Here is a 56797-nt window from a genome sequence, read left to right on the forward strand (position 1 = left end):
GGGTCTGCTCTGAGAGAATCGTAGGTTAGAGTTAAGCTGCGGGTTTCTCCCATTGACTGGTAAGGTACGAGGTCGTGGGTTTCGATGACTGCCCCGGAGTGCATTTCTACGGAAGAGGTTAAGCCGCCTTTTGCTTTGCATTCGTTGCACTTGTCTTTGGGATTGCGGGGGTCTTGACCCGGATTTCTGGGCGAAGGTGCTGGGGGGGCGAAGAAGTGCCAACTGCTGTTGCGGATGCCGCCTGAAACAGTTTCTATTGCACTCCCGTCAGCAGTGACTTTACCGGTGCCTACATTGTCGAAGAAGCCTGTGGTGGGGTTAATCGACCACAAGTCCATTGTCGTACCCGCGGAGTATCCGGCGCGGTTGGGCAAAGAGAGGGGGGCTGGAGTGGTAAACACCATATCCCCCGGCTGAATGGTGACTACCAAGTCGGTATGCAGGTTGGGCGGCAGGGCGGCGGGGGTTAATTCTGTGGGAACTTCGGTGATGCTGAGGTTTTCGGTGTAGGGGTTGCCTTCAGCATCTTGGAGGGAACCGGCTTTGACAAATACGGATGCTTTGGGAATCGCTGCGGTGGTGACAGTGGTGTCGGCGGCTGGGTTGATGTTTTTGCCGTTGGCGGTGTCGATCGGCGGCAGGTAAATCGGACGAGAGATGACGTTGTTGACGTTGGAGTAAACTTCGTGTTCCAATAACAACGGCAGTTTTTCGGCAATGTAGGGGTAGTTGTCTTCGCCTGTAATGCCGTCGCCGTAAATTAGCAGGGTGTCTGGCGGCACTAATTCGGGAAGTCCGAGCTCCGCCAAATTGGGAAATTCCAGCCGCAGAATTTCAAAGGAACCGTCGGCTGCTGTTATTGCCCGCAAGGCGCCGAGTCCCACCAACACACCTTCTAAGGGTTGCTGGTTGGTGTTTTGAATTACTCCTGAAATGCGAGTGAGGCCGGCAGTCGAAGGGGTAACGTTAACTGTAACAGGTCGAGAAGTTTCTAAAACTCCGTCGCTAGCGACTACCGTAAAGTTGTAGGTTCCGATTTCTTCGGGAGTGGGAGAAATTTCTAGGGTGCCGTTGCCGGTGATTTTCCCCGTGGGTAGAGGAGTGGACGATTTGATGGCAAAGCTAATGGGGTCGCCGTCGGAGTCGGTTGCGGTGAGGGGCAGCTTGAAAGTTTCTCCGATTTTAACGTCGATGGACTCGATTGCAGCCAAGTTTGGCGCTTGATTGGCGGCACCGGCAATGGCGGTAGCCGTGAGGGAAAATTTCTGAAAGTTGGGATTGCTGATGACTAATTCTACAGCATCTGAAATAGCCCCAGTATCCAATCCCCCAGCAGGAATAGCACCGCGCAAATTGATGTAGGGTTTGCCGCTGCTGTCGGTACCGTCGGGATTTTGCAGGGTTACTCCGGCTGGCAAATCGGGGAAAACTACTGCTACGCTGCGGCTGACGGGGCTGCCTGTATTTTGTACCTGTACTGATGCTTTGTAGTTGCCGGTGGCGGGGTCAAACTGTACCTGACTGAAATTTACTTTTAAATCAGGGGCCGCTGTCAGGTTGTCGGTATCGAGGCTGCCACCGCTGGCGGTTTTGTTCTGCGCTGGCAGAAAGACTGGGCTGGCGGTACCTTCTTCATCGACGGTGTTGGTGAGGTTCTTGACTTCTACGGTACTGCCGGTATCGGTGTCGCTGTCGGTTAGTCTGAACAGCAGATTACCGCTGCTGCTGTTGTTCAAACTGCTCAAATCGATTTCTACGGTGTCACCGCTGTACCGCACTCGTCCGGGTACGAATTCGGCTTTGCTGCCGGCTAGGGAAAATAGCGGGGTTCCGAGTGTACCTCCGTCTAGTAGGGTTTGGTTGGGGTCGTTTGGGGAAACGAGGTAAATTTGGAACAAGTCTTCAATTGCTGAAACTGTATCTGTTTTGTCGAAGTCGGCTGCCAGTTGGAACCGCAGGGTGCGGCTGCCTGTGGTTTGCCCTAATTGCACGGGTACTACGGCTTGGACGAGTTTGCTGTTGCGTTCGGCCAGGAGTACAGTGTCTGTTGATGCTGCTGCCCAACCTGTTGTTTGTGGGGGGGCGACGGTAAAGCTGTTAGTGACTTGGAAGTTGATGTTTTGAGATGTTTTGTTGCCGCTGGTGTCTGTTGCTTCTAGAACCGCAGTGTGGCTGCCGGTAGCTAGGGGCGAGTTCGGAGGCGAGTCGTCGAACTTACCGCTGGTGTCTGGGTTCAGGGTATTAAGGCTGCCGCCATCGACGGAGTATTGCAGGTTGGACAGATTTGTCCCGGTGTCGGTTGCCGTACCGATGAGTCGGGCTGTACTGCTGTGGTTGCCTCCGGAAATTGGCGTCAGCAGGGTGGTTTGGGGTGCGGCGGTGTCGAGGGTGAAGTTGAGGCCCAAAGTGTTTGATGTGTTGCCACGGGAGTCGGTGGCTATGAGGCGGAGGGTGTGGATGCCATCTCTGAGGGGGTTGCGGCGGATGGTTTCGAGTTGGGTGCGGCCCAGAGTGAAGCTGCCGCTGCTGTTGAGGAGGGGGGTGATGTCGGCGAATTCGGCAATGGGAGTGTCGTCGAAACCGGCACGGAAGCTGGCTATGCTGCTGCTGTCGGTGACCGTACCGCCGATGGTGGGATTGGAGGTAATGCGATCGCTATTTGATGTTCCAGTGTCGTTGGTTAAGGTGGCGGAAATTGCGGGCGCTGCTGTATCGTTGGGAACTAAGCTGTTAGCGTAGCTGATAATTTGCTGTCCCAGAGGGGTGGTGCGCCATTCTCTGGCTGGGTTGATGGCGGTATCGAGTGGGGTGGCGCTGCCGGTGGCGCCGATAAAGCTGAAGATGATGTCGTTGTAGTCGCCGTCTGCTTGGGCCACGGGCACGTCTTCAATGGCAAAGGTATTGCCCGTACCTGTAACGTCGCTGAGTGCTAGCTGGTAGCTGCTGAAGCTGGGATTAGTTGAGGGGACGGAGAATAAAGGACGGTGTTCGGGGAAGAGTTCCCACAGCCATTGATTGGCATAAGATATTTGTATTGTGCCGTTGGGAATCACCATAACCGCGAAGGTGTCCCCCGGTGTCATGGTGAAGGTTTTGAGGCCGGTGTAGGGCCCGGAACCCCAATTATAGTCTCCTGGCATTGAGCCGCTGAATTTTGCGCCTTCGGTAGAGTCGCGGATGACAACGTGACCTAGGGTGGAATTGGTAAGAGCTCTGCGGGATGCCTCTAGCAGGAAGGCTTCCGAACCGGGAATTAAGTTTTCCATTCCCGTGAGGCTGAAAATGGCCAGCTCCCCTTGGTAGTATCCTCCATCGAACAGGTAGTCTGCACTGACTTGTCCGCTAGCACCGACTTGGAAAACTCCGGCTGGCAAGGTGCTATTTTTTGCCTGCCGTTCGGGGGTGGATGCGCCGTGGAGTTGGCTCCAAACGGTGCGGCTAGCTTGTGTTTCTACTTTTTCGCCGGTTAAGATGTCGCTGCTTGCGGAGGCTGAGGACGAGGCATTTGGGGCTGCCCCCAAGAGTTGCGGTTGTGTTAAAAATTGTTCAAAACTATTGCCATCTTCAACTTTTGGTGATGTTAAAAAATTGATAGTGGATGATTGTGAAACTGGGACGGCAATGCTGTTGGAAGTGTCGGCAATATTGCTTGAATTTAGTAACTTTCCTGACGTGAATAAACTGGTTTCCGTTAATTCTGAATTAATTTCAAATGGCTTTTGCAGAGGCAACAAAACGTCTTGAAAATTATTCATATCTCCTCACAACCTTTTAGCAGTTAACCAAAATCGCCATCGAAAATTTAACTGAAAAGTAAAAAAATACCGCATACAGGCGCAGATAAATGCAGATCCGTTTGGATAAAAACTGACGCTACAAATCAATGCGCGAAATTCTGTAAATCTACTCTTTTTGTCTTTCTATGTAGCAAAGCATACACGGCTGGGAGTTTTATTTGTTCAAAAATTTTTTTAAATTTTATAAACATAAATTGCGAAATGTAATATTATTGCTTTGATAGTTAAAACAAGTTCGATCGCACTCCCAGGCCCGCCGACTCAACTGCTGCTATCTGCTGCCACAACCTTCAAGAACTTCTAAAATAGTTCAAGAAGGTATTAAAAGACAAAGTAAGGTTTTTCATGGCCGATCAATTAATTCGCGCTACAGCCGCAGAGGGCGGAATTCGCGCTGTAGCCGTCATTTCCACCCGCCTCACCGAAGAAGCAAGACAGCGGCATAAGCTCTCCTACGTGGCTACAGCCGCCCTCGGCCGCACGATGTCGGCGGGACTGTTACTCGCCTCCAGCATGAAGCGGCCCGAATCGAGAGTCAACATTCGCATCAAAGGAGATGGGCCGCTGGGCGGGCTTCTGATTGATGCGGGACTGGATGGAACGGTTCGAGGTTATGTGGACAATCCCGAAGTGGAATTGCCACCCAATGCTAAAGGCAAACTCGATGTCGGCGGGGCAATAGGTGACGGTTATTTGTACGTGGTGCGGGACGTTGGATACGGCTTCCCTTATTCCAGTACGGTAGAATTGGTTTCCGGCGAAATTGGCGACGATCTGACTCACTATTTGGCAACCTCGGAGCAAACGCCTTCGGCTCTGGTTTTGGGGGTGTTTGTGGGGGCGGGCGGGGTAGAAGCGTCTGGGGGTGTGCTGTTGCAGGTTCTGCCGAAGGCTGCAACGGACGAAAAATTGGTGCAAACTTTAGAATCTAGAGTTGCTCAATTGTCGGGCTTTACGCCACTGCTGCGATCGGGCAAAACGCTGCACCAGATTCTCGAAGAGTTACTGGGAGATATGGGGCTGGAAATTTTCCCGGAAACTCAGATGGTGCGCTTTGACTGTGGCTGTTCGTTCGATCGAGTTTTGGGAGCTCTGAAAATGTTGGGCGAAGCGGAACTCCAAGACATGATTGAAAAAGATGGGGGGGCTGAGGCTACGTGCCATTTCTGCAACGAGGTTTACAAAGCTAATAGCGACCAACTTGCGGAACTCATCGGCGATTTGCGATCAAACTCCGGTTCTTGAGAGGATAATGTGTAATTGGCTCTATTGAGTGCGAGTTAGGGATGACGGCCTTGACCAATTGCCAATTACGCATTATCAATTACCTAATCACAAAATTTTGATTTTTGCGGTTTGGCGATCAGCTCTTTTAGTCTTTCGCCTGCACGAGTATTTAAAAGTGGTCAGTAACGAGCGGGCTAAAGCTACTGAGCTTGTAAGAGAAATCGAGCAAGCTATGCTGACCAGACCCCTCGCAAGAGGAGACGTTATTTAGGTCACGACACCGGCGAATGATCCGCCAGTTTTGGGCTCTGTCACCTGCGATTAAACAGTTTTAAAGTCACTGAAACAGTGTCGCAGGTCTAACAAGCCTTTATAACCAGGTCGAGGCGAACATTACCCCGCAAGGGAGACTGAGGCAACCATACCTCATCGGAGGGGCAACCATACCCCTCCAACCCGAAAGGGGAAAGACTCAAGGCGATTGAAATCGCCGAGTCGTTTTCCTCTCAGGACTGAAGTCGCGCTCGTTTCCCACTTACCGAGTTTTTTTATGAATACATTCTATAGAGCAGTCAATAGCAGCGATCGCTGTTTTGAAATAATTAAGACAGGCTGGTTGTTGTTTGTGGTGAGGATATGAGTCAAGATCGCAAAACATCAGGCCGTTGGTCTGCATCAGAATCCTTGGAGTCAACAAAGGATACTTCGTCGCTGGTGCGCTTACCAGCAAGGAAAAACCGGGCCCAACGACTTAAAGAGCTCCGAGAGTTGGTTACTTCGGGAAAACTGCCGGGAGGGCATCTGGAACTACCGCCGAATTTGTCTGGGGAAAACTCGCAGCCGCCGGGGGAACACAATCCGTTGTGGCGGAACTGGTCGAATAAGTGGCAGTTTTGGCTGGCGCTGAGTTTGATGCTATCGGTGGGTATGGGGTTTGTGGCAATTGCCTCTTTGCTCAACCTGACCTCGCAGTCCAATTGCTCAAAGATTTTTTGGCCGACGGCTTCTGCTAACGATCGCTTTTTTTGCGCTCAAGAAGCAGCAAGCAAGCGGACGGCGGATGATTTGCTCAGGGCGATCGAATTAGTGAATGCTTTGCCACAAGACCATCCGCTGCGGCCGAGAATTAACACTCAAATCGATCGGTGGTCGGAGGATATTCTCAGGCTGGGAAATGCTAGTTTCCAAGAAGGAAAGCTGGAGGAGGCGATTGCGCTCGCTCGTAAGGTTCCTCAAAACGTTCCCGCTTACCCGAAGGTGGAAAAGCAGATTGAAAAGTGGCAGTCGATATGGAGCGATGCAGAGAAAATTTACCGCACGGCTGAAGACCACTTGCGTCAGGAAGAGTGGCCGCTGGCTTTCCGCCAAGCTACTCTGCTTTTGGATTTGGGAAATACTTTCTGGGAATCGGCTAAGTACGAGGAATTGACTAAGCTAATTCAGACGACTCGGGCTGAGGGCAATAAGTTGGTAAAAGCCCGGAATAAAGCCTCCGAGGGAGGTCTCGACAATCTGGTGACGGGGATTAAGCTAGCTGAGGGAATTGATCAAAACAGTTATTTGTATCAAGCTGCCAATAAGGCGATCGCGGAATTTAGCAAGAAAATTATGGAGATCGCGCAAAAACGCTTGCAGGCAGGGGATTGGCAGGAGGCGATCGCGATCGCAAACAAGATTCCTGAGTCGGCAAATTTAAGGGAACAAGTACAAGATTTTAATGAGTTGGCGAATGCTACTTCTCAGGCTTTGACTGGCTCTGTTGAGGGTTTCTCCAAGGCGATCGAGATTGCTCAAAAGTTGAAGTCCGGCCGCCCTTTATACAAGCAAGCTCAAGATTTAGTCGGCCGCTGGCAACAAGAAATGGCTGATGTGAAAGTTTTGGATATGGCAAGCAGGCTGGCGGCGCCGGGTGGGGTCAATGATTTGAGGGCTGCAATCGCGCAATTGCAAACAGTCCCGGAATCAAATCCCCGCGCTTCGGAAGCTCGCCGTCAAATTACCACTTTGAGCCGTCAAATCGAGCTGCTGGAAGACAGTCCGTATTTGCAAAGAGCGAACGATTTGGCGAGTACGGGCGATCCGAATGCTCTGGAAGCGGCCGTTGCTCAAGCTTCTCGGATCGCTAGAGGTAGGGCGCTTTACGTGGAAGCTCAAACCAAAATTCAAGCTTGGATCGAGAGGAGACAGCGGCTTGTTGACCAGCCGTTTTTGGATAGAGCTCAGCAGCTAGCGGCGGGCGGCAATTTGGCGGGGGCAATTGAGATGGCCCGCCGGATTCGATCGGGACGGGTGCTTTATGAGGAAGCTCGATCGAACATTCGGACTTGGGAGGCTCAATTTCAGGGCGAGCAAGGTTTGCAGAGCGCCCGTCAGACGGCCAGATCCGGGACTGCTGACGCTTTGCAAACGGCAATTGCGCTGGCAAGTCAGGTGCCGGAGTCGAGTTCGCTCCGGTGGCAGGCGAGTGAGGCGATTGATGAGTGGAGTCAGCGGATTTTGGCGCTGGGTGTGGAAGAGTCGTCGTCGGATCTGGCTGGGGCGATCGCGACTTTGAAGAAAATTCCTTCGGGTACTCGGGCTTTTGAGCAAGCTCGATCGCAAATCAAAGTTTGGGAGGAGTCGCTGAACCCTCCTGAGTCTGAATCTCCCCCTCCTGAACCGCCGGAAACTGAGCCTCCTACCAGCTCTGGCAATCGCTAGGTTAACTGGTTTGCCCGACATTGGGCGGGGGTTTAAACCCCCGTCTCACAGCTTGCATTCGGTTAAAACTCACATCTTGCACCATTGTCAATAAGCCTTTTATGAACAGGCAAGATGCCTGTTCCACAAAGAGTGAATTTTCTTGTGGAACAGGCATCTTGCCTGTTCTTGAGAATGCTGCAAGATGTGAGTTAAAACAAACTAAGAATTCATCAATTGCCAGCGGATTTGACAAGAGATCCTTAATCGTTAATCGCCAACATTTAAAAATTGGTAAATAAATTCTTTGTATTCCTCTTTCATGGGCAAATCTTCATCAACTTTGAGTCGCCGCCGCACTGCCACAACTTCTTTGTTTTCGATCGGGTTATAACCTGGTTTATCGTATTTTTCCCAATACACTCCCGTTCCCCGGCGCTGCCAAGCCGGCAGTTCGTTAAAGTTAATTCCGTTTTGAAACAGCAATTCGTTTTTGAAAGCCACCGATTGTTTCTCTAATATAACTGCTGCATTTTCACCCGTTTCGCCATTTTTTCGCAGCATCCAATAACTCCAGCCATTCAAAGCGCAGCGCGCTGCATCTGCTTGGCGCCATAGAAAATAATCTACTACTTGCGATTTGTTGGCTGCAGAACAAATGCGGCTGTCAAAACTGACTGCTGTTTGGGCGGCGCGAGTGAAAGTTGCACTGGCAATACTGGCAGAAATAGAGACAATTTTTTCTAAGCTGCGGTCAAATAAATCCCAATCTGGAGGAAACAAAACTGAGATTTCGTCACTTTCGGTATAAGCGTAAATGCCGTCTAGTTCTGACAGGAGCGCTTTGGCAGTTTCCACCATTAATTCGTGGAATTTTAAGTCGAAAGGCTTATCAAAACTGGAGGAAGTAAATTTTGAAAAACTGCGACCGTCGGCGCGAATTACTGTGTGAGTTCCCGGCAATAAACGCAGGCTGTGAAAATATTCAAGCTCGCGCATTTTTTTTTCAAATGTCTGATTGTCCATGAATAACTTCCTCTGCAGGCCAGGTTTTTACTTCAAAGGTTAAGTTTTCTGCTATGCGGGTCCAAAACAGCCGTTCAAACCCTTCGCCGTAACTGGGCAATACCATTTTTTTTATAGTAGCATAAATTGCTATGTCTGGAACTTGAGATTTGCCCGATCGCTTTTGATTTCGAGCTAAACAGTCGCTGACTATTGATTCAAAGTAGTAACCGATGATTTTGGCATTATAAGTGCGACCCATATCAATCAGCGGCTTGCGATCGAGAACTTCGGGATTGGTGTTGTCAACAGCGACTGAATGACCTGCTTGCAGTGCATCTTCAATTAATTGAATTTGTCGGCGTGATTTATTTTTATTGTTTGGCATTAAATCTTTGCTGACCAAAACGTGCGTGGCCGCTAAATAGTCGCGAAAAAATGTGCTTTTTCCCGATGCTTGCAATCCCATTAAAATGACTAATTCCATGAGAGGCTAAACATCCGCCGGATTGAGGTGCATCATTACCCAAGTGGTGTAAGTGCCGATCGGACTCCAAAGTATGTAAGGTAGTAATAACAGGGCGGCTGGCTCGGAAACTGGCAACACAGTTAAAGCTAGGATTACGCTTAAAATAGCGCCCGTTCCGCCGATTATTGTGCCGACTTTTAGGCTCCTAACTTTGCACATAACCGACGTGTAAGACATAGTTACTATTTCTAAAAGCAGGTACAAACCCATTCTCAGCCAAGTCTCCTGAGTTCCTGGTTGTTTTTCCCAGACAATCACTGCTGACCAAGCTGCACAAATAAAAATTACTGTCCAAATTAGGGGAATTGCTCTTTCAAATACTAGCCATCTCGGACGCTGCAAGCGGTTGAACCATTGGATGTCCCTGGGCGGGATTAAGCTAGCAGCTAAAGCTACTACAAAGGCGACGCCTCCAATTACCATCCAGGATTTAATCATTTTTTTACCTTGGGCGAGGTTGACAGGTTCAATTCTGCAGATATTATCTCTAATTTGGGCGATCGCGCCATCTGTCCCCAGTTATATTAGGTTTGGCTGATTCGCAAAACCCAACATCAGTTTAAAAGTTATTTAGATTTCTGGGAAACGTTAATTTATTCTCTTCAGTTCCCCTTCATAATATAAAAAATGTGACCGAAAGCATCCAGGATACCCGCCACGTGATTCATTCCTTCGCAGACTCAGAACCCAGAAATAAAAAACCTGTATCCGATGAAACTTGCCCCCCCAATTTATCTGTGGGGTCAATGCTTCAATGCTTCAATTCTAAAATCTAAAATCTAAAATCTAAAATCGACTGACTCTTGCTCCCTCCCCTTGAAAAGGGGAGGGTTCGGGTGTGCTTTTCAGTAAATTTGAGCAGTAAATTTTACAAAAAGTCTCTTAGTCTTTCACAAAAATCGGCTGCTAGCCGAGCCGATGATGCTGTTCTAATTCTAAACTAGAGTCATCCTCTTTTTTGGGAACCAGAAGCGTATTTTCGCTGCTCGGTTGCAACACGGCTTTAATTACTTGGAGAAAACGGTTAGGCTTTTTAGCTTGACCGTTGAGAGTGCGGCGGTCTTTCACTTTTTGAGAAAGGTGTCGCATCACAGATAAATCGAGTTCATCTATGAAATGGTCTGCTATACGTTCTCCCATTAAATCTATAGCTTCAGCATACTGATCTGTCAGCGTTTCTATGGCATCGTATGCTTCGTCAGCAACTTGACTTGCTACTGTTTTATTTTGGTCGCCCGGTGTCTGGGAATGGGTGCGGCGCCGGTCTAAAAGGCTTTGGTAATCGGCAATGCTCATTCCCAAATTGTAGAGATGGTGGTGAGCGTGATCCATCAAATCTACTTCACTGGGATAGAAGAAACCGCGAGTGCTGTTAATGCCGTGCAGTTTTGCCCAACGCCGCAGATTTGTCTCATCTTGCAGTTGGTATCGCTCTAACATTTGAGCTGTGTTCAGCTCTACTTCTGGGGTAACTTTGAAATCGCTCATCGGTAAATCCTCGCTGGTGAGTAAATAAATAAAATTGAAACTTAGAATCTGTGATTGGCGTACAGTCTGAAAATGACGATCGATCCTGTGACGGCATTGAGGGAAGTCTTGCGGGCATTTGCTAGCCGTCGATCGTGCGATCGTTCGATCGAGTCAGAGGATTTCAGGGTAGCGTACTTTTGGGCTTTGTCTCGATCGCATCCGGGAGCAAGCACACTGGGTTAATAATATAGCTGATTTAAGGTTTCAACAATCGTTAAAAATAGTAAAGTTTGATTTTTGGGGTTGAATTATTAGTAATGTTGAGCTATAATATTCTCAATAACCGTGCAATTAGTAATTTTAGTAGTTGCAAACGAGATTCTTAGTATGCCTGTATACGATTATTTGTGTCCCGAAAACAACCAGCAGTTAGAAGTTTGGCACAGCATGAACCTGGAAGTTTCGACTTGGGGCCAACTGTGCGAGTTGGCTAAGCGCGAACCCGGGGAGACTCCCGCAGATGCTCCGGTACGCCGACTGCTGAGCGCTCCGAGGTTGATGAAGCCGACATCGGACACCGATTATAAAAATCAGGGGTTCAGCAAGTACGTGAAGCGGGATGAAGGGGTTTATGAAAATGTCACGGCTAAGGATGGTGAAAGCCGTATTGTCAATCGAGATGGCAAGCCGATTAAAGACTGAACTCGGTAATTGGTAAGTGGTAATTGGTAATCGGTAATTGGTAATTGGTAATTGGTAATTATTCCTAATGACTACTGACTAATGACTACTGACTACTGACTACTGACTACTGACTACTGACTAATGACTAATGACTAATGACTAATGACTTCTAATATTATTAGCCAAACCAATCTTTCATTTTTTGTTTGGCTTGTTCTTTAGTATCAGCATTAATGTATACTGAAACAGTAGCTATTGCCGCCAGCAATACTCCCAAATCGTCCGTAAATCCGATACCAACTAATACATCGGGAATGGCATCAACAGGAGAGATAAAATAGGTCAAAGCTCCAACTACAACTCCTTTTGCCCAAGCCGGCACGTTGGGGTTCTGAGCCGTATAGTAGAGAATCAAAGCTTTTTCAACTACTTCTCTTCCTGCGGTTAAAGCAAAGTTTTTAAGTTTAGTCCAAAAAGTTTCATCTGAATAGTTAACTTTGGGGTTGCTGAGGTTTGTTGTGGTTCCTCTTCGGTCGATAAAATCGAGAGGAATACCCTTAGTTTTAAGCTGGGAAACAGCAGAATTGAAGGAGGCTGAAACCTGATTTTTATTAGGGGCAGCCTCCTGTATTTGTTTCATGTCTGCGATAAATTCCTGCATGGCTGGGATTTGCACGTCGGAAACCGCCAGCAGTTTTTTTGCGGATTGGATAGCCTCGCTTTCTGCGGGATGCAGCGTCTTATTTGCCCCAGCAATGTTAATTAAAAAATACATGACTCCCAAACGCAGCGGTTCTTCTGACTGGCTGAGTGTTTGCAAACAGTCGCCCAGTGATGGGGGACTGGCTGTGTAGGATTGGATTTGAGTCTTTGCAGAGTCAGAAAATTTGTCTAAATTTATGGTTTTAAACAACAAATCTAGTTCGTCAATATCAATGGAACCATCGGCGGCTGCGATCGCAAACAAAGAACCATAAAAAGCTAAAAGTTCGCTTTCTGAGGATGTGGCAAAAATATCTCTCTCGGACACGATGCTACTCCGATTGATAACGACGCTTTGCATTTTACCACAAAACTCAGCGCGCCATGATTTCAGAAACCGGCAATAATTTGAGAGAACATGACACAATGGAGAATTTTTTATGAAAGTTGCGATCGTCGGCTGTGGCTATGTGGGTACTGCGACAGCCAAACATTTACGCGGCAAATCAGATTGTACCGTGACGGCGACAACTACCACGGCGACGCGAGTAGTTGAGTTGGAGGGTGTCGCGCAGCGGGTAGCCGTGCTCAAAGGAAATGACAAAGAGGCAATGACGGCTGTACTGCAAGAACAAGATGCTGTTATGCTGTGCGTCGGTGCCCGAAATCCTCATACTTATCGGGAAAGTTATATAGATACTGCGACAACTTTAGTATCGGTTTTACAGCAGATACCGACAGTAAAGCAGGTTATTTATACGGGTACTTATTCTGTGTATGGCGATCGCCAAGGTGAATTTGTAAATGAAGAATCACCAGTCGCGCCGGCTAATCCAAACGGTGAAATTCTCGCAGAAACAGAACGGATTTTATTAGCAGCATCTAGTCCCAATCTTCACGTCTGCATTCTCCGTTTGGGAGGAATTTATGGGCCTGGGCGAGAATTAGTTAAAATCTTTGGAGGCTGGGCTGGGAGCACTCGTCCCGGTAGGGGGGAAGATGCTACTAATTGGGTGCATCGAGATGATATTGTTGGGGGGTTAACTTTTGCTTTGGAAAATCGATTGCAGGGAATTTACAATTTAGTCGGGGATGTGTCGCTATCCAGTGGTGAATTGCTCGATCGCATTTTTGAAGCTAATAATTTGCCTAAAGTTTCTTGGGATGGAAGTCCTAGCGTGCGGCCTTATAATGCTAGGGTGTCGAATCAAAAGATTAAGGCGGCGGGTTATCAGTTTATCCATCCTGAAATTAGGGAGTTTTAATAGTCTTGGGCGCAGCACCTAATTATGTAGGGTGTGCACGGCGCACCTTGCTAGAGAATATTATATTTTCCCTTTCACCCAAGTTCTAAAGGATTTCAGCAAAGCAATTTCTCCTATCGTTTGAGTGCGACTGAAAAACCCAGCCATTTCTGCTACCGATACAAAGGGAAAAGCAATACTAAAGTCGCGCTCAATATATTCAGTTTCTACCAACTGATAAAATTTCAAAACGCGCCCGTTATATAGCCAGAGTTCCGGGACGCGAAGTGCGGAGTAAATGGCAAACTTATCAACTGAACTGCTGGTAATATCTATTTCAATTGCTAAGTCGGGCGGTGGGGCAGTTTCTAAATCTAGTTCTTGCCTGCCTCTAACTGCTGCTTCATTTTGGATATAATAACAGTTATCTGGTTCTATGCCTTTTTTGGCATTTTTGAGTTTGAGAGTAGTTGAGCCAGCACTTTTAATTTCAATGTCGAGTTCTTCTGCTAAAGCCAGGATGAAATTACCGAAATTGCTTTTGTAGTTCTCATGTTCAAATAGTGGCGCCATAATTTCCAGTCTCCCTTCATCGTAAGCTATGCGATAACCTCGCTTATCGCCTATTTCTTTGAGCAACGTTTCAAAGGTCTGCCAGCTAATGTTTTCTAGCAGTGTTCTTTGTTCGGCTAAACTTGAAGTAGTAGCAATCATCTCAAAATCTCCTTGAGCTGAGAAAACTCTAGTTTTATTTTACCACAGGCCCAGATACTATCAAAAAGGGGGTTCTTTTTTTGAACCGCAGATGCAGGCGGATAGACGCTGATGAACGCGGATGAAGAAAGAGCGATCGCACTTCACTTAGGTTGTGTTAAATCTTATTTGATGACACCGCTAATTCTTTCTCTTCTTCCCAAGACAGTGATATTTGAAGTTGTCCTGATACTGTAAATGTTTGAGCTGCCAACAGTGCCGTCTCTAAATTTACACACATCCGGGCGGAATAATTACCTTCTTGTCCGCCGATAACTAGCTTTTCTATTGCATCTGGTTTTGATGGATCTACTAAATTGTGGAAGCTAACGTTATCAAAAGTTACGTTAACAATATATTTGCCGGATTCGCCGCCACCAATGCTCATATAACACTCGTCATCTGCACCCAAGGTAACTAAAGTTTTAGTTTTCCCATTTAACTCGCGGATGGCTTGTTCTATTTGACTCCAAGTAGGACTTTCTATTAAGTCACCTTCATCCTGGTTGCCCACCCAATTTTCTGCTGATAGGTTTAACACAAACATTATCGCCTGATTATATTTGGGGTGAGATCGCTCTCTTCTTCATCCGCGTTCATCCGTGTTCATCTGCCTGCATCTGCGGTCAAAAAAAGGGCGATCGCTTCTCAATTTCTACCCGCGCACCATCACCCACCAAATTATCCCATAATCCCCGCAAAAAAGTCGATCGTCTCTTTCAACGCTTTCACAAACACATCAATTTCCTCGCGAGTATTGTAAAAATACAAACTCGCCCTGGCAGTAGATGAAATATTCAAATAGCGGTGCAAAGCTTGCGTGCAGTGATGCCCGGAACGAATCGCGACTCCCTCCTGGTCTAACATGGTAGACAAGTCTTGAGGGTGAATTTCTCCCGCAGTAAATGCCGCCAAAGCTGCCCTACCTTCGCCGTTGCTGTCTGGCTGTGGCCCGTAAATTTTGATTTCGGGAATTTGCCGCAATTGTTGGAACATATAAGCATTCAATTCTGCTTCGCAAGCGTGAATTTTATCCATGCCAATGTTACTAAGATAATCGATTGCTGCACCAAGGGCGATCGCCTCGCCGATTGCAGGGGTGCCGGCCTCAAATTTGTGCGGCAAATCGGCATAGGTGGAATAATCGAGAAACACGTCAGCAATCATCTCGCCGCCGCCGAAAAACGGAGGCATTTCTCTCAGCAAGTCCAGCTTACCGTACAGAAAACCGATGCCAGTCGGAGCGCACATTTTGTGCCCGGAAGCAACCAGCCAATCGCAATCTATTGCTTGCACATCTACTATCATGTGCGGCACGCTTTGGCAAGCATCAATTAAAACTCTTGCGCCGAAACTGTGGGCAATTTTGCAGATTTCTTTGACTGGACTGATGCAGCCCAAAGTATTAGAAACGTGAACGGTTGACACCAATTTAGTTTTATGGGAAATTAGCGTTTTAAACTGTTCCAAGTCAAACTCGTTAGTTTCCGTTAACTCCACAAACTTCAGCACCGCACCGGTTCTTTGAGCCATCATTTGCCAGGGAACGAGATTGCTGTGGTGTTCCATCACCGACAGGATAATTTCATCTCCAGCTTGCAGATTGCTCAAACCCCAAGAATAAGCAACCAAATTAATCGCTTCGGTGGCGTTGCGAGTGTAAACAATTTCTTGTCGCGACGCCGCATTTACAAACGCCGCAACTTTGTCTCTAGCACCTTCGTAAGCATCAGTCGCTTTGGCGCTGAGAGTGTGAGCACCCCGGTGGACGTTTGCATTGTATTGTCCGTAGTAATCACGCCAAGCGTTGAGCACAGCTAGGGGTTTTTGAGAAGTAGCTGCATTGTCTAAATAAACTAGCGGTTTACCGTTAACTTTTTCATTCAAAATAGGGAAGTCGCCGCGAACTTTTGATGCAAGTGTTTTTTCTTGAATAAGTGTCATATTTTTTGAAGTTAGTATTGTTGTGGAACTCGCTTATAAGGCGTATTCTGAAACCCGGAGATACCCCCTAACCCCCCTTATTAAGGGGGGGACAAGAGTATTCTCAAAGTCCCTCTTATCCAGGGAGGGACAAGAGTATTCTCAAAGTCCCCCTTCTTAAGGGGGATTTAGGGGGATCTCCGGCTTTGATTGCAAAGGTAATAAAACACCCTCCCGTCTGTTGCTAATTCCTTTATCCTTGGATAGCCATGCAGGTTGAAAGCATTTTCGCCACCCCAAGAATCGGTAATTGATTGAGCATTTCCGCCGCAAAAGCATCGATTAGCAAATAGCGGCTTCTTTCTAAATCCAAACCGCGACTTTGCAAGTAAAAAAGCTCATCATCTTCTAATTGACTGACAGTTGCACCGTGGGAACATTTAACGTTGTCGGCGACAATTTCCAACTGCGGTTTTGTGTCTACGCGAGCTCTTGGCGACAACAACAAATTCCGGCTCAATTGTCCGGCATCTGTCAATTGGGCGGCTTTGCGAACGAAAACTTTGCCGTTAAATACAGCACGAGCTTTGTTGCCGATAATGCACTTGTGCAGTTGGCGGCTTGTACCGTGGGGGTGATTGAAATCGATTACACTGTGAGTGTCTGATAACTGTTCGCCAAAGGCTACGGTTAAGCCGTTTAAAGTTGTTTCAGTGGCTTCGCCGCGCTGAAAAACTTCTAAATTGTGCCGCGATATTTTGCCTCCCAAGCTGATAGCATGACAAGTGTAACGGCTATTACGAGATTGTTCGATCGCACTTTTGCCGATATGAACAACCTCCCCACCTTCCCGCTGCAGCCGAACGTGGTTCACAGTAGCGTTTTCGCCGACAATAACATCCGTTACAGCATTAGTAAAGGCTGGTACATTACCGATAGTTGCGTAATCCTCAATCAGCGTCACATTGCTTCCAGGCTCAGCTATGACCAAGCAGTGCGGCTGGCACATCGTGCCAGATGCACCTGGTGCTGTCAGGAACAGCAAGTGAATCGGAAGTTCGATCGACATATTGGCCGGTACGAACACCACCGCAGAATCCGCCAAACCCGCAGTATTCAGCGCGGTAAACACCTCGGTTTGCTGTCTGTGCTTGCTCAAAACATCGCTGATGCGCCCTTGATATTTTTCAGGTACATTCGATAGATTACCTGCGTAAAAGTCGATCGGCAAATTCGGCAAAACCAACGACTCCACCGTTGACAAATCCGGCGCATAAAAACCGTTGACAAATACCAATCTTAATGGTAAATCATCCCGGTTTTTCACTGGCATAATGATATCAGCCAGCTTAACTTTTGACTGATTGCTCTGGGGTATATGAAAAGGAATTTGCAACACCGGCGACAAATCAGTAAAGCGCCATTCCTCATCCCTCACCGTCGGAAAACTCGAAGAAAGCACGTATTCCGTCGCCACAGCCCGCAAATCCTGCAACCCGTAAGCCGCACTTTTGCTATTAGCAGCCTCCAACTTGCTGCACTGATTCACCAAATCAGTCAAAAACATTTCCCTACTCGCAACTTGCGTATTCATCATCGCGCGCCTACTCCTGCTGCTTCCTCTTCCACAACCCAGTCATAACCGCGCTCTTCCAATTCCAGCGCCAACTCTTTCGGGCCAGTCAAGATAATTCTGCCGGCTTCCATGACGTGAATAAAATCAGGAATAATGTAATTCAGCAACCGTTGATAGTGAGTAATCACCAACATCGAATTTTCCGCATTTGACAACTGATTCACACCGCCGGCGACAATCTTGAGAGCATCGATATCCAAACCCGAATCAGTCTCGTCCAAAATAGCTAATTTCGGTTCCAACAAAGCCATTTGCAAAATTTCATTCCGCTTTTTCTCGCCACCGGAAAAACCCTCATTTACGCTGCGGCCTAAAAAAGAATCATTCATCTTGACAATATCCAGCTTGTCCTCGATTAAATCTTGGAAATCAAAAGCATCCAATTCTTCCAAGCCGCGATGTTTGCGGTGAGCATTGTAAGCCACGCGCAAGAAATCCAGATTGCTAACGCCGGGAATTTCTAAAGGATATTGGAAAGCTAGGAACACGCCAGCTAAAGAGCGTTCTTCCGGCGCTAATTCCAGCAAATTTTGACCAAGAAATGTCACTTCTCCGCCTGTTACTGTATAAGCAGGATGACCCGCCAATATCTTGGATAAAGTGCTTTTTCCAGAACCGTTCGGGCCCATAATCGCGTGAATTTCACCCGATTTAATTTCCAGATTCAAACCCTTCAGGATTTGGGTATCTTCCACATTCGCAGTTAAATCGCGGACGGATAGCACCACTTGACTATTTTCAACAATCATCTATTTTTGTCCTTTGCCTCAATGCACTTTACAGTTTTTTCTTCTCGTTCCTAGGCTGTACCCATTGGTGACAATTTAACGTTAAACCGATAGTCCGCCAGGGAATGAATTCCCTGTCTCAAAGCTAAAGTCCTCTGAAGAGGACTGAGAAGAAAATTTTTAAACTCATTAGTCCTGTTTAGAGGAGTTTAGCTATTAGCCAAGGAATTCATTTCCTGGCGGACGGGGAGCTTAAGTTGTCACCGATGGACTTGGCCTGGAAGGGTTTATTGCCCGCGAAAATTATCCGACACTTCCTTCCAGCTTCAGACTCAACAGCTTATCAGCTTCCGCCGCAAATTCCATTGGTAACTGATTGAAAACATCTTTACAGAAACCGCTAATCATCATCGAAATAGCATTTTCTGCGGAAATTCCCCGCTGTGCGAAGAAGAACAATTGCTCTTCCCCAATCTTAGAAGTAGAAGCTTCGTGTTCGACTTTAGCAGTGTGGTTCTGCACTTGAATATAAGGGAAAGTATTCGCTTGAGCGTTGTCGCCAATCAGCATGGAATCGCACTGAGAGTAATTACGAGAGCCTTTAGAGTTAGGCCCCATTTTCACCAAACCGCGATAGCTGTTGGATGAATTACCCGCCGAAATTCCCTTAGAGATAATCGTGCTGCGAGTATTTTTACCAATGTGGATCATTTTTGTGCCGGTGTCAGCTTGCTGCTTGTTATTTGTCAACGCTACCGAGTAGAATTCGCCCACCGAGTTGTCGCCGACTAACACGCAACTGGGATATTTCCAAGTAATCGCTGAACCGGTTTCTACTTGTGTCCAAGAAATCTTAGAATTGACTCCTTGACACAAACCCCGTTTCGTCACAAAGTTGTAAATGCCGCCTTTGCCGTTGGCGTCGCCAGCGTACCAGTTTTGCACTGTGGAGTATTTGATATCGGCATTGTCCATTGTTACCAATTCCACGACGGCGGCGTGCAGTTGATTGGTGTCAAACATCGGCGCGGTGCAGCCTTCTAGGTAAGACACAGAACTGTTTTCTTCAGCCACAATTAGTGTGCGCTCGAACTGGCCGGAATCTCCGTTGTTGATGCGGAAATAGGTTGACAATTCCATTGGGCATTTGACCCCTTTGGGAATGTAAACAAAGGAACCGTCGCTGAATACGGCGGAGTTGAGGGCTGCGAAAAAGTTATCGCCGACTGGTACGACGCTGCCGAGATATTTTTCTATTAATTCGGGATAATCTTTGACGGCTTCTGAAATGGAACAGAAAATAACACCATCTTTGGCTAACTTTTCTCTAAATGTTGTGGCAATTGAAACGCTGTCGAAAACGGCATCGACGGCGACATTTCCCAGCCGCTTCTGTTCGGAGAGGGGAATGCCGAGTTTCTCGAAGGTTTCTAGCAGTGTCGGGTCTACTTCGTCCAAACTGTTGAGCTTTTTGGGCTTTTGTTTGGGGGCGGAATAGTAGATAATTTGTTGGTAGTCGATCGCGGGATAGTTGACGTGGGGCCAGGTGGGCTCGGTCATTGTCAACCACTTCCGGTATGCTTTGAGGCGGAATTGCAGCATGAATTCCGGTTCGTTTTTCTTGGCGGAAATCAGGCGGACTACATCTTCGCTCAAGCCGCGGGGGATGGTGTCTGACTCGATGTCGGTGACGAAACCGTATTTATACGGCTGGTTGACTAAGGTTTTGACTGTGGTAGAACTCATTATTTTGCGTGTTCAGTGTTCTAGATAATGCTCTCTGGATGGCAGACGGGGCAATGCCTGTCAGGGCTTGAGCGAGTTCTGCTGGACTGCTCTGGGAAGTTAAACAACAGATTTGTTGCTTTACTATATTTTAAGCTACATTAACAATAGTGATATTGTCAAAGTCAAATTAATAATTTTTTGTGAAGATGATGGAGACTACTCAGCAGACTTCCACGAAACAAGACATCCTGCAATATTTGCTCAAGGGGGGGCAGGGGACGGCTATTGAGTTGGCGGAGTCTTTGGATATCAGTCCGCAGGCGATTCGCCGTCACTTGAAGGATTTGGAAGCGGAGGGGCTGATTCAGTATCAGTCGGTTCAGGCTGGGATGGGGCGGCCGCAGCACATTTATGAGCTTACCAGTCAGGGGCGCGATCGATTCCCGAATCGTTACGGTGATTTTGCTGTCTCTTTTCTGGATACGTTGGCGGAAACCGTCGGCCGCGAGCAAGTGATTACTATCTTGCAAAAACAGTGGCAGCGCAAGGCGACGGAGTATCGGCGGCTGGTGGGTGCGGGTTCGCTGGAAGAGCGGGTGACTAAGTTAATGGAACTCCGCAGGGCTGAAGGCTATATGGCTGAGTGTTATCCTGTAGAATCGGTAGAGGTTGGGATCTGCGATCGCGCTGGGAAGGGCGATCGATTTGTGTTGATGGAACACAACTGCGCGATTTCTAATGTTGCTGAAACTTTTCCGAGTGTCTGCGGTAATGAGTTGGAAATGTTTGCGGGGGTGTTGCCGGACTGTACTGTGGAGCGGACTCACTGGATTATTAATGGGGAACACCGCTGCGGTTATTTGATTGCAAGGAGGAAGGAAGAAGTTCGGCAACGGATTTTGTAACGGATGTAACGGATGTCACGCATGGAAGTTCGACAACGGATGAGTGTAAGGGATGTCACGGATGTCACGGATGTCACGGATTACCCATTACCGATTAGCAATTACTAATTTTTAATATATGGAACCGCTAGCAGATTTTTTAAAGCCGGAAGAGTGTGCCGAAGTTGATATGGCGCTGCTGTCGTCGAAGGAAAAGTTTTCGGCGCGGGTGGCAATTTATGCTTTGAGGGTGCTCAAGCAAATTGCTGGGGAGACTGGGAAGCCGGTGGCTGAGGTGACTAATGGGCAGGTGATGGATTGGATTAAGAATGATGAGAGTATTAAAGGATCGATCGAACTTGATGCTAGTTTTGAAAACTTTTTTACGAATTTGGTAATTGCGTCTTTGCGGCCGTTGAGGCAAATTGCGACAGAATCTGAAAGCCCGATCGAACAATTAACAGTTAAGCAGGTCGTGGCGTGGTTTGTGAAGGACGGGAAGATTCGCAGAGAACAGGGAACCGAGGCGGCGTTTTTGGACTTGTGAGTTAAAGGTCGATCGGCCCCACTGGCAAATAATACGTCAAACTCGACTATTGGGGGGGGTTTCGGGCGATGGAAAAAAAGTTTTGCCAAAGGGGTTGACAGACAGGGGAAAACTTGATAAGGTAATTAAGTCGAGCGAAAGAGATGCAGCGCATCAAACTTAGCTCAAGCTTAACGCAGACACAGGATTAAAAGTTTTCAAAGCTTTCCTGGTGCTTATGATGTAATGGAACCACTCCGATCCATCCCGAACTCGGTTGTTAAACGTTGCTATGGCGAAGATACTCGGCGGGTCACTGCCCGGTAAAATAGCTCAGTGCCAGGTTAATAATAAATTAAAGCTCTTTTCCCGCAACAACGGAAAAGGGCTTTAGTTTTTTGGTGAGTTCTTAGGCATCTACACCACAGCAAGTCTTGGGCGCTTTGTAGAAATCTCAATATTCTGGGTCAGCAGCAGATTTGTGGTCGATAGAACTTGATGCTAGTTTTGAAAACTTTTTTACGAATAGGGTAATTGCGTCTTTGCGGCCGTTGAGGCAAATGGCGACAGAATCGGGAGGGGCGATCGAACAATTAACAGTTAAGCAGGTCGTGGCGTGGTTTGTGAAGGACGGGAAGATTCCCACAGAACAGGGAACCGAGGCGGCGTTTTTTGATTTGTGAGTTAAAGGTCGATCGGTCGCACGCCCAAACCCGGCCTCAAACCCCGATAATTCCAGCGGTTTCGGGCGATCGAAAAAAACTTTTGACAAAAGGGTTGACAGACAAAGGAAAAGTTGATAAGGTAATTAAGTCGAGCGAAAAAGATGCAGCGCATCAAGCTTAACATTAAGCTAAACGCAGACACAGGATTAAAAGTTTTCAAAGCTTTCCTGGTGCTTATGATGTAATGGAACCACTCCGATCCATCCCGAACTCGGTTGTTAAACGTTGCTATGGCGAAGATACTCGGCGGGTCACTGCCCGGTAAAATAGCTCAGTGCCAGGTTAATAATAAATTAAAGCTCTTTTCCCGCAACAACGGAAAAGGGCTTTAGTTTTTTGGGGAGTGATTAGGCATCTACACCACAGCAAGTCTTGGGCCCTTTGTAGAAATCTCAATATTCTGGGCCAGCAGCAGATTTAGGGTCGATCGAACTTGATGCGAGTTGTGAAAACTTTTTTACGAATAGGGTGGTGGCGTCTTTGCGGGATGAGAGGCAAATTGCGACAGAATCTGAAAGGGCGATCGAACAATTAACAGTTAAGCAGGTCGTGGCGTGGTTTGTGAAGGACGGGAAGATTCCCACAGAACAGGGAACCGAGGCGGCTTTTTTGGATTTGTGAGTTAAAGGTCGATCGGCAACACTGGCAAATAATACGTCAAACTCGGCTATTGGAGGCTGTTTCGGGCGATCGAAAAAAACTTTTGACTTTGGGGTTGACAGACCGGGGAAAACTTGATACAGTAATTAAGTCGAGCGAAAGAGATGCAGCGCATCAAGCTTAACATTAAGCTAAACGCAGACACAGGATTAAAAGTTTTCAAAGCTTTCCTGGTGCTTATGATGTAATGGAACCACTCCGATCCATCCCGAACTCGGTTGTTAAACGTTGCTATGGCGAAGATACTCGGCGGGTCACTGCCCGGTAAAATAGCTCAGTGCCAGGTTAATAATAAATTAAAGCTCTTTTCCCGCAACAACGGAAAAGGGCTTTAGTTTTTGGGTGAGTTATTAGTCGTTATCTTGGATACTCAATAGATCGATCAATGGCTTGAGATCGAGATACATTGTACGATAAGGCACTGATGATGGTAAAGACTCATTAGGATCGACAAATTGAAAACCAAACTTCTCGTAAAAGCCAGATGCGTCATAGGGAGGAGTAGTATCCGGGTCGTAAAGTGCGTCAACGGTCATAAAGCGCACGCCAACTGTAGGTGAAATCTCCGCTGCAACGTACTCTACTGCCCATTCAACTAGACGGCGACCGGCTCCTTTCGCACGTCTATCTACCGCTAGTAAACCAATCTTGATAGCTGGAAACGACTGGTACTGAACGCCTTCGTCAAGCAGGATTTGTTCGGCTAATTCCAGTTTATCTGTGAGTAGGGTGATGTAACCTGCCAAACTGTCTTCACAGCGTAAAATCCAGCATTGACTGATACGAGCATCTATATCTCGCTGAATGCGTCCTTGTCGCCAGTAGGTGACAAACTCACCCCGCAGACAACGAAACCCCTGACCAGAAATGGTAAGCTCGGAGGTTAAATGCTCGACAGGCAGATCGGAAAAATCAACTCCCGCAAACTTACTACTTGGCGGCATTGGCAGTTGTCCGACGATGGCGACGAGCGGCAATCCGTTTAGCTAAAGCTAAAGCAGCTTCATTTGCAACATAACCGCCAGTCTTAAGCGCATGAGCAAGTTTTTGAACTTCGCTACCTGAGACTGGCTTGGAAACTGTATGCAGTGGGTACTTCATAAAAAAACTCGGTAAGTGGGAAACTCAGAGTCTTTAGACCTGAGAGGGAAACGACACGAGCGGTTTCAATCGCCTTGAATCTTTCTTGTCATTACCGCCTTGGAGTTACTTAGTTCGGTGTACTTTTGTAATGCACTTTCGACGAGACAGTTATCGTCTCAAACCTTGTAACCCTGTACGCATAATGTTGCTCTTGTGGAGCCTCCCTTGCGGGGTAATGTTCGCTTCGCCAATGTTATCAGGGCTTGTTAGGCTAGCAGCACTGTCTCAGTGACCTTGAAACTGTTTAACTACTAGCGACAGGGCAGGGGACTAGCGTCGCATCCACAGGGTGTCGTGACCTAAATAACGTAGACCTCGAAGGTCTTAGGCTGGTCAGAATGGCTTACTTGATTTCTCTTGCAAGCCCAATCTCTTTAGAGTTGGGTTCCTGACTACGAAACCTGATTCACTAACTCTATTGTAGTATACATTCTATTTTTGAGGTAAAAGTTTAGGAAGATTAGTTATGATTCCGAAATTGATGCTCTCTACATTAGACTTGTAGAAGGTAAGCATCAGTGTCGCACTTTACAGTTAACTGACGAAATTACTTTAAATATTGGGGAAAATGAGTTATTGGTAGGGATAGAAGTTTTAGAGGCTACACAGGTTTTAGGTAGTGGAAATGTACCTAATGTAGTGCTAGAAAATATAGCTTTTACTGTAGCTTAAATAGGGAAAGCAATCGCTACCTGTGTCAATCTAAGTAAGGATGAGTGGAAAAATGATCCGTACTTTTGATGCAAAATCTTATACAGATTTACTTGTTCGGTATCAACCAAAACCGATCGCAAATGAAGCAGAAAACGAGGCCGCGATCGCTCTCGCTTGCGAACTGGAACACCGCCCTATGCGATCGCTGGAGGAAGAGCTATTTCTGGAGCTTTTGATAACGCTGATTGAAAAATTTGAATCTGAAAATTATCCGATTCCGGCAGGAAATGCTGCTTCAATGTTGCAACATTTAATGGATGCGAGAAATTTGGAGAAATCTGATTTGATTCCTGTTTTGGGAACGGAAACAGAGGTTGATAAAGTTTTTGTTAGCAGAAGGGCGATCGAAATAGATGAAGCCAGAAAATTAGCTGATTTTTTCCAAGTTGATATGAGTTTGTTTCTTTAAGTGCGAGCTGCTACTTGTTGAGTAGGAGCTACCGATCAAAGAATTGAATCCAAAATTTCTGGGGTCAATCCTCGCGCTTGAGCATTCCGACTAATCTCACTCATTACCTCCTCTAGGGGTCTTTTGCATCGAATTGCATCACTAAGTTTCAGGCTAAGTAATGCCTCCAATTTACGACGCTCTTCCTCAGAAGCAGCCTCAAAGATTCTGGCAACCTCAGCATTAACGCGAATTGCGATCGTTTTGGTTTGCATGATGGTTATGTGATGTTTTAATGACTGTTTTCAAATAAGCTAGAATGGCGGGGGAATCGAACCATATTTTAATACAATCATAACCAGCGATCGCCCTTAATTTTAGCAGTCAATAGTGGGCGATCGCCTTCCGCCTTCTTCATAGTCCGAATCGCGGGCAAAAGTTACGGCCTAAACTGTGCTATATCTCAGACCAATTTCTCGAAGCAATTGACTCAAATTCTCCTTGTCAGATTCATTATAGAACATACCTACTACCTCTTTCAAATTAGACAAGTCCTTCCTATATTGCTCGTCAGATAGCTGGGACACTAATTGCGCCGGGGAATTTTTTACTAAATCTTGTCCATTAGATAAGATATTTACAACATCTTTCAACTTAGACAAGTTCTTACTGTATTTCTCGTTAGATAAAATATCTACTGCATATTTTAATTGAGAAGATTGGTTTTTCTACTTATCATTAGAAACAAGTTCGCCTAACTTCTCATCATTAGAGGTGATAGCTACTAAATCTTGTAAATTAGATAAATTCGTAGCGTACTTCTCGTCAGATAAAATCTCAACTACCTTTTTCAACTCAGACAACTCCTTCTTCTGCTTATCGTCACAGAGCAGTGAGCATAATTTTATTTCCGTCTTTAAAAATCTTGCTAAATCTTTGTAATCGCTCGATTTGTTTGTCCAGAGAAGCCGTCCGTCAGTAAAAACGACCCGGGAGCATCTCACTTTTTCAGCCAAGCTAGAAATTGGAGTTTTGAGGCAGGAGGCAGGAGGCAGAAGGCAGTAGGAAAGAGGAAGAAGGAGGGAGCTAGAAGAAGTTTTTTTACAAATATGAGATGCTCCCAACGACCCCCGCATTTGTCAAGAAACCACTGGTGTCTATCAAAGCGATTACCTTTTCATCTGGGTAAACAGATAGCCATGCAGACAGCGCATTTGATAGTTTATCTAAGGGAATATTAGGAGCGGAAAAACTATTATCCGATTTGTATTTATCGCGTACATTCTTTTGAATAAATTCTCCAAAATCACCCGGAACGGTATTTTCAGTATAGGTGTAGGTTCGAGTTTCTAACTGGTGCAGCACCGATGAATCCCGTGTCTTTCCACTTTTGAGAAATAACCAAATCACAAATGCTGTACCCGATGCAACAAAAGCTGGACCGGCGGTGATTAAACTGAGTCCACCAAGAGCCGAGATGGTGGTAGTGATAGCAGCAGCACCCGATAATGTACCCGTTACTCCCAAAGCACTTGCAGCAGTCCAAGCAGCTAAAACAGTTGCAGTACCGGCGAATGTTCCTGTAGCAAATGCAATTCCCAGATTTTTTTGTTCTTCGCTGCCTGAAGTGCAGCGAGGAGCAACGACGAGCGAATTTGTAGGAGTTCAGGTGAGCTTATTTTTGCTGTGGTTGGTTACTTCTATTTCCCGCTTGTCTTGCTTGAAACAGAGTTTTGCCACGCCTTCGCTTGCTCAACAAACATCTCTGGATTGTGTTCCGGCGTTGCAATTAAGGCTGCTTCGATGTTTGACCACGGAACGAACAAGTCAGAACCTGACATGGTAAGGCTAATCCAATCTATCAATGTCAATCGAATACCATTACCATCAACGGCTTGCACTTCGCCTACATAACTACGGAGAGGCGCTGTGCCCTCACGAAGCGTTAAAGCAACCCAAAATCCGGCTGCAATAGTCTGGTCTTTGTATTTTTCAATCGCCACTTTGATTTCTGTGTTCCTTAGTAAAGTCATCCCTATCATTATAGCACCAACACCTAACCTCACTATACATTGAATGCCATTCATTCATTAACTATGTTGTTGCAATACTTCCTCTAACTCCGATAATGAGTTTTGTAAGTTAAGTTTCCCTAAGTGGCTCATCAAAGTCATCAGGTAGCGGTAGAACAAACATTCCTTTCATTGTTCCGGCAACTAAACGCTTCTTTGTCGGCTTTTTTTGAGTGGAGTTTTTAGCCTGCTTTTCTATCAAAAACTCAATGTAATGAAGCACTTCTGTCTGAAGTGACTCAGGGAGTTCTGCTAATTTTTCTAAAATGACTGGCTGTATCATGGTTTCTGCTCGCGATCGATACCCATCTACTCCATTAAAGCACCCACACCCAAAGTCAGCCACAGAATACCCCATTATTTAGATTTCTGGACGCACTCGAACCAAAGAAACCGGGTTTTTTTACGAAAAGAGCGTTCCCGCCCGCAGATTCGCTAAAAAACCCGGTTTCTGGACCCCCATGCGTAAGTCCTAATCTAGTAGAATCGCCCCCGCACTAACACAATCATCATTTTGCAACTTGCCTAAAATTACCCGATCGACTATTCTTCCTAGTAGATATGATCTTGATATAACAACCAACAAAAACATGACAGCAATATTACCGCCTTGGATAGTTTTAGACTCCCTATTGCACAACTGGCTACTAGAAGATATCGGTAGGGGCGATCGCACAACATCGGCCTTATTTCCCGCAAACAGCATCCAGGGTACTGCTAAATGGATAGTCAAAGAAGCGGGAGTCATTGCCGGATTGCCAATTGCCGATCGCACATTTAAACTTTTAGACAGCAGCCTCAGTTTCATCCCCCAAGTACCAGAAGGGAAACTGTGCGAAAAAGGAGAAGTAATTGCCGAGATTTCCGGCAATTTCGATGCGCTGCTAACCGGAGAAAGAGTAGCATTAAACTTGGCAATGCGTTTGAGCGGCATCGCTACTTTGACTCAGAAATATGTTGACAAAATTGCCGATTTGCCAGTGCAATTAGTGGATACGCGCAAGACAACGCCCGGATTGAGATTGTTGGAAAAATACGCAACTCAAGTCGGCGGTGCTTGCAATCACCGGATGGGATTAGATGACGCGGTGATGATTAAAGACAATCACATTGCGGCGGCTGGGGGAATTGCAGAGGCGATCGCCCTAATCCGCAATTCTATCCCCTATCCGCTGACTATCGAAGTCGAAACCGAAACTCTCGCCGAAGTAGAAACAGCTTTGCAGCACAAAGCCGATATTATCATGTTAGATAATATGTCCTGTGATTTGATGCGGCAGGCTGTGGCAATAATTCGCCAAAAGAGCGATCGGGTCAAAATTGAAGCTTCCGGCAATGTTACTTTAGAAACAATTAGAAGCGTAGCCGAAACCGGAGTGGACTATATTTCTACCAGTGCTCCGATTACGCGATCGACTTGGTTGGATTTGAGCATGAAAATTAATAGTAATACCCGCAGTCCGGCAGGGGTTTAAACCCCTGCCTCAAAGCTGAAGTCCTCTAAAAGAGGACTAATAGACATCTCCAAAAAAGAACTTGAAACCCAAGTCAAGCCTAAGCTAAAATCTAATTTCGGGAGAAGTCTAATGAATTATTCAGTCCTCTTTTAGAGGACTTTCGCTATGAGCCAGGGGTTTAAACCCCTGGCGGTATTTGGGGCCCGATCGATATTTCGGCTGAAGTTGATACCAATGGGCAAGGCCGTGTCCGACCTTGCTGAGAGTCAACTGTTAACTATTGGTTAGTTATTACCAATAACCAATAACCAATAACCACTAACTACTAACAAATTACTACTTAGAGATAAAATGAACCCAAAAATTTCCGTCAGGTATACAGAGGCTGCGGATTAAGCGGTAAGTATAGTGCAAGTAAGCACCGCTGACACTTGTATCGTAGCCAGTTCGGAACCACTCGCCATAGGGATCGTGGACGAAGAATCCCTCGCTGTCGTAGCCTGATGCAACTATAATGTGACCGAAAGACGTGAAGTATCCGTGGATGACAGCGGGATTTCCGCTGGCTAGCCAATCTTGAACGTCATCAATAGTTGCATTCTCGGTAAAGAAATCTTGAGCGCCGTAATCTCTAACAATCTTTGCTAAATCGTAGGGGTCCCAGCGACTGTAACCTTTGGCGATCGCATATTCGTAAAGTTCGTCTTCATATTGCCCGGTTTGTTTGCGCCGTGGCACCCTCAAAAAGTCCATACACATCGCTAATGAAGTTACATTGCAAGAACCTGTAGGATTGTTGAAGTTATCCATTTGCGATAGATAAGGAATGCCCAGCCTGACAGTTGGGGGATTCGGTTTCGGAAAAAGCAGAATGCTGTCTTGAGTAATTTGAGCGTGTCCTCCGAAAACATACCAAACCCCTGAACCTTTGAAAGACTCGTTGCGGAGAGCAACTCGGATGTGACCGCGAGCCGGAGCAAAAGCCAGGATCTCCAACTCTTTTCCGGCTGGTATTACTTGTTTTTCTGAGTCCTGAAGTTGAGAAGACGCGACCGGTTTTGATTTAAAAATGGTGTCTCTGAGCGTTTTCAGGATCAGGGGCTGTGTGGGAATGTCCTCTGGTTTGGTTTCGATCAGCTTTTTGGCTGTGACTGCTCCCAAAAAACCCGCTTCGCCGCACTTCATCAGAGTTTGAAATCGGTGGAGGGTGGCGGTAGAGAGAGGGCCAAAAATTCCGTCTACAGGAGGCTTCAGTAAACCTAGGTCAATGAGGCGGCTTTGAATTTGGCCACTGAGTTCGTCGTCTGCAGCGATTGCTTTGGCATCGTACCTAATGTTTGAGTTGAGAAAGTTTTGTAATTTCATGCTTGCGTGCGTGCCCCTGTCAATCGATTTTAGATTTTAGATTTTAGATTTTAGAATTACGACCGCAGATAAATCCGGTGGCCCCATACCAAATTGCTCGATTGTCAATAATACCCTGTTTATCGTCTCATAAAATTACGGTAATTTTTCCGCTCAATCGATTTTAGATTTTAGATTTTAGATTTTAGAATTACGATCGCCAATAAACCCGGTTTTCCTAGACTAAATTGCTGGCTCGTCAATAATTCCCAGTTTATCGTCTCATAAAATTACGGTAATTTTACCGATCGCCCGTACCTTAAAGGCTTCATACTAATTATTGGATACAAAACCTTCAAGGCGAGAGCCGATCGAATTTCACGCACTATTGACTAAAAATCCCTGGTGCGCGTTGACATTGTTTCTACCGAATTCCGAATGCCGTTGGATGCCTCAAAAGCAGAAGGATAGCAGAATTGCCCTGTTGAGGCGAAGTCCGATTTATGCTTAGTCGGGGCGAATTACCACAACACCCATTGCGTCGGGAGACAGATATTTGACAGCGGCTTCTCGGAGATCCTCGGCAGTCTGAGCTTGGATGCAGGCGGAATAGTTGAGGGCGGGAGCGATATCTCCTACCATCGACTGATAGTAACCGTACAAACTTGCTCGATCGCTCGGAGTTTCGTTACCAAAGATAAACCGATTTGCTACTTGAGTGCGGATGCGGGAAATTTCGGCATCTGTCACCAGTTCGGTTTGGAGAGTGCGGATGTGTTGGACGATGGCTGCTTCCACTGCAGCCAAGTTTTCTGTCGGTAGTTGAGCAGAAATTGAGAATACGCCGCCGAGTCGCTGAGTCATGTTGCTGACCGAAATTGACGACACTAGCCCTTTTTCTTCGCGCAAATCCTGCACCAAGCGAGTTGTGCGGCCGTGTCCCAAAATTGTCGCCAAAACGTCCAGGGCATAAGTTTCGGACATTTCCATGAAACCTGGCACTCGCCACATCACGATCAGTCGGGCTTGCTGAAGGGCAGAGTCTACAAATTCGCGGCGGACTGTTTCTGTAAAGGGCGATTCTTGACCGTAGTTCAGGATTTGGGGCTCAGGGTGAAAGTTGCTGACAGCAGGCACATTTATTTTGTTGTTTTGTGCTGTACTTTTTGCTGCAAAACTGTCTGCGACAATTTCTATTAGTTGATCTACTGGCAAATTGCCTACAGCTACGGCTGTCATGGCCCCTGGGTGATATCTGCTGCTGTGGAAATCCCGCATTTGTTGCGCTGTCAACTGTTCGATTACCGCAGTCGGGCCGAGTACCGGTCGCTTGTAGGGCAGGACTTCAAACGCTAATTCCATCGATCGCTGATAGGTGCGGCGGCGGGGATTGTCTTCCGATCGTCTAATTTCTTCTAACACTACCAGCCTTTCGCGATCGAAGGCGTCGTCGGGAATGCTGGCGTTGAGCAACACATCGACTTGCAGGGGAGCTAGTTCGGCAAAATCTTTAGGAGCTGTGGTGATGTAATAGTTAGTGTAATCTTGGCTGGTGGCAGCATTGGTGACAGCGCCGCGTTGCTCGATCGCGCGCTCAAATTCGCCACTGGGAATGCTGGGAGTTCCCTTAAAAATCATGTGTTCTAAAAAGTGAGCCATGCCGTTAATGTCGTCTGGTTCGACGGCTGAGCCTAAATTGAGCCACACGCTGAGGTTAACAGCATCGACCGGCAAGTGTTCGGCTATAACGGTGAGGCCGTTGGGGAAATGGCGGATTGTTGGGGCGTTGAGGGGCGATCGAGCTGAGGTTTTGAGTAGGGTTGATGTCATTGTGCTTTTAAATTGATCTTGTTCTCTATATCTTAAAGGGTCTTCCGATTTTAGATTTTAGATTTTAGATTTTAGATTGAGCCCACGGCTGATGGTTGCTGGGGATATTGTCGGGGGCGATCGGGAAATCAGTGCAAATCCTAAAAAATCACTTTAATCAAGATATTTATAAATTTTCCGGTTTCCCAATGTTTAGTGGCGTGGATATTTATGTAGGTTGTCACTTCACTCAAGATAAAAAACATTTATGAGCCCAACTACTCGGACAATTAATTACACTAAATGGGGCTTTATTTTAGGTACTCCTATTGCTTTTTTTGCATTTGTTGCTACGGCTGCTACCGTTCCAGAATTTAGATGTAGTATAGATAAAACTGCCGCTCTATGTTCGGAACAACGACAAAATATTGAACTGTATACACAAAGTGAAGCGGGAGAATATTTAGCTGATGTAAAAATTATATTCACCGCTAAAGGTCCACCAGAAACTCAGTATACCGATAATAATGGTTATGTCAAAGTCAGGATTCCCACCAAAGGAGATGTTCGTGTTAATTTGAGTAAGGTAGGTTATCCAACTCAAAATTTTACTATCAACCTCGAAAACGATCAAAGCATAACCAGAATTATTCGATTCACCAAATCTGGTCAACCAATAATTGAGGCTTCATCTCCAACTTCACAATCTCCATCTTCACTTCCATCTCCATCTTCATCTTCATCTCCTTCTTCCGTGCCTCCAACACCTACTGCTACAACTACCGAAGTTAAATGCGAAGATGTGTCTAGGAATGGTAACAATGACTATGACTATGATAACCTAATTAGTGTTGCTAAGCGCACTGAACAACCGAGTAGTTATTTTCAACTTTCGGCATCGAGACCCAAATCTTTTGCCTGTAAAATCATCAACAACTCAGGTGAAATAAAACTAGCTTATGGTTTACCTGACAACTCTAATTTAACTCGTGTATCTGTCAAAATTTACGTGGATGGTATTATCCGAAAAGATTTGGTTTTTGGTCGAGGTCAGGCCATACGTGAGTCACTAGATATTAAAGGTGCATCGGGATATACTATCAATTTTGAAGTTGTCCCCAAAAATGCAGAATTTTCAGGTGATGTCTATAATCTGTTGCCTAAGCCATGAGTGAATCTAGCCTTTAATCTGTCTTAAATATCTCCCTTATTTCTTAGTCCGCGCAGGCGGACTTTGTTTGTATAGTAGCGGTTTCAACCGCCGACTAATCAAGGAAGCAATGAACCCGAATCTGATGCGAGTGCGTTTACGTTAGAATAAATTCAGCAAAAGCATTAGAGAGTTATCTATGACCGCTAAATTAATACACGACAAATCAGTATCTAAAATTGCCGAAAAATACCGACAAGAAGGCTATACAGTATTGGTTGACCCTGAACCCGAACAGATCCCTTTCGATTTAGGGACATATCGTCCAAATTTGATTGTAAAAAAGAACGAAGCCGAAGGTTACATAATCGAATTCAAACGTTCTGCCAGACAAACATCCATAGACAGGTTGAAAGAAATTGCTGAAATAGTCTCTAAAAATACAGGCTGGCGTTTCTTGTTAATTACTGAAGATGCTTTACTGAAAGACGAAGACAATGAAGTCAATCTATTATCTTGGGAACAATTTTTTAGTAGAAAAATACAGGGTGAACGTCTAATTTCATTAGGAGAAAATGAAGGCTCGTTTTTATCACTTTGGGGAACAATTGAAGCACTACTGCGTAGACGAGCTGAGGAAGTTACTATTCCCATTGAAAGATTTCCAACTGTATCTCTGATCAAACATATGTATTCCCAAGGAGAAATTTCAATCGAAGAGTACGATCGAGCAATGCTACTTTTAAGCGTAAGAAACCGATTTATTCATGGATTTGAAGCGCCCGAAGCCAATGAGTCTGTATCTGAATTGCTCGCCCTTGTCAATGAATTAATCAGTTTATGGGCACCACAGTTATCTCAGTCCTAAAAGGTTTGGCAATAAGTCCTGAGTTTTTTTGGTGACAGCATTCGATGGAAAATCTAAAATTGCAGAAAAACTTAATATTTCCACAAGCAGCTTTTCAACGATTTTGGCGATCGACTTCGGGGAAAATCGGCTTAATTTTGACTGTAGCGCTGACGATCGCGGCACTGTTGGCCACCCTACTTTCCCCTTACGATTCGGCGGTCGATCGAGATTATTTGTCGCGCTTGGTGGCTCCTAGCGCTAAACATTGGTTGGGCACCGACGGTTTGGGGCGAGATTTGTTGGTGCGGGTGTGGCACGGATTGGGGATATCTTTACTTGTTAGCCTGGTTTCTGTGGGTGCGGGTTTAATTGTGGGAGCGCTTTTGGGGCTCGTGGCCGGGTATTTTCGGGGGTGGCTGGAAATGGCGATCGGCACTTTGGCGGATATTTTGTTAGCTTTTCCTTCGATTTTACTGGCGATCGGCGTTGTTACCGTCACCGGGCCGAGCCTGCAAAGCGTAATTATCGCCGTCAGCCTCGTGCAAATTCCAATTTACATCCGCTTAACTCGCAGTATGGTGCTGTCTCTGCGGGAACAAGAATTTGTTTTGGCTGTCAAGGCCTTGGGCGCCAGCGACTTACGGATTATTTTTCGCCACATTTTGCCGGGAAGTCTCGCGCCTCTAGTTGTACAAGCAACTCTTTCGACTGGTACCGCGACACTAGAAGCAGCCGGTTTGGGTTTTTTGGGTTTGGGCGCACAGCCGCCGGTTCCTGAGTTGGGGACAATGCTTTCTGATGCTTTTAAGGGCGGATACGCTCTTTCCTCTCCTTGGACTATTTTGTTTCCCGGTTTGCTGATTACCTTGACTGTTCTTGGTTTCAACCTTTTGGGGGATGGCCTGCGAGACGTTTTAGACCCCAGAGGGAATTAGAGGGGAAGTGGGGGAATTTATATTTTTGCGTTTTGCCTTCTGCCTTTTACCTTCTGCCTTCTGCCCTCTGCGCCCTCTGCGCCCTCTGCGGTTCATCCCCTCTTCCTTCCTCCTCCCTCTAAAATCTAAAATCTAAAATCTAAAATCTAAAATCGACCGACTTGACTGCTGTCACGATCTACGCGAAACTTTACATACAACTGATGTATTGCTTCTACATATTAATAAGTTCTGTTAAGTTGTGACTCAAAACCTATCAATTCGTCAAAATTGATATAGCGCTTTGTCAGTCAGCCAACTCTCAAGAAGCTACTTCAGGAGGCATCGTCCCTGGCTTGCTGGTGTCGGTGTCTGTTCTCAATATTCCTATTCAGTCAGCCCGCATTATGGAAACACTAGAGTTTGTGATCTATCCAGATGGCCGCGTACAGGAAACCGTCACCGGCATTGTCGGTGCTTCCTGTGCTGAGGTAACGGCTGCAATTGAAGCTCAGCTCGGCGTGGTGCTTCACCAAGAGTCAACATCTGAATATTTCGCGCAAGCGCTGCATCAGTCAGCCGAAGCGACGGCCCAAGTGGCTTTTAGCGATTGGTAATTTTTTTTGTTGAGTTCACTTAAATTTTTTTGGAATCACCATGTCACACTTTAGCCAAATTAAGACCCAGATCCGCAATTTGAATTCTTTGGAAGCTGCTTTAACTGACTTGGGTATCGACTGGAAGTCGGGCCCAACTGAGGTGCGCGGCTATCGCGGCCTAACCAGCACCGCTGAGGTTGTCATTGAGCAAAAAAACGGCTACGACGTAGGTTTTAGCTGGAACGGGACTGAGTATGAATTGGTGGCTGACTTGCAGTTTTGGCAGCAAGCTTGGTCTGTAGACCGTTTTCTGAATAAGGTGACTCAGCGCTACGCTTACCATACTGTGGTGAATGAAAGCGCTAAGCAGGGTTTCCAAATTTCTGAGCAAAAGCAAAATCAAGACGGTTCGCTCCGCTTGGTGGTGCAACGCTGGTGCGCTTAATAATTTTTCGAGATTTTTGCAATCTTGTCTCATCAAAGTCCGCCTGCGCGGACTTATTTACTATTGTGGGGGTCTAAATGTCTGAGCTTTCTGGACTCGGAATAGATACAGCAATCGATCGCTCTGGTTTAGAGCCGGAGTTGGGGGGATTTTTGCGGGATGCGCCCGATCGCTCTGGTTTGGAACCGGAGTTGGGCGGCGTGTTGCGCCAAAAAGGGGTCTATGTTGATGAGATTACCTGCATTGGCTGCAAGCACTGCGCTCACGTTGCTCGCAATACTTTTTATATTGAACCGGATTACGGTCGATCGCGCGTAGTTCGACAAGACGGGGATTCTGAAGAGTTGATTGCTGAGGCGATCGATACTTGTCCGGTGAATTGCATTCACTGGGTGGATTACACCGAACTCAAGAATCTGGAAGAAGAACGCAAGGATCAGGTGATTCCTGTCGTTGGTTTTCCGGTGGATATGGCGACAGTTAAGGCCGGTATTCGCCAGCGACAAAAGAATAAGTTGGGCGATCGTAAGTTCAAAGGTTGATTAACAGTAAGACTTTTGCTGACATTTGCTAACAATCACTTACATTTGCCTTCTTGTCTTTATATCATATAGAATGAATTTAGCCACTCAGATGTAGGTGAAAAACCTTGGTAGTACGCAACCGCTATATAAATAAGTTGCCTCTACATTATCAAAGCAAATAATCAGATTGGCGTGGGGCTGTAAGCGATAACCAAGCTGAAGGCAAGAATATAAGTGCTTGTAGAAATTTCTACGGGCATCGGTTGATACGCCTTGGTTGAGATCAGCTCTCAACTTATGTATTTGTTAGCAAATGTTAGCAAAAAAGTATCGGTAGCCATTGAAATCCCCAATTCACATCCACAGCTTGAAACCTGTGGCTCAAACAACAAAAACAGCCCGCCCGGGCTGTTTGTTGTATACATTGTATAATTCAAGTTTATTTGAGAGGATGGTGCTCAGCGAGAATTTTCTCAACTCTAGCTTCGTCGATTCTGGCAGTTAATGTTGTTGCCTCGTTGTTATCGCGAATGGTTTTTGCTAAAGTAAAAGACGAGCCGACTGAAAAAGTTAAACCCATACCCATAAAAGCTTTTTGCCAGGGGTCTACCTGTAAATAAATGATACCTACAGTAGTTGCGGAAATGGCAACAATAAAAGAAACCCAGCACTGAAGTATCCAAGCATTAGTATCTTTTTGGCGTAGGATTTGTTTTTGCATAGTGCCTCTAGGTCAAATATATCTTTTGGTGGATTAACTTAAAGCATAGAGAGTGCGACTGAAGCGGTCAGGAGAGCAGGGGACAGTTTCGATAAGTGAACAGTGCGATCGGGCTTTTGACTAAAAATTAGAACGCTGTAGATAGGGTTTAAGGCTCAAGGAAGACTGGGTGGGAGTAGACAGTTGGGAAACTGGACTAAGGGAGATTGATTTAGTTGGATTCGTTTTGTTAATTACTAGGGTCGGGGTCGATGGTTGGCTGCTGTATTTGTTGTAGCAAAGCTTGATAACGATGTCGTTCTTGTTCAAGTTGGGCGATCGCTTCTTCTGCACGCTGCCGTTGTTGTTCAGCTTGGGTAGGATGCTGGCAAACAAGATTTCTAGATTTTCTTTAACCGTGACAATCCATCGGAATTGTTTGGTATTGTCTGCTATTGGTTCTCCGTCGCGATCGGGGTAGATGATTTCTGTTTTGGTTTCAGGGGTGAGTTGTTGTACCATGCTGTTTGATGGTTGGGGGTACTGATTTTAGTATAGTTTTTGAGGGTTGGAGGGCTGAGGGGCGATCGCTTTTTTGGGGGGCAAAGGGGCGATCGCGCTTGACATAGCAAACCTTCTATTTTAGGGCTTCTTAGGTCGAGTTGGACTTGGAGTTGGACTTGGAGTTGGACTTGAAGTTGGTTTTGGAGTTGGACTTAAAGTTGTTGTTGCCACGGACTGATTCTTTCCATTAAGTCCTGGAGCGTATGCCCCTAACCCAAAATTTCCAGCCTCAAACCACTCTGCTTTAATTAACGACCACCAATCAGCAGTTAGCCCCTTTAAAACATAATCATAGGGAAGCCAACCATAACCTTTCTGACCCCATTCTGTCCCCCACGAGTTTCTGATTAGGAATGCTCCCGTTGACTTCTTCTTACCATCTGAATGCTTGATTTCTTTGTAGTTATCGTAGCCAACTGCCAAAACCGTATGCCCTCCTATGACTTGATCTCCTTTACTGGGGTAGGGAATACAGCCGCTACTGACGTTCTCTTCATTGTAGATGGAACCATAGACGGTAAATCCGAATATACAGGGAAAATCCGCTGCTAAAACTGCTTGAATTTGAAATAGCAGGATTTCTTTGGTAAGATAGGGGCTATCGAGGCAGAAGTATTTAAGTGTTTTATAGCTTTGGGCATAGGAATAGCAGAATGCTGGCGGCTCTTCATCAAACTTATCTTCCTCATAAGACCAGTATTTTTCAGGGGGAACCCCGAATGCTACCATTGTTTTCATAGTTTCCCGCACAGATGCCCCCACATCGCCCGTAGAGTTCATTAAATTTCGCGCTACTTTATAGAGAAACAGTGGAGAAACACAGGTATATTCGTCTCTAGCTTTTCTGGCAAAGTATTCTAATAAAGCCGCAGCAGCAAAAGCTGTACATGAGTTAATAGAACCTTGGTCTCTAATTGGAGAACACCAAGAGGTTAAGTCCACGAGGCTAGGCAGAATAGCGTAGGGTTTCCGAGCTTTAACCGCCTGATGTTTTTCCCACCAATTTCTGTTAACTAACAGGTTTAATATGGTGACAGGAATAATGTTTTTACCCTTTGTTGAATCCGATACTTCTCTGTTCTCTTGTTCAATAATTTCAAACAAATATGATGGTGAAAATGAATTGGAAAGTTTTTGGTCTCCGCTGAGATTATGTTCGTCAATGTATCCTTTAACAATGACCTGGATAAATTCATAAAATTTTCTTATATTATGGGGTTTTTCTGGGTCGCTATCATCCTGATCTTCTGGCTCTTCTAGTTCTGTCTTTAGGCGATCGGCTACTTTTAAAATGGCTCCTTTAACAGAGGAGTTTTCTAGCTCTTTATCAAATTTTCCCAACTTATTTAATTCTTTTATCAAAGCAGAGTTTAGATCGTTATGAATAGCAAAAGGCGACATCCTTCCAGCTATAACCGATACGAGCGGCTCAACTACATAAAACTCTTTTTGGAACATTTCAAAAAACTTGCCGGGAAACTTACTTTGGGTTTTTTGATTTTCAGGTTCTAAAAGTCCTTCTAAAGCTATTTCCACATTTTTTTTAGAATCTTGGTTAAAATTCGTCCACCAGAATTTAAGAGTATCAAAAATAATCTGAAATGTATCTTCCTGTATCCAAATAGGAATAGGAAGCAAGTTAACTAAAGGAGTATTTTTGTCGGGCTGTGAACATTTAGTGTCGCCAATATAATTACTGATAGCAGTGTAGGTTTCTATCCCGACTATACCATCTTCTCTAATCTTAACTTGTTTTTGGAATTTCTTAACAATCTCTTCTGTCTCCTCATCAAATTCCTCACTAGCCAGCCATTCCCAATATGTTTGCTCGTTAGGAAAAAACTTTTTCGGCAGAAAAAACTCAGGAAGTTGGGGATGAGAACTGAGCAATTGAAAGTAATACTTCAACTGTCTAACCTGTGGACTTTGTTCAATGCCTAGCCTTAAACTTTTGGTATAAACTTTTACTTTGTAAAACGAAGCTTTCTCAAATACTTTGCTCTTTAAGCCAGTCTTTATTTTTTCTAGTTCCTGGTTTCTGGGGAATTCATTTTGCAGACTTTCAATGACTTCGATCAAGTTTTCAGCAATATCTTCAATCGATTTAGTAACTTCGTTTCTTCTGAGATTGCCACTTTTTTTAACTTCCTCACTATCCAAGGGATAATCTCTGGTATCTGGATAGTCAGGTACCCAGCCCAATCCTTGCTTTCTCCAGTCCTTCCCTTGGTTTTTTGCGGTTCCTTGAGTTTCCATTGTTACCTCGATATTTTTCCTGAATTAACTTGAGTAAAAGTGATAAGGAGTTACTTGCAAATATTTTTCAGCCCTTGTGAGTCATTCGGCAAGTAGCCGTGTAAATGTTCGCACCCTCGTTTTAGCAAGCCATCTAGAGTTAAATTTTCTAAATCCCATATAATTATAGTGCTGTCTGAACTACCAGAGATCAAAATTTTACTATTTTTTGGGTGGAAAGTAACAGTATTGACCTTGTCGCTGTGACCTTTGAGAGTGGTGATGAGAGTCCCGTCTAAGTTCCAAAGTTTAATGGTGCGATCTTCGCTAGCAGTAGCGATCGCATCTCCGTCGGGACTGAAACTAACGCTGATAACTGCAGCGCTGTGACCTGTTAGAGTTTTTAATAGATTCCCATTTCTATCCCAGAGTTTTACTGTGTTGTCTTTACTGGCAGTGGCAATTCTGTTACCGTCACGACTAAAACTTACATCTTCAACTCCGGAAGTATGTCCTGGGAGGGTATGTTTCAGTTTTCCATCTAAATGCCAGATTTTTGCGGTTCCATCTTCACTAGCGGTGGCAACACTTTTACCGTCAGGGCTCAAACTAATTTTCAAAATGGGAGATTCATGAGCTGGGAAAGGAGGACGTTTTAACTTGAGATTTGTATCCATAAACCACACAATACCTTGAGTATCGGCAACTGCAATTGTGGAGTTTTTCAGGTCTGTGCTAAAACTGACACTACTATCACCTATAGAGCTACGTCTGGTAAAAATTTGGTCGGGTTTTTCTTGTTTGTATCCTTTCCCTTGCCGAGTCCAAATTTTGACAGTATCATCTCTACTGGTGCTAGCTATTTTCTCGCTATTAGGACTGAAACTCACGCTGTCAACCAAAAGGCGATGTCCCTTTAGGGATTGTTGGAAGTTACCGCTGATATCCCAAAGCTTAATAGTTGCATCTTCACTGGCACTGGCAAATATTTTACCGTCTGGGCTAAAGCTGACATCCATAACTCGGCTGTCGTGAGCTTTGAGATGTGTCAGCAAAGGAAGTTGAATTTGCCAAAGTTTTACCGTTTGATCGTTGCTGGCAGATGCGATAGTTTTTCCATTACGGTTAAAACTCACACTATTGACGCGATCGGTATGTCCTTCTAGGGTTCCTATTTCTTTTCCGCTTGTATCCCAGAGTTGGACTTTGCCATCTAATCTTCCAGCGGCAATTATCTTGCCATCATGGCTGAAAGTTACACTGGTAAATCCGCTCTCTCCTTTTAATTCGCGGATCAATGAACCGTCTGTTTTCTCAAGTTTAACTGTGCCATCTAGACAGGCACTAGCAATTTCACCATTGCTGCTAAAGCTGACACTATAAACCACATCACTGTGCTGTACGACTTTCAGTTTTTTGTTTTTGGCTTTGGGATCGAGAGTCCAGAGTTTCGCAGTTTTATCGCTACTGCCAGTGGATAGCAAATTCCCATCAGGACTAAAGCTCAAGCTGTAAATTAAACCGTTATGAGCCTTGAAGTTGGTTTTTTTATTTTCCTTCAAGTCCCAGATGGTAACAGTACCGTTGTCATCGCCTGTAGCGATTTTATCGCCTTTAGGGTTGAAGGCAACAGCCAAAACTTCCTTACTGTGAAGCAGGGGAGAACCTTTCGGAGTTCCATCTCGATTCCATAGTTTGACTGTTTTGTCGAAACTAGCACTGGCAATTGTTTGGCTGTCGGGACTAAAAGTTACAGAAAAAACTGTTTTGTTGTGCTGGAAATTTTCCTGTAAGGGAATAGATTTTTTCTGATTTCCTTCGAGGTTCCAAAGTTTAACTTTATTGTCATAGCCAGCACTGGCAAGCATTTTACCGTCGGGGCTGAAACTGACGCTTTGGACGTAATTGTTATGAACTTTGATGCGATCGCGCTCTCTTACCCAATAAACTGCTTGTGTTAGGGTTTCCATCACTTGTTGGCGCACTTCCTTATTGCCTGGAACCCAACCAATCTGTTTTAACCTAGTACCTGCTTTTAAAGCTTCAACCAAAGGATCGAGAGAATCTCGATTGAGAATAAATTTGGCTTCTGATGCTTGACTTAAAGCTAGGATTTGACCTCTTTCTGCGTTAATCCAGGCTGTTCCAGTCAGTATAGTCAATCCTGTCACGGCTATTAGGGATGCGATCGCTAACCTCGTTCTTTGCTTTTGAACTCTAACTTTAGCTTCTGTCTCTCTCACTCTTGCCGTTTCTGCATTCACTTTGTCTTCGGCCGCGAGCGCTCTTTCCATCTGAGCTATAGTTTTAGCTCTTTCCTCTTCAGCTCTTGCTGCTTCGACTTTAGCGTTAGCTTCGGCAAGTTCTCGCAGTTGCCGCTGTTGCTCTAATTCATCTTGCACCGCCCGATCGCGCCTACCCACACTCTTCCCCAAAAACTCCCTCTCATCCCCAGTCAAATTCGGCTGCACCCTCTTCTCCCACTCCTCAACCTCCGCCAATCGCGCACCCGTCAACAGCGCATCATCTGACTTACCATAAGTTTCTTCCCACTCCCGACAAGCTATCTCTAAGCGCCGACAAATCCGAATATTCTCCAGATCCTCTTCAATCCAGTCACTCAGTAATTTCCACCGGCACAACAGAGCTTCGTGAGCCACTTCCACCGTGTTTTCATCCACAATAATTAAACGCTGCTGTGCCCCAGCCAACAACCCAATTACCCGCTCTAACTGCTCAGGAGAATCCGCGATCGCCCTTAGTCTATCCCAATCAACCCGGCGGCGCGTTACCTCATTACCTTCACCCAACTGCACCAATTCCATAAACAGTTTGCGTACAAAAGTGCGATCGCCATCACTAAAACTTTGGTAGATCACATTAGCTCGATTTTCCAAAGCTCCCAGAACACCGCCAATTTCTTCATAGCCTTTTTTAGTCAGTAACGGCTCTGCTAATTCCGGTTTTTCCATAATACAAACTCGCCACAACTCCTTCAAAGCATATTGTAACAACGGTAATGCTCCCGGTTGACCGGCCACATCTTGGGCAATTTGGGATACTAACCCTCGCTCAAATTGTACCCCGTGCAGTTCTGCCGGTTTCTCGATCGCCTCTGGCAACTCTTTAATCCCTAGCGACTTCACAATATAAGTTGTAGTCGGAATATGATTGATCAAATTTAAAACTTCTGGATAATTAGCGCAGCGAATTAAAAAATCTCCACGAAGTGCAATAATCATCCGGCTCTTTCGCTCAGTATCATTCATCTCCTTTACGATCAGGCGGATAAAACTCTGTCGCTCGGCTTCATCTTCACAGAGAGTAAATACCTCCTCAAACTGATCTATAAAAATTACAAAAAGCTGATTCTGCTCTCGATGTCGAGCTAGAATATCCACCAGTTTTCCGAGGGGGTGTTTCCCAGGGGTAAAAGATTCAACGGGCCACTTACTGCTACCAGGAATTCTATCCCGACTTAACTGTGGCAGCAATCCCGCTTTTATTAAAGAAGATTTGCCAGAACCAGAATAGCCGATAACAGATAGAAAACGGCTATTTGTCAGGTGGGTAATCAGCGTCCGAACTGCTTCTTCCCGCCCACAAAAATACTTCTCTTGTTCAGCTTCAAAAGCAGAGAGTCCCAGATACGGATTTTGGCGATCGAAATTAATTTCAGTAGCCGAAGTCTCTAGTTGCGGATACGTTACCAGAGTAATGCAGCGGCCCCAGCCCATACGAATCGCTTCTTGCCCCCACTGAGTGCCCTTAAGTTCATTGCTGATATAATCAAATAGGCGATCGCCACTGACCTGCCCATTTCTACTAGCATTTTCCGATGCCAAACCCTTCAGCAAAGCTCCTGTAAAAATGGCGTGCGCTTCCCCAGCCAAAGCTTTTACAGTCTCAAAACTCCGGCAAGCCGTAATTAAATAATAATCCTTTTGTGTACTGAAAGCGGTTAAAGTTTGTTGCACTAGCTGACTTTCAAGAAAATATCCACTATGACAGCAGTCCAACAACATTACCAAACTGCTCAGCTCCGACTTTTTAATTAGCCGATTGAGGCTTGACAAATCAATCCCGTATTTATAATTGACCACCTGTCTTCCCACCATTTCCACCTGACAGTCGGAAGTAGCCAATGCTCCTTTTTGCTCCCCCAAGTTATCAAAAAAAGTCAGACCGTGACCGGCAAAATAAATCAGTACATCACTTTTCGTACCTCGTTCCAAGAGCAAATTTTGCAGAGCTTCACATACCTCATCAGCAGAAACACTTTTTTGCGGTGCTACTTCAAAACGTTGGGTCTCAGCGTTCCAGCGATGTGGCAGTCGAGTAACAGTATACTCGCCATGTTCCTCTAATACCCGTGCGACAACTTCAGCATCAGTAGCCGCTTTAGGGAGGGGTTTGAGGTTGGAGCTTTGATACTGAGCAATACCAATAACAAGGGCGTAACGAGCCATTTAGTTCAACCTGGATTTAAAAAAAATACTGCCTTAGTTGACACGCACCCTGAATTGCTGTTTTAATTCTATCGCTAGAATAACTCAACTTTTCGGAAGCAAGCTCTATCTTTAAGCAAACTCTACACAAACTTAACAAAAGGTAACATTATGTCAGAATTACAGCGTTTCGCTTTTAAAGCAGATGGTGAAGTATACGAAGTCACAATTGACGAAGCTGCAACCTCACAGGAGGATAGTCCTTTTGACGAAGAGAGGGACGTGCGAAGCGATGCGATTAACCGGATGCAGCAAGCTCGCGTGCTAATTCGCAGTTATGCTATGTATGCTGTCACGGCTTTTAAAGATTTTGGTGCGGCTGAGGTTGAAGAACTAACACTGAAATTTGGTATCAAAATGGGTGGCAAAGCTGGCATCCCTTACATTACGGAAGGTTCAGCAGAAGGCAACTTAGAAATTGAGGTAAAGTGCAAGTTTCCTAAATCTGCTGCAAGCGAAAAGTCTTAAACCGTTCTTAATCCTTAATCGCAGCTAATTAAGTAAACCCACCTAACAACACAGAATACGCACTTTCTCTTAGTCCGCGCAGGCGGACTTCGTTTGACAAGGAGCGGTTTCAACCGCCGAGTGATGCGCTCATTCAATACGGCAGATACCCGACTTCTTCAAGAAATCGGGTATCTAAAGGGACTACTTATCTACTTATTTTTTTGCTGAGTCTTCGCTTGTTCGATCGCAATTTCCCTCACTGCTTGCAAAGAACTCAAATTCGATGAGCCCTCAATCGCCTTCACCGCCAAATCTTGAACCTGTTTCAAAGCAGAATCCAATTGTTTCGACAAGCTAGCAAGGCGCGCATCTTGATTTTGAATTGTCTGTAACATCCCTTGAATTTGCAGTTCATAATTTTGCTTTTGCCCTTCGATATCTTTAGCAGACAAATCAGCCTTAACTTTAGCTTGATAATTGCCAATATTGCGGCCGTTATCTTTCCCGTTCTTGATATTAGCTTCCAATTCTTTCGGGAAAGCTTCTACCTTAGCTTTCACCTCAGCATAAAGTTTTTCCCGTTCCGAAATAGATTTTTCGCGTTCCGCCCACTGTTTCTCCTGTTCTTGCTGAAACTCTTCGATTTCTTGATACAGCCTTTTCTGGCGCTGTTCGTATTCTTCGATGTCCAGATTTCGCTGAAGATTCAAATCATAATCATACAACTCTTCATCCCGATCGCGAGCTTTTTGATGATTCTCATTGCGTTCTTTAACGGCCAACTTTTGCAGTTCCTGCTCTTTTTCCCAAGCTTGCCGGCGTTCCAACAATTCCTGTTCAACAGTTTCGCGCTGTTCACTGAGTTCGCCAGCAAAAGTTTTCGCGCTTTCTTCGTACTGTTGAATTAAATTGTCCAGCGTATCTTCTGCAACATCTTCTAAACTGTGCAACTCTTGCAGTTGTTGAATTTCCTCGCCCACAGTGCGCCGCAATTCTTCGACTTTAGCAGCTTCTGAAGTTAATTTTTCAGACAACTCGCTGACAGCCCCACCAAAGCCAAATTGCAGTAAGATTAAATTGTCGATTGTGGACTGCATTTTTTGTGGATTTTGAGTTAAAGCCATTGGTTTTTGTGCCTCCACAATAGGTTTTTCTGGGGCTGGTTTTTGCTTTTGGGAAGCGTTTAGCTGTTGGATTTGCGATTCTAACAGCGCTTTTTCTTGCGCTGCTTCCTTGTACGCTTCTAAAATTTCAGCCTTGGTGCTTTTGTCGCTAACTCTTTTGTTCATGACTTTTCATTCCTTAATTGTTGGGAAAATTTCTGTCATTTTTTCGTAAGGTGTGTATTGCACACCTTACTGGGTTTTAAGCTTTGCTGGCAAAAGCTTTCATTGCCAAGTCTTGCGCTTGCTTCATAGTCGCTTGGAGTTGCGCGGAAATTTCGGCAATTTGTTCGGTTTGTCGCTCAATAGTCTGCTGCAAAGATTGCGCTTTCAATTCATATCCTTGCTTAGTGCTTTCCCATTCTTTCTCCACTAAATCTGCCTTGACTTTAGCTTCGCGGGAAACTTCTTGAATAGATTCTTCTTTGGCTTTGACATAAGCCTGTTTCAGTTCTTCTTCAAATCCAGCGGCTTTCTTTTGATTCTCTTCAAACTCAGCTTGATTGTCACTCAGGACTTGTTCGCGTTCTACCCAGTTTTTCTCTTTTTCGCGAGTAGATTGTTGCAATTCCCGTTCTAGTTTGCGTTTTGTTTCTTCGTATTCGTCAGTTTCGACTTTGCGGGTGCGTTCTAATTCGTAGTGATAATCTGCTGTTTCCCGCTGGTGTTCTTTTGTTGTTAGTGCAATTTGTTCTTGAATTGCTATGTCAAACTCTTGCTGTTCTTTTTCCCAAATCTTGCGTTTTTGGGTCGTGTCTTTTTCGATAAGTTCGCGCTGGTTGGCGCTGTTTTGTTCGAGCAGAGTCAATTTTTCTCGGTGTTCTTGAGTTAAAATGTGGAGGGCGTCTGCTACAACTCGGATTTGCTGCAATTCTTGCAATTGTTGGGCTTCAATTTCGATCGCGCGTTTTAATTCGTCTAATTTGGAAGATTCCGCCTTCAGTTTTTCGGAAAGTCCGCTGATGATGCTGCCGAAATCTAATTGCAAGTCTGCCAAGCCTTTGACGATGCTGTCAATTGTGTAGGTGGAAGCGACTTCGAGGAGTTGTTTGTTTTTGGCTTTTTCGGCTGACTGTTCTTTGGTTTCGACTTTGGATTCGATCTTTTTCTTGTCGGCTAAAATCTGCTGAAAGTTTTGCAAAATTTGGGCTTTGCTATCCTTGGCAGTTGCTACTGTCATAATTGTTTCTTCTCCTGATTCTAAGTTTTCGAGATTTTTTAGTGAAACGTTTTCAGTTATTCAAAGTTGCGGAGTTGGCTGAGAATAGCTTGGTATTTTCTGGCTGCGTCGGGTTTTTCTTCGGGATTGGCGCTGGCTAGAGTTCTGAGAATTTTCCAGCAGCGATCGCACCGATTTCCTTGCCAGCAGCCGCACTCATCAATTATACTTAAAAGTGCGCCTTTTAGCAATTGATTTTCGGCTAACAAAGCTCGGTAATTCCGCTGGACTGATTCGGCTACTAAAGTCATGTGCTGGAAGCCTTCGGTGAGACTTTCGATGTCGTTAACTGCGTCTGTCCGAATTTGGTCTAGCAGCTCAAGATTCTCTCTCAAACGGCTTTCTTGCAGGTTTGGTTTGGTTTTTAGCTTGGTTAATTTCTTCATTTCAGTCTGTTGTAACAGTTATGGCAAAGGCGCGATTAAATCGCGCCTTTACAACAAAATTAGAACAAGTCAGCAGTTAATTGGTCTTCGGCTGGCGGTAGCGACATACTGCCGTTGGAATTCAAAGCCATAGCATCGTTTTCACCGCTAGCGTGAGCAGCCATCAAGCAGGCAACTTGCTGCGCCGGCAGGTTATCTAAACACACCATAGCCCTTGTTCCTTCTAAGTCAATCATCCGCGATTGATTGCTAGAATCGGACAAAACTGCTGCGGCTTGGTCGATAACCGCCCAATCTTTCCGCTCGTTCCAAGACCATTTCAAGCTGTAGTAGTTGATCGGTTTTACTACTCCGCTGTCGTCGGGTTTCTGACCGGAATGCTTGACAAATTCGGGAACAAAAATTCCTGTTGCAGGCTCTACGCCGCGAGATTGAACTGATGCTACCAAACGGTTAAAATCGTTCAAGCTGCGGTTTTTGATGTATGTCACCATGACTACTCCTTGCGGCAATTCGCCACTTTCTGCGACAAACCACAGTTGACCCCACAATGTGTGGGAAGTTTGACCGAGGGAACCGAAGAATTTGGAGAATTTGAGGATTGTCATGGAACACTTGGAACCGTAGTCGGTGTCGCCGATCGCCCACTGGCCACTTTGGCAATTGTTACGTACTGCGATCGGGATTTCCGGTACTAGCAAAGCATTGCTCGGTTTGGCACCAAATACTGAAAATGTAGGTCTTTCTTGTGTTTTAGTCATTGTTCGTTTTTCCTTAGTTATTGATTTATGTTCTGACAATTAGGAATCGGTAATTGGGAATTGGGAACTCACAACAATCGAATTATTTTTCTTCCCTCTTCCTTCTTCCTTCTTCCTTCTTCCTTCTTCCTTCTTCCTTCGATTACCTAATGAGATGTGTTGTTGCTTTTGGTTCGGGATAGGTATACTCAAGCATCGCCTCTTGTTGAGCTTTGATAATCCGCAGCGCGGCGAGCAAATGCTCTAACGTTTCTAGGTGCGCTGGGGTGAAGTGGATGCTGAAGCCTTCGCCATCCCGCGCGTAGCCGGGACAAACCAGTGAGGCTGAGCTTTGTTCTTCGTGGGTGGCGATGTATAGCCAGTCATCGTCTTCGAGCTTGTAATGCGTGTCTGTCCAGGTTCTCAGCATTTGCGATCTGCTCCTCCTTATTTGCTGCGTACAAGCGTTTTGACGCCCAGCGCTTCTCACTCCTCTGAAGTTGACGACGCTATATGTAGCGTGTGAGCTGGGCTAATTTGCACCCTTAACCCTACCAGTCAGGCTCCGTTGGTTGATTAAACCGTCAACTAACCTCATGGTAGCGCGGGTTGATTTTCCCGTCAAGTGTTTTGTTGAACTTTTCATCAAAACAGGCTAGAATGCTTGTCAGGAGGCGAAAAACCGTGGAACAAACATTTGGAAGACTGATCCGTCAAGCTCGCAAGGACAAAGCTTACTCACAACGTGAGCTAGCAGCTATGCTAAGTGTGGACTTTACTTATTTGTCGAAGTTGGAGAACGATCGAGCGGATTATGCGCCAAAAGAGGAGGTAATCCGAGCATTAGCGCGGAATCTAGACATAAACGAAGAGGAATTGATTTTCCTGGCCGGGAGACTGCCGCAGCAGTACGAAGCGCTGCTGAAGCAGAATCCGAAGGAAATGCAGGCTCTTTTCCGCCGAATGCAAGAAAATCCAGATTGGCTCAAACAGTCTTTTGAAGCGTAAGAGAGGCCCCTCATAGTGAGTATTTTTAAGCCGTATTGCTTCTATCCCAAAGAATCGATCGAGCGTTTGGCAAATGACATCTTGATGCAGATGCAGAAAACGCAAAATTTTGCTCCGAGATGGCCTTTTGATGCGACAACGGTTGCTGATTTTCTGGATTTGGGCGTAGTTTGGGAGTGCATTGAGCCGGATGAAGAAGGTGCGATCGCGGCGAGGATTTTGCCGCAGCAGCGGTTAATCGAAATCAACGAACAGATTCTCGAAAAACCGCCGGGGTTCATCGAATCGACGATCGCCCACGAAATCGGCCACTGGGTGCTACACGTCAATCAAGACGAAGCAGACGGCACTGTGGAACAGTTGGAATTAAACTTAGGGAATGAAGGAAAAACGGCATCTGATGTCGAGGAACCGTTTGTTTGTCGGGGTGCGAGTGCGGATAATAAGGTTTTGTCGATCGAATGGCAAGCGCAATATTTTGCAAGCTGTTTGTTGATGCCTCGGTGTATTTTGGAGGAAAAAAGACAGGGACGCGATTTAACTAAGTGGTCGCATTTATACAAAATGAGAGATGAATTGGGAGTGAGCATTTCCAATTTAACAAACCGCTTGCAAGAATTCGATTGGATTTACATTCCCAAGGGAACTCGCGAGATTTATGCCGGGAAAGATGCGGCCAACGGACAACAGCGGTTGTTTGGATAGAATTTGATAGAATTTGAGGTTTGAGAGAGATTCTCGAATCTCAACTTTTTCAGATAACTTTGAAAGAATGAGGTTGCAAAATGGAAACCAAACGAGTAGCAGACCTGACAGTTGAAGAACTGAAAGCCATAATCGCTGAAGTGGTCGATATGCGATTAAGTCAATGGATAAATCCTTTTAATAGCAATACCTTGCCTCTGCTTCCGAAAAGGACGAAGGAAGAACAAATGCAGAATAATTTAGCTGCAATAGAATGGCTAGATAAATGGGCAAAAGAAGGAGATGAAGAAGAACAGCGAGAAACTTTTGAATATCTGCAAAAAGCCTTAAATGAAAAACAATGAAAGTTAAAATTCACAATTGAAATTGCATTTTATGCTAACCAATATTCAAATCCTGCTGGCGGCTTGTGAGGAATTAAATATCCCTTACGAAATCCTGCATCCTTCCCAAAACTTGATTAGACTCAAACATGGCGGCGAAGAATATTATTTTGTCAATTACATGACGCCATTTAACAGCGCGTCAGTAGCAGAAATTTTTAAAGACAAAGAATATACTTATCAACTATTAAACGGCAATATAAATACTCCCAGAACTCTCGGTTTTGTCTCGCCTCACTGCGAGGAGAAGTATAAAAAGTATTTGAGTTTCCCAGATATTGAATCAATAGTTTTAGAAGTAAACAAAAAATTCGCTTTCCCGGTGATTCTCAAAAGAAATCGCGGTGCTGGTGGCAACAATGTTTTTTTATGTAAAACTACAGAGCAAATTAAAGAAGCCCTAGAAATTATATTTAACGTCAACAGCAAAGATTATGACTATGTGGCGCTAGCTCAAGAATATATCGAAATTGTCCACGAATATCGCGCTGTATTCTGCAAAGAAAAGCTAGTTTTGCTGTACGAGAAAGACAAATCTCAGGCGAAATTTGCGGGGAATTTAAGCCCGCTGCACTGGGAAGGTGCGAAAGCCAAACATATAATTAATCCAAATCTCATGTCTGAGATTGAAGATTTTGTTAAACCTGTTTTTGCAGAAATTGCGATTAATTATGCGGGGCTTGACATAGCACTAGATAAAAACGGAGCATATTGGTTAATTGAAATTAACTCAAGTCCCAATTACGATATATTTGTGAGAGATAACGATCGCCAAATTGCTGTAAAGATGTTTAAAGATATCTTAGAAAATTGGAAAAGCCGAGAAACTGGGTTGTTCACCGATATTCACGGCTCAAATCCCATATTTTCCTAAAAAACCCGGTTTCTTCGATCGGGGGTACGCCAGTCCCGATTAAGAAACATCGGCTTCGGCTGCAATTTTAACCCCTCCCTTCAGCGCAAACACGGCGGTGATGATGCCAACAACCGCAAGAATTGCCGTAATGTAAAAAGCGTTGGTATAGCTGCCAAAAGTATCGCGAATTTTCCCCGCAGCAATTGTACCGAAAAACGCTCCAACTCCGTAGGCTGTATACACAATGCCGTAGTTTTTCGCGTAGTCTGTGGGGTCGAATAAAGTTAAAGTTGCCGTGGGCGCGATCGCCAGCCATCCTCCTAACGACAGCCAGAACAAACAAAACGCAATGATATAAGTTGCGACTTGTCCAACGCCCGCCTGAGTCATCATAATCGATGCGATTAAGATGAGAATGTAGTTGGCGATTGCGGCATATTTTGGCTTAAATCGATCGGTTATCCAACCAAACATCGGACGCCCCATACCGTTAAATATGGCAAACAGAGAAACCGTTGCCGCAGCCGTTCCGGCGTCTAATTTAATAATTTCCTGCGCCACGGAAGAAGAAATTCCGATCGCGCCCAATCCCACCAGCGTGCCAATTGTGTAGCACACCCACAGCCCGTAAAATGCGGGAGATTTCATCATCGGTGCGATCTGGCTATTTACCGCTGTTCCCGATCGGGCGGCCGCAAATCCCGCAGGCGTCCATCCAGTTGGCGGCATTTTCAAAACGGTCGAAATTGCCAAAATAATGACGGTAAAAGCGATGCCTAAAATCAGAAACGTTTGCGCTATTTGATAGGTATCGATTAAATATTTGGCAATCGGTGCGGTAATTAAAGGCGACAAACCAAACCCAATTACTGTTAGCCCAACTGCCAATCCTTTTTTATCGGGAAACCACTTGGCTGCTACTGCTAGCGGTACGCCGTAAGCAATTCCCACCCCGGCACCGGCGATAATTCCATAGGTGACTACCAGGACAGTAATATTAGGTGCAAATGCCGATAAAATATAGCCGATTCCCGTCACGACGCCGCCGACTGCGGTCACGGTGCGAGAACCGTAGCGATCGATAAAAAAGCCGGTAATTGGCATCAGTACGGCAAAAACTACTAACAATACGGTAAACGGCAATAAACTATCCGTTGCACCGATATCGAGCTGCTTTTCTAGCGGCTTTCTAAAGATACTCCAAGAATAAACTGTACCCAGACAAAGCAAGACCGTGATTCCCAGCGGAACGAACAACCAGCGGCCTTTTTCTGCTGGCATTCCGAAAACTTTTGTTTCGTTCATGTTTTTAATTTTTATCGAGGAGGCATTAATAGGTAATGGCTGTGCATTCCCCGATAAATTGTAAATTTACTATAAGTTTGTTACCGATGCAATAGTTGTGTTTAAATAATATTAAACTTAACTAAAATCTGCGCGCAAGTTGGAAAATTTTGTGAGATATCGCAACGATCACCAAATTGTCGTAACAATGTTTAAAGGCATCTTGGAGAGCTTGATTGTTAACAAAAAGCCGTAAATGCTCGATTTGAATGTAGTCGATCGTATTTAGATGAATGTGGTGTAAGCTGTAGATTAGCTGAAAGGCTTTAAGCGAAATAGGTTTCAGCCAATAACTTAAAATTCACATTTTTTAATTTAATGTAGCAACTCGCATATAGAGTAGGGTGCGTCAGAGTCCCAAACCCTTATTTTGTCAATCTATAATTTAGTCTGACGCACCCTACAAGTTGATTTACCTTCAGCTACAGACCCAATTCCAGCCGCACGACTCGCTGATTAGTGACAAACTAGGGCTATGTTGTTGCGGTCTGCTTTGCTGATTCATCATTTCCTTGAAAATACCAGTAGAGGTTAGCAACAGTTAAATCATTGACTTCTTGCCAATTTGAGGGGGCTAAAGCTTTATAGCCAGAGGTAGTTGCTTTCTGACTGATATAAGATTCATGTTGTTGACGCAAGCTAGGTTTTATCAAAAATCGCAATTGATCGCGTAGTGATTTGAAGTGGGATTTTTGCTGCAAGTTTTCGTAGAGCGCAATTTCTTCTGGTTCTGCCATTATAGCAATTTCTTGATTAGTATTTGAAACTGGTGTCGTTTCCATATTTAAACTAGCCAATTGTTTACGCTCATCAGCCGATAAACTTAGCATCCAATCTACCTGATTTTGCCAAGAGTTCAAAACTACTAGATCCTGATTATAAATCCGTGTGATTTCTGGAAATATAAAATCAATTTCATCTTTTGTGCAGCGCTCAATAACGGTGAGAATGTCTTGGCGTATTCTTTCTTGGAGGTGGGAAAGGGAATTACTTACAGATGCAGGCTCGTTCAGCAATTGATAAGTTAATGAAATTGTCTGCTCAATTGCCCAAGCACATTCAACTCTACGAAGATAGCCAACTGCACAAGTGGCTTTGAATAATTCAGGATTATTATAGTCAGCTAAAGCATTAGCTAAAATGTGTTGTGCACTTGTTAAGGTAGAATTTCTGGTATGTTTATCTTCCATTAATAAAGCACTTTGAATTAGTCTCTGTGCCATCGCAAATTTCTGATAAGCTTGACTTAAGATTAAACGATGGTGCTCAAAATTAATGCTTTCAGCTAACAGTTTAATTTCAGCAATAACTTCTGCTTTTTGGTCTCTCAGCAGTGCCTCTATACTAATAAAACCATGTGTAACTGTTAGCTTCAATTCCTTAATATCTTCCCTCATTTTCAATGTCTGATGAAGGTTAACGGCTGACAGTGCAGCTATGGCCACCACACCGACACCAATGACGGCAGTAGATGCTGACAGAATGCCCACATTAGCCGAGAGAGAGTTTAAGCCATACTGAATCACATCTAGTCTTCTGTAAGTTTCTTGAAAACCCAGGTCTGTTTGAACCATTTGCGCTACACCTAATACAAAATCTGGAATAGCGAACAACGGCTCGGCAACCATACCAATTGCCGAACCTACAAAGCGATCTGTTGCCAAGTCTCTAGCTATTCCCAATAATACTCCTGCACTATCTGGAATAGCGAACAACGGCTCGGCAACCATACCAATTGCCGAACCTACAAAGCGACCTGTTTCCGTATCTCTAGCAATTCCCAATAATACTCCTGCACTATTCTTCACGACTTCATAAGTGCCGGAGATGATGCCAGCCTGTATGTGAGGAGGAAACACAAAAATCATATTTTTTACCTGAATAGCGATTGATATTACATATTATAGTATATTATATGATTATGGTTAACTGTGTCAGTCTACAGTGGAATTACTTAAATGAACGAATTCATGCAAGCATTTCAGAACATCGCCCAATCTGCGGCTGTCGTCGCGGCGGATGATTATAAATCCTTAGAGATTAAGGAATCTGCTACAACCGTGATTAAGTCAGTCCAGCCTGGGTTCGATGAATTGATGGGATCAGCTACCAGACTTGAGAAAGTTGTGCAAAAATGCCGGAACGATATCGATCGCGCTGAAGACGTTTGGACTTGTAAACTTGGGATTATCCAAGCTTCAAAACAGGAAATATGGCAACAGCTTGGGGAACTGAGCGGCTGTCATGTCAGAATTAATGAACTAGGTCGTCAATGTCAAAGTTCGGCGAGCGCTCAATCTCAAGATTATTGGGATAAAATATTTGATGTTCGCGTGAAACAAAAGTGGTTTATTGATGCAGCAAAAAAACACAAAAAAGGAATTGGCTGGAAAGAAAAGGATGATTTTATTAAAGATATTCCCATCGTTATGAATCTTGTTTGTATGGAAATCCATCAAATCATTAAGCGCAGCCTGGATCTGGTTGATCAAGACCTTAGCACGATTAACTTAAAAGTGCTTACCCAGTATTTCCAAAATTTAGATAAGCAGACAAAAGATGTGTGGAATCATCAAATTAATTTCACTTTTAGCCAGATAGCAAATAAATTTGAGCAGCCGACTGTTTACTTGCCTGAGAATACCAAATCACTGAGGTCTGTACTTATTATAGCTATGGATAATTTATCCAAATACCGTTTAGGCGATCTTTTATGGGAAGAGGTTGTAAATTTCAAAAAGCAGGTTTCAACCGCGATCGATAATTTCATCAATGCAATCTTTGATGACAGATTGAAACTAGGAAGTCAAGCTTTGGTTAAAGCCATGAGATTTTACAATGAATTTCTCGAAAAGCAAGATAGATATCAGCAAGAAACACCTGCACAACGTCAGGCTGAAAGAGCCTGGATTGATGCCCAATGGGCAGAAATTAAGAAACTGGAAAAAGGTATTAAAGTAATTCTAAATTCTTCTCCATAATTCCTTAAGCTGCTGTTATTCTACTAGATCGCACTTCTTCACACGCTAAAATAAACTTAGTCACAATTCCATGAAAAAAATGACAACACAACTACTAGAACTAGAGGGAACGTGGGAAGAAATTGTAGCGCAATCAGCCAAATTTGCCGATCGCCGAGTTCGCGTTATTGTTCTTGCGGATGAGGAACCGCTGAAGTCAACCGAAGACTGTTTTCGCCAAGGATGGCACGAAGCAATGACAGGAGAGACTGTACCGCTTTCTGAACTGTGGGAAGGTATTGATGCAGCGATCGAGATGATGCAGTCTCTGCCAGAAACTTTACAGCAGCAAGTAGCGGAATACTTGAAAGAGTATATCGCAGACTTAAAAGATGAGCTTCAATGGGACGAATCTTTCAAGAAAACGCAACCGCAACTTGTGGCTGCTGCCCAACGCGCAAAACAAGAAATTGCTGAAGGAAAGGCACAGGAAATGAGACTCAATGAGTTATGAAATCTGCCACCCTTCCTTCCTTTTGGGAAAAATACAATTCTCTTGACATTAAAATAAAAGAGCAAGTAATCAGGCCGGGGCGGGTTTTCGAGATGGTTGGTTTCAGGCAATTATTGTTGGTTAACCCGCCCCTACATCGCTTTGGAAGGACTAAAGTCCTCACTACAAACCTTAGATTACATCCTTTCCAATACCTTAATCCCCAACAACTCCAAACCCAATTTCAAAGTTCTCGCCGTCAAATCGCACAAAATTAACCGCGAAGTCCGCAACGGTTCCTCAGCTTTCAAAACCGGACATTGCTCAAAAAATTGATTGAACTTTTGACTCAATTCAAACAAATACTGACAAATTCGATTCGGCAACAAATCGCCGCCCACAGCATTCACAACTTCATTCAACTGCAATAAATGCTTTGCCAATACCAACTCGGCATCTGATTGCAAAATCACTTTCGCACCAGCATCTAAATTCTCGAAATCAATCTCACCTTTCCGGCGAATTCCCTGCACGCGCACATAAGCATACAGCATATAAGGAGCGGTATTTCCTTGCAATGCGAGCATTTTGTCGTAACTGAAAATATAGTTGCTGGCGCGATTTTGACTTAAATCGGCATACTTAACGGCACTCAAACCAACTGTTCGAGATACGTTAGCAATGAATTCCTCAGTCTCTTGTCTTTCTTCTGCTTTTAATCTCTCTTCTAAATCTTGGCGCGTGCGGACGATCGCCTCATCTAACAAATCCTGC

The 56797-nt window shown here is 45.0% G+C and carries 58 protein-coding genes, 3 rRNA genes and 1 pseudogene (1 of these 62 cut by a window edge); 27 read left to right on the forward strand and 35 right to left on the reverse strand.

Going from position 1 to position 56797, the window contains the following annotated elements; all coding sequences use genetic code 11:
• A partial coding sequence (locus QUB35_RS04840) for a DUF4114 domain-containing protein (protein WP_333139893.1) occupies nt 1-3755 on the reverse strand: 3755 nt, incomplete at its 3' end.
• A 387-nt stretch (nt 3756-4142) separates the two neighbouring features.
• Here QUB35_RS04840 and hslO point away from each other — a divergent pair.
• Together hslO and QUB35_RS04850 are read left to right on the forward strand one after the other, a co-directional pair.
• Entirely contained in the window at nt 4143-5042 is a 900-nt protein-coding gene (gene hslO / locus QUB35_RS04845) for an Hsp33 family molecular chaperone HslO (RefSeq protein WP_333139895.1), read from the forward strand.
• A gap of 618 nt (nt 5043-5660) precedes the next feature.
• Nucleotides 5661-7724, forward strand: a complete 2064-nt coding sequence (locus QUB35_RS04850; RefSeq protein WP_333139897.1) for a hypothetical protein — start codon at nt 5661-5663, stop codon at nt 7722-7724.
• Nucleotide 7725: 1 nt separating this feature from the next.
• Here QUB35_RS04850 and QUB35_RS04855 read toward each other — a convergent pair whose 3' ends face one another.
• The 6 genes from QUB35_RS04855 to QUB35_RS04880 all read right to left on the reverse strand — a co-directional run bounded on the left by QUB35_RS04855 (nt 7726) and on the right by QUB35_RS04880 (nt 10940).
• On the reverse strand, nt 7726-7881 hold the full coding sequence (locus tag QUB35_RS04855; protein WP_333103280.1) for a hypothetical protein: 156 nt from the start codon (nt 7879-7881) through the stop codon (nt 7726-7728).
• 92 nt (nt 7882-7973) lie between these two features.
• Complete coding sequence (locus QUB35_RS04860) at nt 7974-8729, reverse strand: tRNA(His) guanylyltransferase Thg1 family protein (RefSeq protein WP_333139899.1); 756 nt, start codon at nt 8727-8729, stop codon at nt 7974-7976.
• Entirely contained in the window at nt 8710-9195 is a 486-nt protein-coding gene (locus QUB35_RS04865; RefSeq protein ID WP_333139901.1) for an AAA family ATPase, read from the reverse strand. Before QUB35_RS04865 ends, QUB35_RS04860 begins: the two co-directional genes overlap by 20 nt.
• Before the next feature lie 6 nt (nt 9196-9201).
• A complete protein-coding gene (locus QUB35_RS04870; RefSeq protein ID WP_333103284.1) occupies nt 9202-9675 on the reverse strand; it encodes a TspO/MBR family protein in 474 nt (157 codons plus the stop codon).
• A gap of 468 nt (nt 9676-10143) precedes the next feature.
• On the reverse strand, nt 10144-10725 hold the full coding sequence (locus QUB35_RS04875; RefSeq protein ID WP_333139903.1) for a hypothetical protein: 582 nt from the start codon (nt 10723-10725) through the stop codon (nt 10144-10146).
• A 41-nt stretch (nt 10726-10766) separates the two neighbouring features.
• A complete protein-coding gene (locus tag QUB35_RS04880; protein WP_333139905.1) occupies nt 10767-10940 on the reverse strand; it encodes a hypothetical protein in 174 nt (57 codons plus the stop codon).
• A gap of 154 nt (nt 10941-11094) precedes the next feature.
• On the opposite strand from QUB35_RS04880, the gene QUB35_RS04885 reads away from it, so the two are divergent.
• Nucleotides 11095-11409 carry a zinc ribbon domain-containing protein gene (locus tag QUB35_RS04885; protein WP_333052014.1) on the forward strand — a complete coding sequence of 105 codons (315 nt, stop codon included), beginning with the start codon at nt 11095-11097 and terminating at the stop codon, nt 11407-11409.
• 160 nt (nt 11410-11569) lie between these two features.
• On the opposite strand, the gene QUB35_RS04890 is transcribed toward QUB35_RS04885, so the two are convergent.
• On the reverse strand, nt 11570-12421 hold the full coding sequence (locus QUB35_RS04890) for a DUF1232 domain-containing protein (protein ID WP_333139908.1): 852 nt from the start codon (nt 12419-12421) through the stop codon (nt 11570-11572).
• A 112-nt stretch (nt 12422-12533) separates the two neighbouring features.
• On the opposite strand from QUB35_RS04890, the gene QUB35_RS04895 reads away from it, so the two are divergent.
• Complete coding sequence (locus QUB35_RS04895) at nt 12534-13358, forward strand: NAD-dependent epimerase/dehydratase family protein (protein ID WP_333139910.1); 825 nt, start codon at nt 12534-12536, stop codon at nt 13356-13358.
• Nucleotides 13359-13418: 60 nt separating this feature from the next.
• Here the strand turns inward: QUB35_RS04895 and QUB35_RS04900 are convergent, their stop codons facing one another.
• The 6 genes from QUB35_RS04900 to sufB all read right to left on the reverse strand — a co-directional run bounded on the left by QUB35_RS04900 (nt 13419) and on the right by sufB (nt 20123).
• A complete protein-coding gene (locus QUB35_RS04900; RefSeq protein WP_333139912.1) occupies nt 13419-14051 on the reverse strand; it encodes a Uma2 family endonuclease in 633 nt (210 codons plus the stop codon).
• A gap of 157 nt (nt 14052-14208) precedes the next feature.
• A complete protein-coding gene (locus tag QUB35_RS04905) occupies nt 14209-14637 on the reverse strand; it encodes an Imm1 family immunity protein (RefSeq protein WP_333031910.1) in 429 nt (142 codons plus the stop codon).
• Between the two features lie 134 nt (nt 14638-14771).
• Nucleotides 14772-16034, reverse strand: coding sequence for a SufS family cysteine desulfurase (locus QUB35_RS04910; RefSeq protein ID WP_333139914.1), 1263 nt, complete (start codon nt 16032-16034; stop codon nt 14772-14774).
• 232 nt (nt 16035-16266) lie between these two features.
• Nucleotides 16267-17610 carry a Fe-S cluster assembly protein SufD gene (gene sufD, locus QUB35_RS04915; protein ID WP_333139916.1) on the reverse strand — a complete coding sequence of 448 codons (1344 nt, stop codon included), beginning with the start codon at nt 17608-17610 and terminating at the stop codon, nt 16267-16269.
• Complete coding sequence (gene sufC / locus QUB35_RS04920) at nt 17607-18398, reverse strand: Fe-S cluster assembly ATPase SufC (protein WP_333139918.1); 792 nt, start codon at nt 18396-18398, stop codon at nt 17607-17609. Before sufC ends, sufD begins: the two co-directional genes overlap by 4 nt.
• 282 nt (nt 18399-18680) lie before the next feature.
• Nucleotides 18681-20123 (reverse strand): Fe-S cluster assembly protein SufB, encoded by a 1443-nt coding sequence (sufB, locus tag QUB35_RS04925; RefSeq protein ID WP_333139920.1) that lies wholly within the window; start codon nt 20121-20123, stop codon nt 18681-18683.
• 188 nt (nt 20124-20311) lie between these two features.
• On the opposite strand from sufB, the gene sufR reads away from it, so the two are divergent.
• The 7 genes from sufR to rrf (QUB35_RS04960) all read left to right on the forward strand — a co-directional run bounded on the left by sufR (nt 20312) and on the right by rrf (QUB35_RS04960) (nt 23186).
• Complete coding sequence (gene sufR / locus QUB35_RS04930) at nt 20312-21010, forward strand: iron-sulfur cluster biosynthesis transcriptional regulator SufR (protein WP_333139922.1); 699 nt, start codon at nt 20312-20314, stop codon at nt 21008-21010.
• A 118-nt stretch (nt 21011-21128) separates the two neighbouring features.
• A complete protein-coding gene (locus QUB35_RS04935) occupies nt 21129-21536 on the forward strand; it encodes a hypothetical protein (protein ID WP_333051988.1) in 408 nt (135 codons plus the stop codon).
• A gap of 207 nt (nt 21537-21743) precedes the next feature.
• Nucleotides 21744-21860 (forward strand): 5S ribosomal RNA (gene rrf, locus QUB35_RS04940).
• Between the two features lie 134 nt (nt 21861-21994).
• Nucleotides 21995-22198: a hypothetical protein gene (locus tag QUB35_RS04945; RefSeq protein ID WP_333139924.1), complete on the forward strand. Its 204-nt coding sequence runs from the start codon at nt 21995-21997 to the stop codon at nt 22196-22198.
• 208 nt (nt 22199-22406) lie between these two features.
• Nucleotides 22407-22523 (forward strand): 5S ribosomal RNA (gene rrf / locus QUB35_RS04950).
• Nucleotides 22524-22711: 188 nt separating this feature from the next.
• Complete coding sequence (locus tag QUB35_RS04955) at nt 22712-22861, forward strand: hypothetical protein (RefSeq protein ID WP_333139926.1); 150 nt, start codon at nt 22712-22714, stop codon at nt 22859-22861.
• Between the two features lie 208 nt (nt 22862-23069).
• Nucleotides 23070-23186: ribosomal RNA gene (gene rrf, locus QUB35_RS04960) — 5S ribosomal RNA — on the forward strand.
• A 64-nt stretch (nt 23187-23250) separates the two neighbouring features.
• On the opposite strand, the gene QUB35_RS04965 is transcribed toward rrf (QUB35_RS04960), so the two are convergent.
• Both QUB35_RS04965 and QUB35_RS04970 read right to left on the reverse strand, forming a co-directional pair.
• A complete protein-coding gene (locus QUB35_RS04965) occupies nt 23251-23844 on the reverse strand; it encodes a hypothetical protein (protein WP_333139927.1) in 594 nt (197 codons plus the stop codon).
• Nucleotides 23831-24001, reverse strand: a complete 171-nt coding sequence (locus QUB35_RS04970; RefSeq protein ID WP_333139929.1) for a hypothetical protein — start codon at nt 23999-24001, stop codon at nt 23831-23833. The genes QUB35_RS04965 and QUB35_RS04970 overlap by 14 nt, the downstream gene beginning before the upstream one ends.
• A gap of 501 nt (nt 24002-24502) precedes the next feature.
• Between QUB35_RS04970 and QUB35_RS04975 the strand changes: the two genes are divergently transcribed.
• Both QUB35_RS04975 and QUB35_RS04980 read left to right on the forward strand, forming a co-directional pair.
• The gene (locus tag QUB35_RS04975; RefSeq protein ID WP_333140085.1) at nt 24503-24715 is read left to right on the forward strand and encodes a DUF2283 domain-containing protein; all 213 of its coding nucleotides are present in this window, start codon (nt 24503-24505) and stop codon (nt 24713-24715) included.
• 40 nt (nt 24716-24755) lie between these two features.
• Entirely contained in the window at nt 24756-25166 is a 411-nt protein-coding gene (locus QUB35_RS04980) for a transcriptional regulator (RefSeq protein ID WP_333139931.1), read from the forward strand.
• 35 nt (nt 25167-25201) lie between these two features.
• On the opposite strand, the gene QUB35_RS04985 is transcribed toward QUB35_RS04980, so the two are convergent.
• The 5 genes from QUB35_RS04985 to vapB form a co-directional block, all read right to left on the reverse strand.
• The gene (locus QUB35_RS04985) at nt 25202-25420 is read right to left on the reverse strand and encodes a hypothetical protein (protein ID WP_333139933.1); all 219 of its coding nucleotides are present in this window, start codon (nt 25418-25420) and stop codon (nt 25202-25204) included.
• A 453-nt stretch (nt 25421-25873) separates the two neighbouring features.
• A complete protein-coding gene (locus QUB35_RS04990) occupies nt 25874-26161 on the reverse strand; it encodes a hypothetical protein (protein ID WP_333139934.1) in 288 nt (95 codons plus the stop codon).
• Between the two features lie 85 nt (nt 26162-26246).
• Complete coding sequence (locus QUB35_RS04995; protein ID WP_333139936.1) at nt 26247-26672, reverse strand: hypothetical protein; 426 nt, start codon at nt 26670-26672, stop codon at nt 26247-26249.
• A gap of 173 nt (nt 26673-26845) precedes the next feature.
• Nucleotides 26846-27232 (reverse strand): hypothetical protein, encoded by a 387-nt coding sequence (locus QUB35_RS05000; RefSeq protein ID WP_333139938.1) that lies wholly within the window; start codon nt 27230-27232, stop codon nt 26846-26848.
• A gap of 55 nt (nt 27233-27287) precedes the next feature.
• Entirely contained in the window at nt 27288-27500 is a 213-nt protein-coding gene (vapB, locus tag QUB35_RS05005; RefSeq protein WP_333139940.1) for a type II toxin-antitoxin system VapB family antitoxin, read from the reverse strand.
• A 307-nt stretch (nt 27501-27807) separates the two neighbouring features.
• Here vapB and nadC point away from each other — a divergent pair, with 307 nt between their 5' ends.
• A complete protein-coding gene (nadC, locus tag QUB35_RS05010; protein WP_333139942.1) occupies nt 27808-28692 on the forward strand; it encodes a carboxylating nicotinate-nucleotide diphosphorylase in 885 nt (294 codons plus the stop codon).
• A 318-nt stretch (nt 28693-29010) separates the two neighbouring features.
• Here the strand turns inward: nadC and QUB35_RS05015 are convergent, their stop codons facing one another.
• Together QUB35_RS05015 and QUB35_RS05020 are read right to left on the reverse strand one after the other, a co-directional pair.
• The gene (locus QUB35_RS05015) at nt 29011-30039 is read right to left on the reverse strand and encodes a C39 family peptidase (RefSeq protein ID WP_333139944.1); all 1029 of its coding nucleotides are present in this window, start codon (nt 30037-30039) and stop codon (nt 29011-29013) included.
• Nucleotides 30040-30525: 486 nt separating this feature from the next.
• Nucleotides 30526-31848, reverse strand: coding sequence for a pitrilysin family protein (locus tag QUB35_RS05020; protein WP_333139946.1), 1323 nt, complete (start codon nt 31846-31848; stop codon nt 30526-30528).
• A 247-nt stretch (nt 31849-32095) separates the two neighbouring features.
• Between QUB35_RS05020 and QUB35_RS05025 the strand changes: the two genes are divergently transcribed.
• The 6 genes from QUB35_RS05025 (at nt 32096) to QUB35_RS05050 (ending at nt 36327) form a co-directional block, all read left to right on the forward strand.
• Nucleotides 32096-32998, forward strand: coding sequence for a hypothetical protein (locus tag QUB35_RS05025; RefSeq protein WP_333139948.1), 903 nt, complete (start codon nt 32096-32098; stop codon nt 32996-32998).
• A gap of 178 nt (nt 32999-33176) precedes the next feature.
• Nucleotides 33177-33845 carry a hypothetical protein gene (locus QUB35_RS05030; protein ID WP_333139950.1) on the forward strand — a complete coding sequence of 223 codons (669 nt, stop codon included), beginning with the start codon at nt 33177-33179 and terminating at the stop codon, nt 33843-33845.
• Between the two features lie 44 nt (nt 33846-33889).
• The gene (locus QUB35_RS05035) at nt 33890-34762 is read left to right on the forward strand and encodes an ABC transporter permease (RefSeq protein WP_333139952.1); all 873 of its coding nucleotides are present in this window, start codon (nt 33890-33892) and stop codon (nt 34760-34762) included.
• A gap of 386 nt (nt 34763-35148) precedes the next feature.
• Nucleotides 35149-35358 (forward strand): DUF2997 domain-containing protein, encoded by a 210-nt coding sequence (locus QUB35_RS05040; RefSeq protein WP_333140087.1) that lies wholly within the window; start codon nt 35149-35151, stop codon nt 35356-35358.
• 40 nt (nt 35359-35398) lie between these two features.
• Nucleotides 35399-35785, forward strand: coding sequence for a DUF1257 domain-containing protein (locus QUB35_RS05045; RefSeq protein WP_242716193.1), 387 nt, complete (start codon nt 35399-35401; stop codon nt 35783-35785).
• Nucleotides 35786-35862: 77 nt separating this feature from the next.
• A complete protein-coding gene (locus tag QUB35_RS05050; protein WP_333139955.1) occupies nt 35863-36327 on the forward strand; it encodes a ferredoxin in 465 nt (154 codons plus the stop codon).
• Between the two features lie 421 nt (nt 36328-36748).
• Here the strand turns inward: QUB35_RS05050 and QUB35_RS05055 are convergent, their stop codons facing one another.
• The 4 genes and pseudogenes from QUB35_RS05055 to QUB35_RS05070 all read right to left on the reverse strand — a co-directional run bounded on the left by QUB35_RS05055 (nt 36749) and on the right by QUB35_RS05070 (nt 44277).
• The gene (locus QUB35_RS05055) at nt 36749-37030 is read right to left on the reverse strand and encodes a YiaA/YiaB family inner membrane protein (RefSeq protein ID WP_333139957.1); all 282 of its coding nucleotides are present in this window, start codon (nt 37028-37030) and stop codon (nt 36749-36751) included.
• A gap of 363 nt (nt 37031-37393) precedes the next feature.
• Nucleotides 37394-37531: pseudogene (locus QUB35_RS05060) on the reverse strand (Uma2 family endonuclease); the annotation flags it as partial.
• A 120-nt stretch (nt 37532-37651) separates the two neighbouring features.
• Complete coding sequence (locus QUB35_RS05065; protein WP_333139959.1) at nt 37652-39829, reverse strand: C1 family peptidase; 2178 nt, start codon at nt 39827-39829, stop codon at nt 37652-37654.
• A gap of 50 nt (nt 39830-39879) precedes the next feature.
• Nucleotides 39880-44277: an nSTAND1 domain-containing NTPase gene (locus tag QUB35_RS05070; protein WP_333139961.1), complete on the reverse strand. Its 4398-nt coding sequence runs from the start codon at nt 44275-44277 to the stop codon at nt 39880-39882.
• Between the two features lie 150 nt (nt 44278-44427).
• Here QUB35_RS05070 and QUB35_RS05075 point away from each other — a divergent pair, with 150 nt between their 5' ends.
• Nucleotides 44428-44784, forward strand: a complete 357-nt coding sequence (locus QUB35_RS05075; protein WP_333139963.1) for a CU044_2847 family protein — start codon at nt 44428-44430, stop codon at nt 44782-44784.
• 191 nt (nt 44785-44975) lie between these two features.
• Here QUB35_RS05075 and QUB35_RS05080 read toward each other — a convergent pair whose 3' ends face one another.
• The 5 genes from QUB35_RS05080 to QUB35_RS05100 all read right to left on the reverse strand — a co-directional run bounded on the left by QUB35_RS05080 (nt 44976) and on the right by QUB35_RS05100 (nt 48704).
• Nucleotides 44976-46055 (reverse strand): hypothetical protein, encoded by a 1080-nt coding sequence (locus QUB35_RS05080; RefSeq protein WP_333139965.1) that lies wholly within the window; start codon nt 46053-46055, stop codon nt 44976-44978.
• A gap of 76 nt (nt 46056-46131) precedes the next feature.
• Nucleotides 46132-47109, reverse strand: coding sequence for a hypothetical protein (locus tag QUB35_RS05085; protein ID WP_333139967.1), 978 nt, complete (start codon nt 47107-47109; stop codon nt 46132-46134).
• Between the two features lie 56 nt (nt 47110-47165).
• Entirely contained in the window at nt 47166-47534 is a 369-nt protein-coding gene (locus tag QUB35_RS05090) for a hypothetical protein (RefSeq protein WP_333139969.1), read from the reverse strand.
• Between the two features lie 59 nt (nt 47535-47593).
• A complete protein-coding gene (locus tag QUB35_RS05095; RefSeq protein ID WP_333139971.1) occupies nt 47594-48295 on the reverse strand; it encodes a hypothetical protein in 702 nt (233 codons plus the stop codon).
• Nucleotides 48296-48437: 142 nt separating this feature from the next.
• Nucleotides 48438-48704, reverse strand: coding sequence for a hypothetical protein (locus tag QUB35_RS05100; protein WP_006634886.1), 267 nt, complete (start codon nt 48702-48704; stop codon nt 48438-48440).
• 254 nt (nt 48705-48958) lie between these two features.
• Here QUB35_RS05100 and QUB35_RS05105 point away from each other — a divergent pair, with 254 nt between their 5' ends.
• From QUB35_RS05105 to QUB35_RS05120, 4 genes are all read left to right on the forward strand, one after another.
• Complete coding sequence (locus QUB35_RS05105) at nt 48959-49282, forward strand: helix-turn-helix domain-containing protein (RefSeq protein ID WP_006634885.1); 324 nt, start codon at nt 48959-48961, stop codon at nt 49280-49282.
• A 15-nt stretch (nt 49283-49297) separates the two neighbouring features.
• Nucleotides 49298-49987: an ImmA/IrrE family metallo-endopeptidase gene (locus tag QUB35_RS05110; RefSeq protein WP_242716182.1), complete on the forward strand. Its 690-nt coding sequence runs from the start codon at nt 49298-49300 to the stop codon at nt 49985-49987.
• 80 nt (nt 49988-50067) lie between these two features.
• Nucleotides 50068-50331, forward strand: a complete 264-nt coding sequence (locus tag QUB35_RS05115; RefSeq protein WP_333139973.1) for a hypothetical protein — start codon at nt 50068-50070, stop codon at nt 50329-50331.
• Between the two features lie 31 nt (nt 50332-50362).
• Entirely contained in the window at nt 50363-51244 is an 882-nt protein-coding gene (locus tag QUB35_RS05120) for a YheC/YheD family protein (protein ID WP_333139975.1), read from the forward strand.
• 39 nt (nt 51245-51283) lie between these two features.
• On the opposite strand, the gene QUB35_RS05125 is transcribed toward QUB35_RS05120, so the two are convergent.
• Together QUB35_RS05125 and QUB35_RS05130 are read right to left on the reverse strand one after the other, a co-directional pair.
• Nucleotides 51284-52531: an L-lactate MFS transporter gene (locus QUB35_RS05125; protein WP_333139977.1), complete on the reverse strand. Its 1248-nt coding sequence runs from the start codon at nt 52529-52531 to the stop codon at nt 51284-51286.
• Between the two features lie 512 nt (nt 52532-53043).
• The gene (locus QUB35_RS05130; protein ID WP_333139979.1) at nt 53044-54438 is read right to left on the reverse strand and encodes a hypothetical protein; all 1395 of its coding nucleotides are present in this window, start codon (nt 54436-54438) and stop codon (nt 53044-53046) included.
• 90 nt (nt 54439-54528) lie between these two features.
• On the opposite strand from QUB35_RS05130, the gene QUB35_RS05135 reads away from it, so the two are divergent.
• Nucleotides 54529-55551, forward strand: coding sequence for a hypothetical protein (locus QUB35_RS05135; protein ID WP_333139981.1), 1023 nt, complete (start codon nt 54529-54531; stop codon nt 55549-55551).
• A gap of 79 nt (nt 55552-55630) precedes the next feature.
• The gene (locus QUB35_RS05140) at nt 55631-56044 is read left to right on the forward strand and encodes a hypothetical protein (protein WP_333139983.1); all 414 of its coding nucleotides are present in this window, start codon (nt 55631-55633) and stop codon (nt 56042-56044) included.
• Between the two features lie 176 nt (nt 56045-56220).
• On the opposite strand, the gene argS is transcribed toward QUB35_RS05140, so the two are convergent.
• Nucleotides 56221-56797, reverse strand: partial view of an arginine--tRNA ligase gene (gene argS / locus QUB35_RS05145; RefSeq protein ID WP_333139985.1) — the final stretch only. It continues 1181 nt past the right edge of the window; only the last 577 of its 1758 coding nucleotides appear in the window; the start codon falls outside the window, past its right edge; it ends in the stop codon at nt 56221-56223.

It is taken from the genome of Microcoleus sp. B13-B6, assembly GCF_036705405.1.
Classification (GTDB): domain Bacteria; phylum Cyanobacteriota; class Cyanobacteriia; order Cyanobacteriales; family Microcoleaceae; genus Microcoleus.

What these genes read in the sequence shown, in the direction of transcription:
- hslO (WP_333139895.1), top strand. Translation starts at nt 4,143, where the DNA reads ATGGCCGATCAATTAATTCGCGCTACAGCCGCAGAGGGCGGAATTCGC.
- QUB35_RS04850 (WP_333139897.1), top strand. Translation starts at nt 5,661, where the DNA reads ATGAGTCAAGATCGCAAAACATCAGGCCGTTGGTCTGCATCAGAATCC.
- QUB35_RS04855 (WP_333103280.1), bottom strand. Translation starts at nt 7,881, where the DNA reads ATGCCTGTTCCACAAGAAAATTCACTCTTTGTGGAACAGGCATCTTGC.
- QUB35_RS04860 (WP_333139899.1), bottom strand. Translation starts at nt 8,729, where the DNA reads ATGGACAATCAGACATTTGAAAAAAAAATGCGCGAGCTTGAATATTTT.
- QUB35_RS04865 (WP_333139901.1), bottom strand. Translation starts at nt 9,195, where the DNA reads ATGGAATTAGTCATTTTAATGGGATTGCAAGCATCGGGAAAAAGCACA.
- QUB35_RS04870 (WP_333103284.1), bottom strand. Translation starts at nt 9,675, where the DNA reads ATGATTAAATCCTGGATGGTAATTGGAGGCGTCGCCTTTGTAGTAGCT.
- QUB35_RS04875 (WP_333139903.1), bottom strand. Translation starts at nt 10,725, where the DNA reads ATGAGCGATTTCAAAGTTACCCCAGAAGTAGAGCTGAACACAGCTCAA.
- QUB35_RS04885 (WP_333052014.1), top strand. Translation starts at nt 11,095, where the DNA reads ATGCCTGTATACGATTATTTGTGTCCCGAAAACAACCAGCAGTTAGAA.
- QUB35_RS04895 (WP_333139910.1), top strand. Translation starts at nt 12,534, where the DNA reads ATGAAAGTTGCGATCGTCGGCTGTGGCTATGTGGGTACTGCGACAGCC.
- QUB35_RS04900 (WP_333139912.1), bottom strand. Translation starts at nt 14,051, where the DNA reads ATGATTGCTACTACTTCAAGTTTAGCCGAACAAAGAACACTGCTAGAA.
- QUB35_RS04905 (WP_333031910.1), bottom strand. Translation starts at nt 14,637, where the DNA reads ATGTTTGTGTTAAACCTATCAGCAGAAAATTGGGTGGGCAACCAGGAT.
- QUB35_RS04910 (WP_333139914.1), bottom strand. Translation starts at nt 16,034, where the DNA reads ATGACACTTATTCAAGAAAAAACACTTGCATCAAAAGTTCGCGGCGAC.
- sufD (WP_333139916.1), bottom strand. Translation starts at nt 17,610, where the DNA reads ATGATGAATACGCAAGTTGCGAGTAGGGAAATGTTTTTGACTGATTTG.
- sufC (WP_333139918.1), bottom strand. Translation starts at nt 18,398, where the DNA reads ATGATTGTTGAAAATAGTCAAGTGGTGCTATCCGTCCGCGATTTAACT.
- sufB (WP_333139920.1), bottom strand. Translation starts at nt 20,123, where the DNA reads ATGAGTTCTACCACAGTCAAAACCTTAGTCAACCAGCCGTATAAATAC.
- sufR (WP_333139922.1), top strand. Translation starts at nt 20,312, where the DNA reads ATGATGGAGACTACTCAGCAGACTTCCACGAAACAAGACATCCTGCAA.
- QUB35_RS04935 (WP_333051988.1), top strand. Translation starts at nt 21,129, where the DNA reads ATGGAACCGCTAGCAGATTTTTTAAAGCCGGAAGAGTGTGCCGAAGTT.
- QUB35_RS04965 (WP_333139927.1), bottom strand. Translation starts at nt 23,844, where the DNA reads ATGCCGCCAAGTAGTAAGTTTGCGGGAGTTGATTTTTCCGATCTGCCT.
- QUB35_RS04970 (WP_333139929.1), bottom strand. Translation starts at nt 24,001, where the DNA reads ATGAAGTACCCACTGCATACAGTTTCCAAGCCAGTCTCAGGTAGCGAA.
- QUB35_RS04980 (WP_333139931.1), top strand. Translation starts at nt 24,756, where the DNA reads ATGAGTGGAAAAATGATCCGTACTTTTGATGCAAAATCTTATACAGAT.
- QUB35_RS04985 (WP_333139933.1), bottom strand. Translation starts at nt 25,420, where the DNA reads ATGCAAACCAAAACGATCGCAATTCGCGTTAATGCTGAGGTTGCCAGA.
- QUB35_RS05000 (WP_333139938.1), bottom strand. Translation starts at nt 27,232, where the DNA reads ATGAATGGCATTCAATGTATAGTGAGGTTAGGTGTTGGTGCTATAATG.
- vapB (WP_333139940.1), bottom strand. Translation starts at nt 27,500, where the DNA reads ATGATACAGCCAGTCATTTTAGAAAAATTAGCAGAACTCCCTGAGTCA.
- nadC (WP_333139942.1), top strand. Translation starts at nt 27,808, where the DNA reads ATGACAGCAATATTACCGCCTTGGATAGTTTTAGACTCCCTATTGCAC.
- QUB35_RS05015 (WP_333139944.1), bottom strand. Translation starts at nt 30,039, where the DNA reads ATGAAATTACAAAACTTTCTCAACTCAAACATTAGGTACGATGCCAAA.
- QUB35_RS05020 (WP_333139946.1), bottom strand. Translation starts at nt 31,848, where the DNA reads ATGACATCAACCCTACTCAAAACCTCAGCTCGATCGCCCCTCAACGCC.
- QUB35_RS05025 (WP_333139948.1), top strand. Translation starts at nt 32,096, where the DNA reads ATGAGCCCAACTACTCGGACAATTAATTACACTAAATGGGGCTTTATT.
- QUB35_RS05030 (WP_333139950.1), top strand. Translation starts at nt 33,177, where the DNA reads ATGACCGCTAAATTAATACACGACAAATCAGTATCTAAAATTGCCGAA.
- QUB35_RS05035 (WP_333139952.1), top strand. Translation starts at nt 33,890, where the DNA reads ATGGAAAATCTAAAATTGCAGAAAAACTTAATATTTCCACAAGCAGCT.
- QUB35_RS05040 (WP_333140087.1), top strand. Translation starts at nt 35,149, where the DNA reads ATGGAAACACTAGAGTTTGTGATCTATCCAGATGGCCGCGTACAGGAA.
- QUB35_RS05045 (WP_242716193.1), top strand. Translation starts at nt 35,399, where the DNA reads ATGTCACACTTTAGCCAAATTAAGACCCAGATCCGCAATTTGAATTCT.
- QUB35_RS05050 (WP_333139955.1), top strand. Translation starts at nt 35,863, where the DNA reads ATGTCTGAGCTTTCTGGACTCGGAATAGATACAGCAATCGATCGCTCT.
- QUB35_RS05055 (WP_333139957.1), bottom strand. Translation starts at nt 37,030, where the DNA reads ATGCAAAAACAAATCCTACGCCAAAAAGATACTAATGCTTGGATACTT.
- QUB35_RS05065 (WP_333139959.1), bottom strand. Translation starts at nt 39,829, where the DNA reads ATGGAAACTCAAGGAACCGCAAAAAACCAAGGGAAGGACTGGAGAAAG.
- QUB35_RS05070 (WP_333139961.1), bottom strand. Translation starts at nt 44,277, where the DNA reads ATGGCTCGTTACGCCCTTGTTATTGGTATTGCTCAGTATCAAAGCTCC.
- QUB35_RS05075 (WP_333139963.1), top strand. Translation starts at nt 44,428, where the DNA reads ATGTCAGAATTACAGCGTTTCGCTTTTAAAGCAGATGGTGAAGTATAC.
- QUB35_RS05080 (WP_333139965.1), bottom strand. Translation starts at nt 46,055, where the DNA reads ATGAACAAAAGAGTTAGCGACAAAAGCACCAAGGCTGAAATTTTAGAA.
- QUB35_RS05085 (WP_333139967.1), bottom strand. Translation starts at nt 47,109, where the DNA reads ATGACAGTAGCAACTGCCAAGGATAGCAAAGCCCAAATTTTGCAAAAC.
- QUB35_RS05090 (WP_333139969.1), bottom strand. Translation starts at nt 47,534, where the DNA reads ATGAAGAAATTAACCAAGCTAAAAACCAAACCAAACCTGCAAGAAAGC.
- QUB35_RS05095 (WP_333139971.1), bottom strand. Translation starts at nt 48,295, where the DNA reads ATGACTAAAACACAAGAAAGACCTACATTTTCAGTATTTGGTGCCAAA.
- QUB35_RS05100 (WP_006634886.1), bottom strand. Translation starts at nt 48,704, where the DNA reads ATGCTGAGAACCTGGACAGACACGCATTACAAGCTCGAAGACGATGAC.
- QUB35_RS05115 (WP_333139973.1), top strand. Translation starts at nt 50,068, where the DNA reads ATGGAAACCAAACGAGTAGCAGACCTGACAGTTGAAGAACTGAAAGCC.
- QUB35_RS05120 (WP_333139975.1), top strand. Translation starts at nt 50,363, where the DNA reads ATGCTAACCAATATTCAAATCCTGCTGGCGGCTTGTGAGGAATTAAAT.
- QUB35_RS05125 (WP_333139977.1), bottom strand. Translation starts at nt 52,531, where the DNA reads ATGAACGAAACAAAAGTTTTCGGAATGCCAGCAGAAAAAGGCCGCTGG.
- QUB35_RS05130 (WP_333139979.1), bottom strand. Translation starts at nt 54,438, where the DNA reads ATGATTTTTGTGTTTCCTCCTCACATACAGGCTGGCATCATCTCCGGC.
- QUB35_RS05135 (WP_333139981.1), top strand. Translation starts at nt 54,529, where the DNA reads ATGAACGAATTCATGCAAGCATTTCAGAACATCGCCCAATCTGCGGCT.
- QUB35_RS05140 (WP_333139983.1), top strand. Translation starts at nt 55,631, where the DNA reads ATGACAACACAACTACTAGAACTAGAGGGAACGTGGGAAGAAATTGTA.